We start from the raw sequence: 54,113 nt of genomic DNA on the forward strand, positions 1-54,113 counted from the left end.
GTCCCGCCCGAGGCAATCCGCATCAACGCCGAAGCTTTAGGTCGCGGCGCGGCGTTGCGTTTGCTACATTAGGACTCCGGGCGGCACGCACCGCCCGGTCTTGTCAACCCCGAAAGGCCAGCCATGAGTTCCGAGTCCGCCGGTGAGTTTCACCGCATCCGCCGTCTCCCGCCCTATGTCTTCGCCGAAGTCAACACGGCCAAGGCCAAGGCCCGGACCGCCGGTGAGGACATCATCGACCTTGGCATGGGCAACCCGGACAGCCCCACGCCGCCGCACATCGTGGCGAAGCTGGTGGAGACGGTGCAGGACCCGCGCAGCCATCGTTACTCGGTCAGCAAGGGCATACCTGGGCTGCGCCGGGCGCTGGCGACCTATTACCAGCGCCGTTTCGGCGTCGACCTGAACCCGGAGACCGAGGTCATCGCGACCCTTGGCTCCAAGGAAGGGCTGGCGAACCTCGCCTCCGCCATCACCAGCCCCGGCGACACCATCCTGGTGCCTAATCCGTCCTATCCGATCCACCAGTTCGGCTTCATCGTCGCCGGCGCCGCGGTGCGCTCGATTCCCGCCACGCCGGACGAGGACATGCTGCGCGCCCTCGATCGCGCCGTGCGGCATTCGGTGCCGAAGCCGACGGCGCTGATCGTCAACTTCCCCTCCAACCCGACCGCCTATCTGGCCGACCTCGATTTCTACCGGGAGATCGTGTCCTTCGCCCGCAAGCATGAGATCTGGGTGATGTCCGACCTCGCCTATGCCGAGATCTATTTCGGCGACAAGGTCCCGCCCTCCATCCTGCAGGTGCCGGGCGCGAAGGACATCGCGGTGGAGTTCACCAGCCTGTCCAAGACCTATTCCATGGCCGGGTGGCGCATGGGATTCGCGGCCGGCAACCCGCGGCTGATCAACGCGCTGACCCGGATGAAGTCGTATCTGGACTACGGCGCCTTCACGCCGATCCAGGTCGCCGCCGTCACCGCGCTGACCGGGCCGCAGGATTGCGTCGAGCAGATCCGCGGCGTGTACCGCGAGCGCCGCGACGTGCTGATCAAGGGTCTCGCCGCCGCCGGCTGGGACATGCCGAACCCCGAGGGGTCGATGTTCGCCTGGGCGCCGATCCCGTCGCGCTATGCATCGCTGGGCAGCGTCGAGTTCTCCAAGCTGCTGCTGCAGCGCGCCAAGGTGGCGGTGGCGCCGGGGCTGGGGTTCGGCGAACATGGCGAAGGCTATGTCCGCATCGGCCTGGTCGAGAACACCCACCGGCTGCGCCAGGCGATCCGCAACATCCGCGCGTTCCTGCATGCCGGGTCCAACGTCGCGGAACCGGCGCCGGCCGAGGCGGCCGCGCCCCCGGTCGCCGCTCAATGAGCCGTCCGCTTTCCGTCGCCTTGGCCGGTCTGGGGACCGTCGGCGGCGGCGTGCTCAAGCTTCTGCGCGATAACGCGGACAATGTCGCGGCGCGGGCCGGCCGTGCGATCGCGGTCACGGCGGTCTCGGCGCGGGACCGGTCACGGGACCGGGGCGTGCCGCTGTCGGGGCTGCGCTGGTACGACGATCCCGTGGCGCTGGCCGCCGATCCGGGCGTGGACGTGGTCGTCGAGCTCATCGGCGGCTCCGAGGGGCCGGCGCGGGCGCTGGCCGAGGCAACGATCCAGGCCGGCAAGCCGCTTGTCACCGCCAACAAGGCGCTGCTGGCGATCCACGGCGCCGACCTCGCACGCCAAGCCGAGAAGCGCGGCGTGACGCTGGCGTTCGAAGCCGCGGTGGCCGGCGGGATCCCGGTGATCAAGGCGCTGCGCGAGGGGCTGGCGGGCAACCGCATCACCGCCGTCGCCGGCATCCTGAACGGCACCTGCAACTATATCCTGACGCAGATGCGTGAGCGCGGCCGGGAGTTCGCCGAGGTCCTGGCCGATGCCCAGAAGCTGGGCTATGCCGAGGCCGATCCCAGCTTCGACATCGACGGCGTGGACGCGGCGCACAAGCTGGCGATCCTGGCGGCGCTGGCGTTCGGGCGGCCGGTGGCGTTCGACCACGTACATGTCGAAGGCATCCGCCGCGTCTCCGCCCTCGACATCGCCTTCGCGAACGAGCTCGGCTACCGGATCAAGCTGCTGGGCATCGCGCGGCAGACCGAGGCCGGGATCGACACCCGCGTGCATCCCTGCATGGTGCCGCAGAGCGCGCCGATCGCGACGGTGGACGGCGTGTTCAACGCCGTCGTGGCCGAGGGCGATTTCGTCGGCCGCGTGATGCTGACCGGCCGCGGCGCCGGCGCCGGCCCCACCGCTTCCGCCGTCGCCGCCGACCTGATCGACATCGCCCGGGACCGCCGCACGCCGGTCTGGGGAGCGGCAGGCGCGGCACTGTCGAGCGCGCCGTCGATGCCGATGGACCAGCATGTCGGGTGCTACTACCTGCGGCTGATGGTCGTGGACCGGCCGGGCGTGATCGCCGACGTGACCGCGATCCTGCGCGACATGGGGATATCGCTGGAATCGATGCTGCAACGGGGCCGCAGTCCCGGCGAGGCGGTGCCGGTCGTGCTGGTGACGCACGAAACGCAGGAAGGCGCGATGCGCCAGGCACTGGCGATGATCGGCAAGCTGCCGACGGTCATGGAAGAACCGACGCTGATCCGGATCGAAGTGAGCTGACAGCCGCAAGCACCGGCCGATATCCGGTTGCCGCCGGATATCGGCCGGGCGCCTGCCTGGCACAAAGCTCGACATGACCGACCAAGGCCGTTCGGCCGCCGCCTGTCCCCCGCCGGACAGGCTGTCAGGTTCCATATCTCCTTAGCCGCAAGTGGTCGTTCTTTCGGCGTTTTGTTACTAAAACAGATCGTTTGACTGGCGTCAATGCCGCTTTCCCGGGGTCGGGCAGGTTGCCGTGCGGTTAATCGGCTTAACGCCAATGAGTTGAAGTCGGGAGAGATCGCCCATGCAGATCAGCCGTGAAGGACTGCTCACGTCCTACCGCAAAATGCGGATCATCCGCGAATTCGAAGAGCGTGTGCACAAAGAATTCGCGACCGGCAAAATTCCGGGCTTCGTGCATCTTTATGCCGGCGAGGAAGCCTCGGCCGTCGGAATTTGCCAGCACCTCAACGGCACCGACTATATCGGCAGCACGCATCGCGGCCATGGCCACAGTATCGCCAAGGGTTGTGACGTCACCGGCATGATGCAGGAAATCTACGGCCGCGCCGGGGGCCTGTGCAAAGGCAAAGGCGGTTCCATGCATATCGCCGACATCGGCGTGGGCATGCTGGGGGCCAACGGGATCGTGGGCGGCGGACCGCCCTTGGCCTGCGGCGCCGCCCTGACCGCGAAGCTGGGCAAGACCGGCGGGGTCGCGGTGGCATTCTTCGGGGATGGCGCCTTCAACCAAGGCACCACGCTGGAGTCGATGAACTTCGCCTCCATCTACAAACTGCCGGTCTATTTCGTGCTGGAAGACAACGGCTATGCGGAATCGACTGCGAGTTCGTGGTCGATCGGCGGTCATAATCCGATGCGGCGTGCCGAAGGCTTCGGCATCCCGGGACAGCATGTCGACGGGCACGACTTCTTTGCCGTGTATCGTGCCGCCGGCGACGCCGTTGCCCGCATGCGCGCGGGCGACGGCCCGCAGTTCATCCACATCGAATTCACCCGTTACTACGGCCATTTCGAAGGTGATGCGATGACGTATCGGCCGCCGGGAGAAGTCGCCGAGGAACGCCAGTTCCTCGATCCGCTGAAGTTCTTCCGCGCGCGGGTCATCGGGGCCGGCCTGCTGGAGGACGGTTCGCTTGACGCGATCGACACGGAGGTCGGCGCCCTGATCGACAAGGCGGTTGCCACGGCAAAGACCGCCCCGTCGCCGGCCGCGGCCGACCTGCTGACCGACGTCTACAAGACCTATTGAGGGAACGCGATCCATGAGCAAGAAGTCATTCCGGCAGGCGCTCAATGAAGCAATGCGCCAGGAGATGGAGCGCGATCCTCTGGTGATCGCGCTGGGTGAGGATATTGCCGGCGGCATGGGCGCCAAAGGCGCGCAGGATGCATGGGGCGACGTGCTCGGCGCCAGCAAGGGGCTGATGCCCGAGTTCGGACGCGACCGCATCTTCGATACGCCGATCAGCGAAAGCGCCTTCGTCGGTGCGGCGGCAGGCGCGGCGCTGACCGGCATGCGCCCCATCGCCCAAGTCATGTTCGTCGATTTCTTCGGTGTGTGCGGCGATCAGATCATCAACCAGATGGCCAAGTTCCGCTACATGTTCGGCGGCAAGGCCACGACGCCGGTGGTGATCCGTACCCTGTTCGGCGCCGGCGTGCGCGCGGCCAGCCAGCACAGCCAATGCCTGTATCCGATCTTCACGCATGTGCCGGGATTGAAGGTCGCCATCCCATCGTCGCCCTATGAAGCGAAAGGACTGATGATCCAATCGATCCGTGACGACGACCCGGTGATCTTCTTCGAACACAAGGCGATGTACGACGACACCGAGGAAGTGCCCGACGAACCGTATGCGATCCCGTTCGGCAAGGCGAAGATCGTGCGCGAGGGAGACGATGCCACGATCGTCGCGATCGGACGCATGGTCCAGTTCGCCACGAAGGCCGCCGCAGCGCTGGACAAGGACGGAATCAGGTGCACCGTGATCGATCCGCGCACCACCTCGCCGTTGGATACCGATGCGATCCTGTCCAGCGTCCACAACACCGGCCGACTGGTGGTGGTCGATGAGGCCAGTCCGCGCTGTGGCATGGCGGCCGACATCGCCGCCCTGGTGGCGGAGAAGGCCTTTGCCTCGCTGCGGGCGCCGGTCCGGATGGTGACGCCGCCTCATACGCCGGTGCCGTTCGCGGCGGAGCTGGAGGATCTCTATGTTCCGGGGCCGGACCGGATCATCACGGCGGTTACCGAAGTGGTGAGATATCACTGATGCCGGGCCGGATCAGCGCGCTGACCATGCCGAAGCTTGGTCTGACGATGAAGGAAGGGTCGGTCGCCGTCTGGCATGTCGCGCCGGGCGGCGGGGTGGTTGAAGGCCAGCCGGTCGCCGATATCGAAACATCGAAGATCACCGCGAGCCATGACGCGCCCGTGTCGGGCACATTGCGGCGCCAAGTCGCCGCAGTCGGCGAGGTGCTGCCGGTGGGCGCGCTGATCGGCGTCGTTGCGGACGCGGATGTGCCTGACGCCGCCATCGATTCTTTCATCGCGGCATTTCAACCGGAGGAGCTGGTGTGATGGCTTTGCAGGCCGCATTCATTTTCCTGGCCGATGGCGCCGACGCCGCGAAGCATCATGCGGTCGTCGAAACGCCTCAGGTCACGCTGACGGTGGTTGGCGTCGCGAACTATGCCGCTGCCGAATCGGTCACCCGGGATCTGGTCGCACGCGGCATCGTGGCGATCGAGCTGTGCGGCGGGTTTGGTCACGCTGGCACGGCGCGCATCGCCGCGGCCGCAGGAGACAAAGCCGTGGTCGGCGCGGTGCGGTTCGATGGCCATCCCGGCCTCGGCGGCAAAAGCGGCGACGCCGTATTCACGGGTTAGGGGGCGCGTGTGATGACACCCGTGGGATTTCCCAAGGTCGAGACCTATGACTATGCGTTGTTCGGCCCGGTTGAAGTGCGGCCGCTGAGCAACATCCGCAAGATCATCGGCCGGCGGCTGCATGCGGCCTGGGCCAATGTGCCGCAGGTGACGCAATTCGACGAGGTGGACCTGACCGCGTTGGAAGCTTTGCGTGCGGAGCTGAAGCCCAAGGCAGAGGCGCAAGGGATCAAGCTGACCCTGCTTGCCTTCATCATGAAGGCCTGCGCGCAGACGCTTGCGCGCTTCCCGGAGTTCAACGCCTCCTTGGACGATTCAGGCGACAACCTGGTCCTGAAGAAATACTGCCATATCGGGTTTGCTGCCGACACCCCGATGGGTCTGCTGGCGCCGGTCGTGCGCGACGTGGACAAGAAGGGCCTGTTCGATATCGCACGCGCCATCGCCGAGCTGGCCGAGAAGGCGCGGTTGGGACGGCTGGCCTTTACCGACGCGGAGGGCGGTTGTTTCTCGGTCTCCAATCTGGGGCAGCTTGGCGGCACCGGTTTCACGCCGACGATCAATGCGCCCGAAGTGGCGGTGCTCGGCGTTGCGCGCGCCGCAGAAAAAGTCGTCGTCCAGGACGGGCAGTTCGTGGTTCGGCTGGTACTGCCGCTCGCGCTCGTCTACGATCATCGCGTGGTGGATGGTGCGCAAGGCGGCCGGTTCATGGCCATGCTGCGCGACCGGCTGCACAATCCGGAAAGCTTGCGCGCGTAGCCGCCGGCGCCTGCGCCAGGTCGGGGAAGCCGTCGGCCGCGACTGCCTCCGGCATCGATGCAGGCCGGTCGGCGGCAGGCCTTTCGCCGGCCCGTCCTTGATCTCCGTCATTGGCGTACGCTTGTTTGATCTGCAAAGCCGCGGGCCATGTTGAGCAAGATCGTCCCGACACGGTTCAACCCTGGCGCGGCCTGGGTGTTGCATATCATGCGCGGCCCCCGGCGACTGAGGACGCGGCACGGGCACGGACGTCGCCGCCGGACCGGGAGGACGACGCGGCATCTCGGACTGGCCTGTGCGATCGCCCTGCTGGCACTTGGCGGGTGTACCCAAGCCCCCGTCACCGAAGCAGGGCCGCCAGCCCAGCCGCCGGCCGCCGCCATATCCGCACAGGCCGCTGTTGCCGCCGAGGTCGCGCGGCTGCAGGCCGACCTGATGCGTGAGGTGCCGCAAGCGATTCCGCCCGATCCAGTGTCGGATCGCGTCTGGATCGCCCTGGCGAAGCAGCGCCTCGCCGCCTCCGCCGTCGTGATTGACCAGGCCCAGGTGATCGTGGTGGTCGATCGCAATCCCCGGGTCCAGCAACTCCGCATCATCGCGGCACAGCCCGCCGATGGCCCGTGGTCCGTGATCGGCGGCAGCAAGGTGTCGACCGGGCAGGCCGGGCGACGCGGTTACTTCATTACGCCGACAGGTGTGTTTCCCCACCTGACCGACATTCTGGATTACCGCGCACTGGGCACTTTCAATGAAAACCACATCCGCGGCCTTGGGCGGAAGGGGATGCGGGTGTGGGACTTCGGCTGGCAGACGGCGGAGAAAGGTTGGCAGCCCGACCACGAGACCGGCGAGATCCGGTTGCTGGTCCATGCGACCGATCCTGACTACCTGGAGCAGCGGCTGGGCCATCCGGCGTCGAAAGGCTGCATTCGCGTTCCGGCCAGCATGAACCGGTTCCTCGACTTTCATGGCATACTGGACGCCGACTACGAACGTGCGGCCGCACAGGACGCGCGTCTGGCAGAAATCCTCCTGCCGGACAGAAGGCCGACGGAACTGGCGGGCCGCCTGCTGGTGGTCGTGGATTCATCGCCGGATTCGGCCGAGGCATCGGTTCGGCTCGGGGGGCGCACAGCCGGACGTTGACGGATGGGCCGCAGCGAATCAGCCTGCCGCCGTGACGACGATCGACGGAATGTATCGGCAATGTCAACGACGCCCAGGGCGCCCGGGCTACTGCCACCGAGGCCTCCACCACCGACGTTTCGCCGGCTGTGCAATGGCCGTGAGGTGGTGTGGTGAAGGATGAAGCCGGCGAGGTCCCGCATGGGACGGCGCACGCGATGGGCCAGGCCTCGGCGCTGCCCGACGGGCTGTCCACGGCCGAGGCGGCGCAACGTCTGGCAACCGTCGGCCCCAATGCCGTCGCCGAAGAGCACCGGCACCCGTTGGTGGAACTCGGCCGGCATTTCTGGGCGCCCGTTCCCTGGATGCTAGAAGCCACCGTCGTCCTGCAGCTTGCGGTGGGCGAGCGGCTGGAAGCGGCAATGATCATCGTGTTGCTGCTGATGAATGTCGGCCTGAGCCTGTTCCAGGAATCGCGCGCAAGCACCACGCTGGCATTGCTGAAGCAGCGGCTGGCGCCCCAGGTGCGGGTGCGACGCGACGGAGCCTGGATCACCCGCCCCGCCGCCGACCTTGTGCCCGGCGATATCGTGCAGTTGTCGTTGGGGGGCATCGTCCCCGCCGACCTGCGGCTGCATAGCGGGTCGCTGCTGCTGGACCAGTCGATGCTGACGGGTGAATCGATCCCGGTCGAGCTGGGTCCGGAACAGGCTGCCTATGCCGGCGCGCTGGTGCGCCGGGGCGAAGCGGTCGGCGAGGTCACGGCCACCGGCCGCCGCACCTATTTCGGCCGCACCGCGGAGCTGGTCGGCATCGCGCATGTGGAAAGCAGCGAGCAGAAGGCCGTGATGGCGGTGGTGCGGGCGCTGACGGTGGTGAACTTCGCCATCGTGGTCGGCATCGTCGCCTATGCCCACGTGATCGGCCTGACCATGCCGCAGATCGCGCCGCTGGTGCTGACCGCCATGCTGTCGGCGGTGCCGGTGGCCCTGCCCGCCACCTTCACCCTGGCCGCGGCGCTGGGAGCAAAGACGCTCGCCCAGCGCGGGGTGCTGCTGACGCGGCTGACCGCGCTGCAGGAGGCGGCGATGATCGACGTGCTGTGCGTCGACAAGACCGGCACGCTGACGCGCAATGAGCTGGTCATCACCACCATTCACCCGGTCGATGACCGTTACGACGGTGACGCGGTCCTTGCCTATGCCGCGGCCGCCAGCTCCCTGGAAGGACAGGATCCGATCGACACGGTGATCCGTTCGCAGGCGATGGAGCGCCGGGGGGAAGCCGGTCCGGCATTGGCGGTCACGCAGTTCACGCCGTTCGATCCGGTGACGAAAATGGCCGAGGCGGCAGTCATCGACGAGAGCGGGCGGCAGCTCCGCGTCATCAAGGGATCGCCCGCCGCGGTCTGTGCGGCGGCGCCGATGACGCCGGCGGCGACCGCCGCGCTCGCCAGCTCCACCGCCGCGGGTCATCGCACGCTGGTGATCGCGGCAGGGCCGCCGGACGCCGTGACCGTCATCGGCCTGATCGCGTTCGGCGATCCGCCACGGGCCGACTCGGCCGGCTTGCTGGCGGACCTCCATACCCTCGGCGTCGCCACGATCATGGTGACGGGAGACACGGCGGAGACCGCCGCCACCGTTGCCGGCGCGATCGGACTGAACGGGCCGGTCTGTCCACCCGGCGGCATCCCCGACAGCGTGGAACCGGACCGTTTCGCCGTCTACGCGGGCGTGTTCCCCGAGGATAAGTTCCGCTTGGTGAAAGCCCTGCAGCGCAGCGGTCACGCGGTCGGCATGTGCGGTGACGGCGCCAATGACGCACCGGCGTTGCGGCAGGCGCAGATGGGCATCGCCGTGTCCACCGCGACCGATGTCGCGAAGGCCGCTGCGGGCATCGTGCTGACCGAACCGGGGCTGGCAGGCATTGTCACCGCCATCAAGGAAGGTCGCGCCGCATTCCAGCGCGTGCTGACCTACACGTTGAGCATCCTGATCAACAAATGCGCCACCCTGATCGTGATGGGGATCGGGCTGGTGATGACCCACCATGCGGTGCTGACGCCGCTGTTGCAGGCGTTGATGATGCTGGCTGCGGATTTCGTGACGATGTCGCGGGCGGCGGACCGCGCGCGGCCGACCGCGTATCCTAACACGTGGCGGGTGCGCAACATGGTCGTGGCGGCGATCCCGCTGGGCCTGTTCAAACTGAGCTACTATGTCCTGCTTCTGGCCGGCGGATGGTATCTCCTGCACCTCGGGGCGAGGGACATGCGCACGCTGACCTTCCTGATGCTCGCGCTGGCGGGCCAGGCCAGCATCTATGTGCTGCGGGAGCGGCGGCATTTCTGGACGTCGTGGCCGGCCGCCGTGATGCTTGCGGCCACCAGCCTGGACCTGCTTATCGTCACCGGACTGGCGGCTGGCGGCATATTGATGTCCCGTCTGCCGGGCGTGGCGATCGGCGCCGTGTGGCTGGCGACCTTGTGCTTCATGGTGGGGTTCGACCAGATCAAGATGTCAGTCCTGAACTGGATCCGGATCGATTGACGGCGCTATCCGTCGCGTGGCACGCTCGGTAGTGACAGAGGGTCGCGGCAGGTCAGGGCTTCTGGGACGCCAACCGGATCATCCTGCCATCCACCGCGAAAGCACCATAGCCGTGGTGATGGATGGTCTTCGGATTGGCCTGCGCCGGATCCCGCCAGGCCTTGACCACTTCGAGCACGAACAGGTCGTACCGGTTCACCAGCGTCGTATCGACGACCTTGCATTCAAGGTTGGCGAAACACTCCGCCACCAACGGGGCCGACACATGAGCCGCCGGCATCGCGGTCAGCCGAAATGTCTTGAACTTGTCCGTATCGCGCCCTGAGCAATTGCCGATCTTTACCACCTTGGCGGCAAGCCTGGAGGCAGGCACGGCGATCACGCATTCCCCCGTCGCACGCAAGGCCGCAAAACTGTAGTTGGCATCACTGACGACGCAGGCGACCAGCGGCGGGGTGAACTCCATCATCATGTGCCAGGACATGGTCATGACGTTGGCCCGCCCATGGTGCGCGGTCGTCACCAGCACGACCGGCCCCGGTTCCAGCACCTGGTAGACGTTCGGCAGCGGCAGGTCTTCCATCACGCGTCTCCGGCGCCTCCGACGAGGCCTGACACGACTGTCACCACGGCTGCGGTGACAGTGGACGGGGTCACCCGATCCATCGCACGACAGGCGCATTGCGGGGCACGGGCGGCGGAACCGCTCGCGGATGGCCGACGATTATCGGCGCGACCGGCATCCAGGCATCGGGCAGGTCCAGCAGGCGCTTGCCCTCCGGCGTGTTGAGGAAACCTTGCGTCAACCCGATCCAGCAGGACCCAAGTCCCGCCGCGCAGGCCGCGAGCATCAGATTCTCCGCGGCCAGCGTGCAGTCTTCGACGCCCCACGGAAGCTCGCTGCGTGCCGAGATCAGGATCAGCACCGGTGCATGATAGAACAGATGAAACCGTGGGTCGCTGAGATGAGCACGGAACTGCTCGGCATGCGGATTGCCCATCATTGTCGCGAGCACATGGGCCTTTGCCTCATTGGAGAGGCGATCCAGGGCATGCTGGTCGCGCACCACCGTGAAGCCCCAGGGCTGCTGGTTGACCGCGCTGGGCGCATGGACCGCAGCGTCGATCAGGCGCTTGATGGTGGCTTCATCGACCTGTTCCGCGGTGTATTCGCGCACGGCACGCCGCGCGGCGATCGCTTCGTTGATGTCCATGGCGCGGATTCCTTGAATAGGGTGATCCCGTGCAGCGCTATAGGGTCTGCCGCCGTACCACGCGTTGACCAGGGTCAATCCGGCAGCGATGCAGGGCGGTCCTCGGCGGGTGCGCAGCCGTACGACGTCGTTTGATTTAGATCAGGGCGTCCCGCGACTGCCGGACGGACTATGCGCCAGCATCGAAGCGTGGGCCTGATGATCGCCGACCCAACTTCCCAACCACCCGAACTCACCACGGCCGAGATCCCCCTGCCCCCCACGGCGGAGAATCTTCCGGCGGTGGTCCCGCCACCGCGCAAGCCCTCCACATCGCGGAACTTGCGGCGCGTGCTTTCGCTTTTGGTTCTCCTGGCCCTTGCCGGAGCTGCCGGCTACTGGCACTGGCTCCGGTCGCAGCCCTCGTTGCCCCCTGGTTTCGCCACCGGGAACGGCCGGCTGGAAGCCGATGAAGTCGATATCGATACGAAGTTCGCCGGCCGTATCCTGAAGCTGAACGTCGATGAGGGCGACCTGGTGAAGGCCGGCCAGGTGGTTGCCGTGATGGACACGCGCGATCTCGAGGCACAGCTTAAGCAATCCCAGCAACTCGTGGCACAAGCCCAGCATACGCTGGAGCAAGCGGAGGCAAGCAAGGTCTCGCAGCAGGCCGTGGTGAAACTTGCCCAGCAGGAGCTGGCGCGCACCACGGACCTGGTTCCCAGGGGTTTCGCCACGGTCGAGTTGCGCGACCAGCAGACGCAGCAGCTCAACAGCGCGATCGCCACGCTCAACGCGGATGAGGCCGCCATCGCGGCGGCACAGCATGCGCTCGGGGCGGCGACGCACCAGGTCGAGTACTATGCCGTACAGATTGCCGACAACCAGCTCTTTGCCCCGAAAGACGGACCGATCGAGTACCGCGTCGCCAATGTCGGCGAGGTCCTGGCGGCAGGCGGCAAAGTGTTCACGATGCTCGACGCCTCCTATGTCTACATGGACATCTATCTGCCGACCGAGCAAGCCGGCCGGGTCAGGATCGGGTCGGAAGCTCGCATCGTGCTCGACGCCTATCCCGGTCACGTCATCCCGGCACGGGTCGTATTCGTTGCGAGCCAGGCACAGTTCACCCCCAAGACCGTGGAGACCAAGGAGGAACGGGACAAGCTGATGTTCCGGATCCGGATCAGGATCGACCCGGAAAGGCTGGAGGGCCGCGAGGCGATGATGCGGACCGGGCTGCCCGGGGTTGGCTACGTGCGTACCGAACCGTCCGCGGTTTGGCCGCAAAGCCTGGCGCCCAGCCCGCCGCCGCCGGCCCAATGAGCAGCGCGGCCGATACCATCGCGTCACTCGATCACGTCACCCTGCGTCATGGCCGTATCAAGGCTTTGGACGATGTCGTGCTCGCGCTGCCGCGTGGTCGGCTCGTCGGGTTGATCGGGCCGGACGGCGTCGGCAAATCCTCGTTGCTCGACCTGGTCGCCGGCGCGCGGGAAATCCAGTCCGGCCAGGTCCTGGCCCTCGGCGGCGACATGGCCGATGCCGCGCATCGTCGCTCGGTCTGCCGGCGCATTGCCTATATGCCGCAGGGGCTCGGCAAGAACCTCTATCCCGACCTCAGCATTCGCGAGAACATCGAATATTTCGCCCGCCTGTTCGGGCAGTCCCGTGCCGAACGCAACGACCGCATTGCGGACCTGCTCGCCAGCACGGGCCTGGCGCCCTTCGCCGACCGGCCGGCCAAGCAACTCTCCGGAGGCATGAAGCAGAAGCTCGGCCTCTGCTGCGCGCTGATCCATGACCCGGACCTGTTGATCTTCGACGAGCCGACGACCGGCGTGGACCCGCTCTCGCGCCGGCAATTCTGGGAGTTGGTCAAGCGGATCCGCGCCCGCAGTCCCAGCCTCTCCGTCCTGGTTGCCACCGCGTACATGGAGGAGGCAGAAGGCTTCGACTGGCTGGTGGCGATGAACGCCGGCCGGGTCGTGGCAAGCGAAACCCCGGCCGCGCTCAAGCAGAAGACCGCGGCGCGCACGGTCGAGGAGGCGTTCATCGCCCTGCTGCCGGAGGCCGAACGGCGCGGCCATACCGTACCGATCGCCCCGCCGCGCCGCATCGGAGCCGCCGAGACGGTCATCAGCGCGCACGACCTGACCTGCCGCTTCGGCAATTTCACCGCGGTCGATCACGTCAGCTTCGACATCGAACGCGGCGAGATATTCGGCTTCCTCGGTTCGAACGGCTGCGGCAAGACGACCACGATGAAGATGTTGACCGGCCTTTTGCCGGCGACCGAGGGCCAGGCGCTGTTGTTCGGCAAGCCCGTCGATGCCGAAGACCTCTCCGCACGTCGACGCGTCGGCTACATGTCGCAATCCTTCTCTCTCTATACCGAGCTGACGGTCCGCCAGAATCTCGACTTGCACGCACATTTGTTCCATCTGACATCACAGGAGGCACGGGCCCGGATCGCGGAATTGATCGAACGCTTCGGCCTTGCTCCGCATGTGGACCAGCGTCCCGAAGGCCTGCCGCTCGGCATCCGCCAGCGCCTGTCGCTGGCCGTCGCCATTGTGCATCGGCCGGAGATGCTGATCCTCGACGAGCCGACCTCCGGCGTGGACCCGCTGGCGCGCGACCGGTTCTGGGAACTGCTGATCGACCTGTCGCGCAAGGACGGTGTGACGATCTTCGTATCGACGCACTTCATGAACGAAGCCGAACGCTGCGACCGTATCGCGCTGATGGATTCGGGCCATGTCCTGGCCGCCGATACGCCTGAGCGGCAAATTGCGGAACGCGGTGCGGCCACGCTCGAAGACGCGTTCATCGCCTATCTGGAAGCGGCCGCCGGCATGCGCAGCGCGGCTGCGCCCGTCGTTGCGCGTGCGGTCGAACCGGCGCGCACAGCCCCTCGGCAACCGCCCGGCGTCGATGCCTGGTTCAGCCCGCGGCGCTTGCTCGCCTGCACCATCCGCGAAACGCTGGAACTGGTGCGGGACCGCATCCGGCTCGCTTTCGCCGTGTTCGGCACGACGTTTCTGATGGTCGTTTTCGGCTTCGGCATCTCGACCGATGTCAATTCCCTGACCTTCGCCGTGCTCGACCACGACCATACCCACGAGAGTCGTGCCTATCTCGAGGAAGTACGCGGTTCGACCTATTTCATCGAGAAACCGCCGCTTGTCGATTATGCCGACCTCAACAACCGGCTGGCCGACGGCAGCATCGACTGCGCGATCGAGATTCCGCCCGGGTTCGGCCGCGACATCGCCCGTGGCCGACCCACTTCGGTCGGTGCCTGGGTCGACGGTGCGCGACCGTTCATCGCCCAGACCATCCGCGGCTATCTGCAGGCGATGAACCAGCTCTACCTGTCCGATCCGGCGGTGGCCGCCACCGGGGCGCAGTCTCGGCCTGCCGCCGATGTCGCGATAAGGTTCAGATATAATCAGAACTTCGAAAGCATCTACGCCATGGTACCTGGGGTCCTGGCCATGATGCTGGCGCTGTTCCCGGCGATCCTGATGGCGTTGGCGGTGGTGCGAGAAAAGGAACTCGGCTCGATCGTCAACCTTTACGTGACGCCGGTAAGCCGCCTGGAATTCCTGCTGGGAAAGCAGCTTCCCTATATCGGCCTGGCGATGGTCAATTTCACATTGATGTTCCTGATGGCGCTGTTCGTTTTCCAGGTTCCGCTGCACGGCAGCTTCCTGGCGCTGGTCGTGGGAACAGTGATGTACGTGGCCGCAACGACGGCGTATGGAATGTTGGTCTCCGCCTTTGCCAGCACGCAGATCGCGGCCTTGTTCGGTACCGCGATCCTGACGGTCCTGCCGGCGACGATGTTCGCCGGGATGACGGTTCCGGTCTCCTCGCTGACCGGCACCGCGCAGGTCATGGGCCGCCTGTTCCCGATGACCTACTTCTTGCCCATCAGCGTCGGAACGTTCACCAAAGGCCTCGGTTTCGCCGACCTGACGGGCCGGCTCGCCGGTCTCTCCCTGTTCTTTCCCATTCTGCTGACACTGAGCCTGATCCTACTCCCGAAGCAGGAGCGGTAGCGGGAGATGTTGCGGAGCCTCGCCAACATCTTCTGGCTCGGCACCAAAGAGTTGCGCAGCTTCCTGCACGATTACGTCCTGCTGGGCTTGGTCGTCTACAGTTTCTCCATGGCGATCACCGCGCAGTCGCAGAGCAGCTCGCAGGAACTGCACAATGCGTCGATCGCCATCGTGGATGAGGACCATTCGGAACTGTCGCGCCGGATCGCGCATGCCTTCCTGCCGCCTTATTTTCAGCCACCTCAATACATCACCGAGCGTGACATAGAGCCGCTGATGAATGCCGGGCGCTATACGTTCGTGCTGGATATTCCGCCGCATTTCACACGCAGCGTGCTGGCGGGGCGCGAGCCGCAACTACAGCTCGACGTCGATGCCACGGCGATGGTTCACGCCGGGCTCGGGTCCAGCTACGCGGAGACAATCATTACGACGGAGATTGATAATTTCCTTTCCCGCTCGGAAGGCACTCCACCGGACCCGGTCACCATCAATGTGCGCCTCGCCTTCAATCCGAATGCTGATACGCCCTGGTTCAGCAGTGTCATGGGCATCATCAGCAGCATCACCATGCTGGCCATCGTCCTGGCCGGCGCCGCCGTGGTGCGCGAACGCGAGCACGGCACGATGGACCATCTGATGGTCATGCCTCTGACACCGTTCGAGATCGCGATGTCGAAGATCTGGGCCAACGGCTTGGTGATCCTGACGGCGGCTGCGCTGTCGCTCTATTTCGTTGTGCGGGGTTTCCTGCATATCCCCATCGCCGGCTCCATCCCATTGTTCCTGGCCGGTGTCGCCATTTACCTGTTCTTTGCGACATCGATCGGAATTTTCCTCGGCACGATCGCACGCTCGATGCCGCAGCTTGGTCTTCTGTTCCTGTTGGTCTATCTGCCGATCAACACCCTGTCCGGCGGCTACACGCCGCTCGAGAGCATGCCGCCCTGGCTTGCGAAGGCGATGCAGATCTCTCCCACCGTGCACTTCGTCTCCTTCGCCCAGGCGATTCTCTATCGCGGCGCCGGGTTTTCCGTCGTGTGGCCGCAATTTGCGGTCGTGGCGTTGAGCGGGGGCTTGTTCCTGGCGCTGTCGCTATGGCGCTTCCGCTCCGTCACGGCGGCCTCCAGTTAGAGCATCCGTGCCGAGGAGCCTGCCAATCGGCAGGGCGAAGCAGGAAGCAGCGTCGAAGCCTGGAGAAGTCCCTGATCCGCCCTGGCAGCTTGAGCCACATCAATGCACGTTCCGGCAGCCCTGCTCAAATGCCTTTGCCCAAAGCAACTTTCATGAAGAGAGAAGGAGGTAAGCATGGCGAATGAACCGGTTGAGGTAAAGAAAGCCCCCTCGACGCCGGCGACCCCGGATGCCTGGCGGGCGCTGCGCAGTGAGATGGAGCGGCTTTTCGATCGCTTCGCGGGGGGCTTTGGCGCGCCTTCGTTCGGCCGCGTGTTCGAGATGTTTCCTTCGTTCGCGACTGCGACATCGTTGCCGGTGCCGGCCGTCGACATCACGGAGGACGACGCAGCCTATAAGATCACCGCCGAATTGCCTGGCCTGACCGAGAAGGACGTCGAAGTTTCGTTGAGTGACGACGGTCTGACCATCAAGGGCGAGAAGAGCGCCGAAAGCGAGAAGAAGGAGAAGAACTGCTACCTGTCCGAACGCAGCTATGGCGCGTTCGAACGCTCCTTCACTCTCCCATCGGGCGTGCAAGCCGACAAGATCGCCGCCAGCGTCACCAACGGCGTGCTGACGGTAACAATCCCCAAAGGGGCCGCAGCGACGAAAAAGACCATCGAGGTGAAGGCCGCGGCCTAGCGCCTCCGGTCGCCGCCGCGCGTCCTGTCATTTCCATCGATGGCACGGCGCCGCGGCGGCGACAGGGTCCGCGCCCCGGATCGTCGAATTGAGGCAAGGAGGACGACGACATCCTCCGGCATCGCCTTGTGCCTGTCGCCAAAGTCCGGTGTTCTGACGGCGGCCGCTTCCAGGTCGCCGCTCGGCTTGTTCATCACCCGTGTCGCCAAGGCCTCGCCAACACCATGGGCGCTTTCCCCGACACCCCCCTCGCATTGATGGACGTGGCCGTTCGTCCATTGCATGAACTGCTCTCGGCCCTGCGCTCGAGCGAAACGGGATTGAATGCGGCGGATGCCGCCTCGATCCTGCGGACAGTGGGACCGAATCGGATCGCATCGACGCGGCGGAAGACGCTGCTGGCCGATTTGGTCATCCGGCTGGGCAATCCGCTCGTGCTGATCCTGCTGTTCGCAGCGTCGGTTTCGGGGTTCACGGGAGACGTGCCAAGCTTCGCCATCATCAGTACCATCGTGCTGATGTCGGTGGTGCTGGACGTCACGCAGGAGCGTCACGCCCAGAACGCCGCCGAGAAGCTGCGTGCCGAACTCTCACTGTCCGCGAAGGTGCTGCGCGACGGGAAGGCCATCGATGTCCCGAGCACCGAGATCGTGCCAGGCGACGTCGTTCTGCTCGCGGTCGGCGATCTCGTGCCGGCGGATGCACGGCTTATCGAGTCCCGTGACCTGTACGTGGACGAAGCGCTCCTCACCGGAGAACCCTATCCGGCGGAGAAGGACGCGGTGCCGCCGGTCGCGGGTTCGGCGCAGGTCACGTCGCTGCCCGGCAACATGGTGTTCATGGGCAGTTCGGTCGTCAGCGGCACGGCCAAGGCACTGATCGTCGCGACCGGACGCAAGGCGCAGCTTGGCTCGATCGCCACAGTCCTGCAGCGGCCGGAGCCGCCCACGGCCTTCGCGATCGGCATCAAGAATTTCGGCCTGATGATCGTGCGGATCACGGTGCTGCTCGTCCTATTCGTCGTTCTCATCAACCTGCTGTTCCATCGCCCCCTGCTGGAATCCTTTCTGTTCGCACTCGCCCTTGCCGTCGGCCTGACCCCGGAACTGCTGCCGATGGTTGTCTCCATCACGCTTGCGCAAGGTTCGCTGCGCATGGCGCGCAAGGCGGTCATCGTCAAGCGGCAGTCAGCGATCGACGACCTGGGCAGCATGGACGTGCTGTGCAGCGACAAGACGGGCACCTTGACGGAGGCACGCATCAGACTCGTCAGCGCCGTGGATCTGAACGGCGGCGCCAGCAGCACCGTGACGCCGATGGCACAGCTCAATGCCGCCTTCGAGACGGGACTCAAAAGCCCGTTGGACGAGGCGATACTTGCGGCAGGCAGCATCGATCGTACCGCTTGGCGAAAGATCGACGAAGTTCCCTTCGATTTTCAGCGGCGCCGGGTGTCGGTCCTGGTCGAGGGGGAGCATCGGCGGCGGCTGATCGTGAAAGGCGCGCCCGAGGACGTGCTGCAACACTCCGCCTATTACGAACAAGACGGCGCGGCGCCATTGCCGCTCGACGCCGCGGCGCGGCAGAGAGCGAAGTCGACGTTCACCGCGCTCGGGACGGAGGGATTTCGCGTGCTCGGCGTTGCATGGCGCGACGTCGAAGCCGACCGTGAGCATGCCGGTATCACCGACGAGACCACGCTGACCTTCTCCGGCTTCCTGGCCTTCCTTGATCCGCCGAAGCCGGATGCCCGGCAAGCGCTGGCCGCCCTGGCGACGCTCGGCGTCACGATGAAGGTCATCACAGGCGACAATGAACAGGTCACCCGCCATGTCTGCGCTGAACTTGGCGTGGACGTACAGGGTACGCTGACTGGCTCGCAGATCGACGAACTCACCGAGGAAGCGCTGATCGCGAGGGTCGAGGACACCACGCTTTTCTGCCGCGTCACGCCGTCGCAGAAATCCCGCATCATCACCACTCTGCGGCGCATGGGTCACGTGGTCGGCTATATCGGCGACGGCATCAATGACGCGCCACCGCTGCATGCCGCGGATGTCGGCTTCTCGGTCGACACCGCGGCGGACATCGCCAAGGAAGCGGCGGCCATCATCCTGCTGCGCAAGGACCTTGCCGTGCTGGCCGAAGGCGTGCGGGAGGGACGCCGGACATTCGCCAACATCCTCAAATACATGATGATGGGGACGAGTTCCAACTTCGGCAACATGTTCTCCATGGCAGGCGCCGTGCTGTTCCTGCCCTTCCTGCCCATGCTGCCGGCCCAGATCCTGCTCAACAACCTGCTGTACGATCTGTCGGAGACCGCTATCCCGCTGGACAGGGTAGCCGAACGCAGCATCGCGCGACCGCGGCGCTGGGACCTCGGCACCCTGCGCCGGTTCATGCTGGTGTTCGGCCTGATCAGCTCGATCTTCGATTTCCTGACCTTCGTTCTGCTGCTGTCGGTGTTCAACGCCGACGAGGCGCTGTTCCACACCGGCTGGTTTGTGGAGTCGCTGTCCACACAGGTCCTGGTCATCTTCATCATACGCACAGCGCGGCCGTGGCGGGACCGTCCGCATCCGGCACTGGTGGCCAGCACGGTCTCGGCCTTCGCGCTGGCCGTCCTGTTGCCTTTTCTGCCGCCGGCGCACTGGCTTGGTTTCGTTCCGCTCCCACCTGCCCTGCTCGCCGCACTGGCAGTGCTCACGGCCACGTACCTATTTGTGGTGCACGAGGTCAGGCGCTGGTTCTTTTCGCGCCACGGGTTGGATTAACCTGGCGAGCCCCGCAGTCCGGCGAATCCGTTGATGCACGTCAATGCGCGCGGCGCCCATCCGTAGGATACTATTTCGTTGCATCCGCCACTGTCAGGAGGGCGTCAGTGATCTGCCGGACGGTCTTTGTCCTGTCGCTCGCGTTCGCGCCAATCCCCGCGCTCGCACAGATGATAGAGGGTGACGCGCAACGGGGCCGTGCACTCGCCGTCCAGGATTGCTCCTCCTGCCATGCTATCGAGGCGCATCCATCGCCCGGCGAAGCTGAGGCATTGAGCTTCCGAGCGATCGCCGCCATGCCGTCGACGACGCCGGCGGCGATCGCTGCATTCCTTTCGACGCCGCATCCCAACATGCCGAATTATAAACTTTCGCGCGACGAGATACGCGATGTAAGCGCCTATATCATGACGCTTCGCCAACGGTGAAGACGCCCGGATAGCCGGACTGCGCCTGGCGGCCGGGTCGTGCTGGCCGGCCCGCCCATTTCCCACGCCTCCGACTTCCCCTAACGTGACCCCGGCATAACAGGAGGGACGCCGGATGATCGTCGAGATGCGCACCTACACGCTGCGGCCGGGCACGCTGGCCGAGGTCGAGAAGCGCTTCGGAGAGGCCCTGCACATCCGCGAAAAGCACAGCAAGCTGGCCGCGTTCTGGCACACCGAGGTCGGTCCGCTGAACCAGATCATCCATGTCTGGGAATACGAGGACTTCAAGCACAGGGCAGAAGCTCGGGCAGCGTCGCAGAAGGAGGAAGGGTGGCCGCCGCCGATCCGTGAATTCGTGACGGCCCAGCAGAGCGAGGTTTTCCACCCCGCCCCGTTCTCCCCCAAGCTCACGCCGCGCCAGGTCGGGCCCCTGTTCGAAATCCGCCAATACACGCTGGCGGCTGGCCAGATCCCCGGCCTGATCGAACGCTGGTCGGAAAAGATCGAGGGCCGGACGAAATTCTCACCCCTGGTCGGCGGCTGGTATTCGGAATTCGGTGCGCTGAACAAATGGGTCCATATCTGGGCCTACAAGGATGCGAACGAACGCTTCAGCGTGCGCGCCGCCGCCGCGGCGACCGGCAACTGGCCGGCCCGCAACCCGCCGGGCGTGGTGGTCAAGCAGGAGAATGCGTTCGTGATGCCGTCGGCGTTCTCGCCGATCCGCTGATTTGGATCGCGTCAGGCCAGCAGTCCCAGGAAGGCTTGCAGCGCCGGAATGACCGCTTCCGGCGCGTCTTCCTGGATGTAGTGACCGGCGTCGGGCACGTGCACGATGGTGCCTCTCGGCCAGATGCCGCTGAAATCGGCGACGGCCAGTGCGGCGGGGATGGCGCGGTCCAGCATCCCCTCGACCAGTAGCGCCGGCTTGTCGCGCAGCGCGGCCGCGCCGTGCGTGCCCTCCCGGACGAAGTCGCGGATGCGGCCGGTCGTGACGTCCAGGGGAAACTCGATCGCGCCCTTGCAGTCGGCCGGTGTCGGGAACGCCGCGGCATAAGCGCGGATCATGGTGGGGGTCACCCTGTCCAGCCGCTCCAGCCCCACGATCTGCATGACCGAGAGGATGGTCGACCCCAGATGCGACAGCACCGCCTCGGTGCGGCCGGTGTGCAGGCCTTCGCGGATCCAGCGGAACCACGGGGTCTCGATCGGGCTGGGCAGGTCGCGGCGGCCGGCAGCGCCATAGCCGAACACCGTGTTCATTGCGACGACGCTATGGATGCGGTCGGGGTGCCGCACCGCGTAGCCGATGCCGATCGGGCCGCCCCAGTCCTGCATCACCAGGGTGATGTCATCCAGGTCCAAGGCTTCGATCAGCGCCGCCAGGTTCTCGACATGGGTGCGGAGGGTATAGACGCGGTCCGGCGGCGTCTCGCTTTTGCCGAAGCCCATGTGGTCGGGCACGATGACGCGGTGCGTCGCGGACACGTGGGGCACGAAGCGGCGCCAGATATAGCCCCAGGTCGGCTCGCCATGCAGCATGACGACCGGGCGGCCCGCGCCCTCATCGATGTAATGCTGGCGGAAACCGGCCGCGTCGCAGAAGTGTGGCGCGTACGGCCAGGTGCCGTCGAAGGTCTCGTCTGCCGGTATCATGCCGGTTTCCTCCCGTTGTGACACCAGAACATCACAACGGGCGGGCCGGTTCTATGGGCGGTGCGTTAAACCTGCCGTTATCACCGCCAAACGATCGCCCAGGCCCCGCGGATGCCGCAGCCTCGGCCAGCGGGCGAAGTCACGCCGCGCCAGCACCGCCGGCAGCGCCGCCGCCGCGGCAGGCCTGGGAAGCGGCGTCGCAGCCCGCAGCAGCGCCGTCCCCTCCCGTACCGCATGCGCCAGGACCGCGCGGGCGGCGACCGAGGACGGGTCGTGCACGAACGCCTCGGGCGACAGGCCGTGCTGCGCCAGCAGGTCCTGCGGCAGCAGGCAGCGGCCCTGCGACGCCAGCGCACCGGTCGCGCGCAGCAGCGCCGCCACCCCGTACGCCGCGCCATACCCCCGCAGCGCCTCCACCCTGCCGGCCCCCACCGCTCGGCCGGCCGCCACCGCGAGGCCGCCGGCGCCGGCCAGCAGCCAGTTTCGCCAATCGTCGAGCATCGTGAACTCGCCGTAAGCCTCCTGGTCGCGCGCATCGATCAGCGGCAGAAGGTCTTCGGCGGTCAGGTGGCCCGCTTCGATGGCCTCGGACAGCGGGGTGGCGACTTCGTGACGCTTGCGTTCGCCTTCGACGACCTCCCGCCACCATTGCAGGCGGATCAGCGCCAGCGGCGGTTCGCTGGCTACGCTGCGCGCACGGGCCAGTTCGTTGTTGAAGGCGTAGAGGGTCAGCAGCGCGTCGCGCCGGTCGGGGGGGGCGAGCAGGACCGTCAGGAACCGGTCGGGGTCGTGCTTGCGGACCAGGTCGGCCAAGGCTTGGTTCATGCCAGGCAGTACAGGGGTTTCGCCCCTCGCGGCAAGTCCCGGCCATGTCGCCGCACGGTGGGCCGCACGGTGGGCCGCACGGTGGGTTGACGCCTTTTTCGGCTGGCCATAGCTAACGACGTGTTCCCGGCGGCGTTCTTGCTGCCATGCCGGACTCGCACCCCCCGGCCGAACTGATCAAGGAGGATGACATGGCCTTTGAACTGCCGAAGCTGCCGTACTCGACATCCGCGCTCGCGGCGAAAAAAATGTGCCAGGAAACGTTGGAGCTGCACCACGGCAAGCACCATCAGGCATACGTCACGGCGCTGAACGGCTTCGTCGAGAAAGACCCGGCGCTGCAGGGCAAATCCCTGGACGACATCGTGAAGTCGACCGCCTCGGCCGGTGGGCCGGTGTTCAACAATGCCGGGCAGCACTGGAACCACATCATCTTCTGGCAGTGCATGAGCCCGAACGGCGGCAAGATCCCGGGCAAGCTGGAAGCCAAGATCGCCGGCGACTTCGGCAGCGTCCAGAAGTTCAAGGACGAGTTCAAGGCGGCGGGCGTCAGCCAGTTCGGCAGCGGCTGGGCCTGGCTGGTGCTGGGCACCGACGGCAAGCTGAAGGTGACGAAGACGCCGAACGGCTCCAACCCGCTGGCGACCGGCGAGGGCAAGGTCCTGCTGGGCGTCGATGTGTGGGAGCACAGCTACTACCTCGACTTCCGCAATGTCCGTCCGGACTACCTGCAGAACTGGATCGACAACCTGGCGAACTACGAATACGCCGAGGCGCAGCTTTAAGCGCGCGGCGCCCGATCCTGGGTCAAATGTCACGGCGTCTGACGCCGGGTTAGGCGTGATGGCCGGCCTTGTGCCGGCCATCCACGTCTTTCGAGGCGATGCAGGCGCGGGAAGCCGCACATGCCAGACCTGAACGACCTGCGCGCCCAGCGCGCCAACCTGGAACAGACCATCGAAGCCCGGCAGCGCCAGCTTGGTCCCGACCATCCCGACCTCGCGAACGACCTGCGCGACCTCGGCCGCCTGTCGCACGAACTGGGCGATTTCATCGACGCCCAGTCGCAGTTGCGGCGCGCGCTGGCGATCCACACGGAGGCGCTGGGTGCCGAACACCCCGAGGCCGCGACGGACATCAACCATATCGGCCTGATCCTGCACGATATCGGCGACCTGGACGGCGCCTGCGCGGCGTTCGAACGGGCGCTGGCGATCGACGAGCGCGCCTTGGGCCGCGAGCACCCCAGCGTCGGGCGGGACGCCAACAACCTGGCCGGGGTGCTGAAGGACATGGGCGACGGGTTCTCGGCCCGGGAAGCGCTGGACTGGGCGCTGTCGATCTACATGACGGCATACGGGCCGGACCATCCGACGACGCGGAGCGTGGCGCGAAACCGAGCGGGGCTGGGGTGACGCAGCCACAACCCGGCGTTACACGGGCCGGCATCACACGGGTCGGCATCACACGGATCAGCATTACGTGGGACAGGCTTCCGGTAACGGCCGGACTCCTGTAAACGCCCCGCCAACCCAACGTCCGGAGCCCCCATGACCGCCCCGTTCCCCGCCACGTCCCTGGCGCCGGAGGTCACCGAACCGATCATCCTCGCCCTGCCGAAAGGTCGCATCCTCTCCGAATGCGGCGCCTTGCTCGCCCGCGCCGGCATCGTCCCCGCGCCCGACTATGCCGACGAAGACTCCCGACGCCTGCGCTTCCCCACCGACGACCCGACGCTGGACGTCGTCCGCGTCCGTCCCTTCGACGTCGCCACCTTCGTCGCCTTCGGCGCCGCGCAGATCGGCATCTGCGGCGCCGACGTGCTGATGGAGTTCGACTACCCCGAGGTCTACGCGCCCCTCGACCTCGGCATCGGCAAATGCCGCGTCTCGGTCGCCGAACCGCGGGAAACGGCGGGCAGCGACGATCCCAGCCGCTGGAGCCAGGTGCGCGTCGCTTCCAAATACCCCAACATCACCCGCCGCCATTATGCCAGCCGCGGCATCCACGCCGAGGTCGTGCACCTCAACGGCGCCATGGAGCTTGCCCCCGGCCTCGGCCTGTGCCGGATGATCGTCGACCTGGTGCAGACCGGCTCGACGCTGAAAGCCAACGGGCTGGTCGAGACGGAGGTCATCGCCCCCGTCACCAGTCGGCTGATCGTCAACCGCACCGCGCTCAAGACCCAGCCCGAAGTCATCGGCGCCTGGATCGCCCGGTTCCGCGCCGCCATGGCCTGACAGCCGCACCGCCTTGATTGATCGCCCCTCCCGTAATAGGCGAAGCCTGTCTTATCGGAGGAGAGCGTGATGAAGATGAAAGCCGCCGTGCTGCGCGTTCAGGGCAAGCCACGTCCCTACGCGGTCAGCCTGCCGCTGGAGATCGAGACCGTGGATCTCGATCCGCCCGGCCCCGGCGAAGTGCTCTACAAGATCATCGGCGCCGGCCTCTGTCATTCCGACCTGTCGACCATCGAGAACCTGCGTCCGCGCAAGCTGCCAACCATTCCCGGCCATGAGGCTGCCGGCATCGTCGAGGAGGTCGGGCCCGGCGTCACCAGCCTGAAGCCGGGCGACCACGTCGTCAGCATGTTCGTCACGTCCTGCAGCGACTGCCGCTACTGCAACGGCGGGCGGCCGAACCTGTGCCAGAGCGCCAACGCCTCCCGCAACAACGGCACCCTGCTCTCCGGCGCGCGGCGGCTGTCGCTGAACGGCGAGCCGATCAACCATTACTCCGGCCTGTCGGTGTTCGCGCAATACGCCGTCGTGGCGCAGAACGCGCTGATCAAGATCCCCGACGACGTGCCGCTGGAGGACGCGACGATCTTCGGCTGCGCCGTCGTCACCGGCGTCGGCGCGGTGCTGAACACCGCCCAAGTGCCCCCTGGCGGCCAGATGGCGGTCGTCGGCCTGGGTGGCGTCGGGATGAACGCCCTGATGGGCGGCGTCGTGGCGGGGGCGGAACGGATCGTCGCCGTCGATCTCAACGCCGACAAGCTGAAGCTCGCCCGCGAACTGGGCGCGACCGACACGTTTTTGGCCGGCAACGCCGATGCGGTCGAGGAGATCCGCAACGCCACCGATGGCGGGCTGGACTATGTGATCGAGACCGCCGGCTCGATCCCGGCGATGAACCTGGCCTATGCGATCACCGCGCGCGGCGGGATGGTGGTCAGTGCCGGCCTGCCGGCCTCGACCGCCCAGTTCTCTTATCTGCACGGCGCGATGGTGACCGAGGAGAAGTCGATCCGCGGCTCCTACATGGGCAGTTGCGTGCCCAAGCGCGACATCCCGCGCTTCATTGGGCTTTACCGGCGCGGCAGGCTTCCGGTCGCGAAACTTCGGTCGGGCTTTGTCGGTTTCGACGGGATCAACGAGGGGTTCGACCGCCTGTCCGACGGCGCGGTGCTGCGCCAGGTGCTTCAGCCGCATGCCTGAACGGTCCGCGCGCCGCCCGACGAGAGTCCGGCGGCGCGGCGGGATCGCATCAACAGGCCTGTCAGCCGGCCTACGTTCGCGCTGAACAATTGCCGGTCGATCCGCGAAGGATCGCCGCCGGCATCACCTGCGGGCGCGACGGGTGGCGCTGTCCACAAGAATCCCGGCCAATCCGATGAACAGAATTGGCCCCTTGGCAACGGCCGGCACGGGGATATGCGGCAGCACCAGCGCCGAGAACGCGACCCAGGCAAGGATCGCGATCGCGAAATGACCATCATCCACAAACAGGCCGAAGATTTCCTGTGCAACGGACTTGATCCAGTGCAACGCCCTTCTCCTTTATTCGGCCGCGTTCGTCAGCCGGCGTTCCGACCGGGTCCGGCAAAACGGCACGGCGAACCATGCGACGACAAGGAAGCAGGCAATCAACCCGAGGACCGACCCGTCGGCGCCCGGCCAATCGAGCCCGATCCCTTCGCCCACCCAGAAGGTGCCGAATGCGGACAGAAGGACCCCGACAACGAATTTCAGGCTATTCTCCGGGACGCTCGCCAACGGCTTGTGGGCTGCCAGGCCGAGCAGGATGACGACCAGGAGGGCAGCCAGCGCCCCGAGGCTTGCGGGCATAAGCAGGCCGGAACCGCCGGCCCCGATGGCGATGACGATGAACACCACCTCGGTGCCTTCGAGCATGGTGATCTGGAAGGAGGCGCCAAATGCGATCCTGTCCCACCCTCCTCCGCCGCCAAGCCGCCGCATGGCGTCCGTCTCCTTGGCGAAAGCGGCCGCCTCGTCATGCAGCGGCAGGACCCCGGCGGAGCGAAGCACGGCCTTGCGCAGCCAGCGCAGCCCGAACAGCAGCAGGAGGGTGCCGACCCCAAGCTGGATCACGGCCAGCGGGATGCGCGTCAGCGCGGTCCCCAGCACGGCGATGATGACAATCAGGAGAGCCAGGGCGGCCGCGGCGCCGCTCAGCGCCCCGCGCCACCCTCTGACGGTGCCGACGGCCAGGATCACCGTCAGCGCCTCCACGAACTCGACGAGCGATGCCAGGAAGGCCGCCAGGACGGATGGGCCGGCATGCATCCAGGTGATATCCAGTTGATCCACGAAGGTCTTCCCCGAACGGGTTGGACAGGCGGGTGTTATGTAGCATATACTACATGAATTTATCAACCTAGCGTTTACTACAGGAGCTCGATGCGCGAGATGGCCCCGGCGAAGGTCACCGATCTGTTCACGGAACGCCTGGCAGCGCGTGGCGCGAGCCTCTCGCCGGCGGGACGGCGTGTCGTGGAATTCATCGACCAGCACCGGGTTGCCGCCTTGGCAAGCTCGGCGATGGAACTCGCCGCGAGCACCGGCACCTCGGACGCAACGGTAGTCCGAGCGGTCCAGGCCCTCGGCTTCGCGGGGCTGGGGGAGCTTAAGCAAACGCTGGTCTCATCCGTGACGAGACCATCCACGCCGGCCGATGACATGCGCCGCACGCTCGATGAAGTCGGGGAGAATTCGGCGCAGGCGGTGGACCTGGTTCTCGAAACCCATGCGGAGGCGCTGCGGGTGCTCATGATGCCGGAGGCACGCGGCCGGATCGTCGCCACCACCTCGGTACTGCATCTTGCGGAACGGATCGTCGTCTTCGGCATCGGTCCGTCGGCGGCGCTCGCGGCCTATGCCGCGATGGTGCTGGAACGATCCGGGCGGCGCAGCAAATGCCTGAACGCAGCCGGCATCATGCTTGCCGATCAGATGCTCGACCTGTGCCAAGGCGATGCGCTGCTCGTTCTTGCGTACGGACGAGCCTACCGGGAAGTGATGACCGTCTTCTCGGAAGCGCGGCGTCTAGCGCTTCCCCTCGTTCTGGTGACCGACGTCACGGACAGCAAGCTGGCGCGGGCGGCTGACGTGGTGCTGGCGGCGCGGCGCGGCCGGACCGACCGGGTGGCATTGCACGGAACGACATTGATTGCGTTGGAAGCCGTCATCCTTGGCCTCGCGGCCGCCGATCGCGGCGGCGCGATGATGGCCTTGGAGCGCTTGAACACTTTGCGGCGGGCAGTGAACGGCCAACGGGTGGACGTGGGCTAGGTCGAGGCCTGTCGCGGCGCATCCGCAATCCGGATGAAGCGAGACTCCAGCCGTGGCTGCCTTCCGTGATTTATGTTACGATATCGTATCGGATAATGTTGAGCCGATTGCGACCAGTAGACGTTGGTTACGATACGACCTGCCGGAAGCGCTGCTCGGGCAGGCTTGGAAAGGGCGATGGCGGGGACGGCGGCAGAAATGGTTCGCCGCACGCTTCTTCCATATCATTAAAGTGGCTTGCGCCGCTTATCGAGCTGCGCATGTCTTGACTGCCATGTGCCTGCAAAGGGAGTGTAAGGGAAACGAAGGTCAGGACCGGGCCGCAAGGTACGCCTCGGCAACTGCGCGAATGAGCGCGAGCGATGCCGGCGCACCATTGGCCTCTCCCTTCTCGAAATCTCCAGATTGACCCATTTGATTGGTCACATGCGTGAAGCAGAGTACGGATTTCTGCCGCGCTTCAGCAAAGGCATAGAGAGCGGCCGCCTCCATCTCGACAGCCAGGATGCCCTCGGCCCGCGCTGCGCGGATTGCCTGGGCCGTCTCCCGATAGGGCGCATCGGTCGTCCAGGTCGCCCCGCGCTTGACCGAAGCGCCAAGCCTGGCGAGCGCATTGTCCGCGATCTCCAGCAAGACCTTGTCGGCCTCGGCGTACTCCGGACCGGAGGGCAAGTAATGGTAACTTGTGCCCTCGTCGCGAAGCGCCCGCTCGATCAAGATGAAGTAGGGTGGAGGACCAAGACTGGTGACCTGGCCTGACGAGGTGATGCTGATGAGCAGGCGGCAACCGGAGGCGAACAACTGCTCGGCCACCAGCACGGCGTAAGATGCTCCGACCGCGCAGCCGACGATCCCGTACTCCCGATTGCCGTGGCCAAAGCGATCCATCACGCTGTGGTAACAGACCCAACCCGCGACCGATCGCGAACGGCCCATGACGCGGAGATAGCGCACGATGTCGCCATCCGGGTCCAGGATGCAGATCTCCGGCACTGGCGTGTTCGGGACGGCCTTTTGGCGACGGGCCTCGCGCAGCAGGCTCTCCGGCGTAAAGGCCGATTCCACGTCGTAGTACTTGTTCCGCAGGATGGGCGGCAGAACGCGGAGGTTTCGGTCATCCATTCGCATGATTCAAACGGCCCGACAAAGAAACTGTCCACGGGATCTCGCGGATCGACCGGCCGGGGCATAGACGCACGGTCAGTCGTGCCCGCCAGCCAACCGAAAGGGAAAGGACTTACGACAGGATCCGGCAAATCAAGAGCTGGACGCGAGACGAGCAACCCCGGCACCAACGATATGTCCGTCATCACGTTGCAGAAGGACAGCGACCTCCTGCCCGACCGGGTTTGGCACTTGCAGACGAAGCGGCTGGCCTGACCAGGCGCCCAGGACTGACATCGAGCGGACGACATTCGCTTCCGTGAGCGTCCGTCCGCCGTTCTCCCCGCCCCCCACGGCGGTCTGGTGCAGGCGATCATAGCCGACAAGAAGCAGCGTCCCGGTGCCGCTGCCGGCACCGACCGACACGGTCAGGCCCGCTGGGGTTCGCTGGACGTGGATGGGTGCGGCCGTTTCTTCACTCGACGCGGCCTGTCGCAAAGTGCGATCGACCGCCGGTCCGTCTGATCCCACGGTGTCGAACCTGCCGTCCACGATCAGAGCCGGAGTGTAGACTTCGGGACTCACCCCGAGTGCGACATAGCGTTGCTGCCTCAAGGTTGCGGCCTCAAACGAATAGGGATCGCGCCAGCCGAGGTGATTCCAATAGGTCACGTGGAAGGTCAGCAGCAGCAAGTCTGGGCGCGTTCGGGCCAGTTCGGCGATTTTGGCATCCGCCGGGGGACAGGATGAACATCCCTCCGAAGTGAAAAGTTCGCCTACGACCGGCCGAGCAACCGGCTGCGCGGCGGCGAGTGTGGGTACCAGGATTCCGATGGCGCCCGCCAACCAAAAACGCATGTCACACTCCCGAATGTACCGTCAATCGGCGGAGATGCCGGAGACCATAGTCCCGACTGCCCTTCCTCGCATTGTCGTTCGCGGAGAACAGGCCGACGGTTACACCCTCCCACGACAATAAATCTCGTAATATCGTCAGGGTTGGCACGCACCAATGTCGTAACCAGTTCGCGAAAACTCACGAACATAGGACATGACCCCCAAGAACCGATGAGGTTACTGCCATGCGTGACAATCCGATTCACACGTTCTTCCAAGTCCTAGGCGGCAATATTCCGGACCAACTGAGTCTCGGCGGATTCCGCTGGTTTGAGGTCATATTCTATTGGGTGCTGCTGATCGGAAGTTTTGCGATCGCCTACACGAACTGGCGCCTGGATTCGACCCAGCGCACCGGTACGCATCTCAGCATCTATGCCATGCGGCTGGTCAGCGCCGGCATGTGGTACCTCGGCACGCTGTGGAAACTGCCACTGCCAATCTCCGCGGGGTTCAAGTATTGGCTGGAGAATACAGTAAAATACAGCTCACTCGGCGCACATGCATCGATCATGCAGGTGTTCCTGGATCATATCGCTATCGTTCAACCGTTGGTCTACCTCCTGGAAACCGCGCTTGCCGTATCGCTGATGCTGGGCATTGCCGTACGTCTCGCTGGCGTAGTCGGTGCGCTGTTCATTCTCAATCTGCTGATCGGCCTCTACAACGACCCGACCGAATGGCCGTGGACCTATGTCGGCATCATCTGCGCTCATGGCATGTTCGCGGCGGCCCAAGCGGGCCGCAGCCTGGGCGTCGACAACCTGCTGGCAAAGCGCCTGATACCCGGTCTCCCCTACGATGGGGTGATGGCGCGCGCACTTGCGGCCGCATCGTAGACGAGCGGCGGTCCGGCTTAGCCAAGCCATCTTCACCCACCGGGTCATGACGACGATGCGGGCCGAGGGAAACGCGATGGATGCCTGAACCCGAGGCCCAAGGTGGGCGGTTGGAGGTCCACTTTCCGTTCGGGGGATAGCCATACTAGTCCGTACATTCTAGAATATCGATCGAGGGCAGGTCCTACCTGCAGTTGTTGCCTTGGACCCGCCTGTCACTGGCGGGCGGGTCGGAATGGTCGTCACTGTGGCAACAGAACCGTGGGGATATGCCTGAATACTCAAATGTCGGAACGACCGCTTCTTGGCAGGACGCCGAACGGCGCCCCAGGCCCCCTTATGCCGGAGGCTCGGAGCCGATCGGACTGCTCCCCCACGGCTGGATTTTTGGCATCACCTTGTCCGTGCATGTAACCCCGCCGGGATCGGCGTCGAACATGACGTGCGAAGCTGACGGAACGAGCACGACTCGAGCGCACCGGCCGGTTTTGAACCGGGTTCATTCGGGATGGCCCCGGTCATGAGCACCAAGCGCGACGATGCGCTCGGTCGGAGCTGGGATCAGCTGATGGCCGCCGCCCAGGGGGGAGATGCGAATGCTTACAGAACCTTACTCGGCGAACTGGCTCCATGGCTGCGGCGGTACTACGTGAGGCGCTTGCCACCAGCCATGACCGAGGATGCAGTTCAGGACGTTTTGCTGGCAATCCACGAGAAGCGTCACACCTACGATCCCGCGCGGCCTTTCGGGCCATGGCTTGCGGCGATCGCGCGCTATAAATGGGTGGACCGGTTGCGGTCACTCAAGGCGGAAGCGTCCGAACCGCTGGACGAGAACATCGGAGTGCCGGACCATGGCGAATCCGTCGTTGCCGGCTCCACGTTTCAACAGCTTCTGGCTGAGTTGAAGCCCCCGCAGGCCGAGGCGATCCGGTTGGTGAAGCTCGAAGGCTACAGCGTGGAGGAAGCGTCGCGCGCGACAGGTCAGTCGATCTCGCTGGTCAAGGTGAATATCCACCGCGGCCTTAAGCGTCTCGCCAGCATCATCAAGGCGGCTCGCGATGCGGACTGACTCCCTCGTCGATCGCCTTAGTCAGAATCTCCGGCCGGTGCGGCCACGGAGCATCAGGCGGGAGGCATTGCTTCTGCTTCTCCTGGGTGTCGTCGAAATCATAGCATTCCTCGGCATGGGGTTCATGCGCCCGGATATGCCCGTGGCCATGGAAGCCCCCTCCTTCTGGTGGAAGCTCACCAGCATGGGGCTTATCGCCGTTCTCGGGGCCGGTGTCGCGATTCTGTCGGTCGATCCTGTCCGATCGCCCCGCCGCGGGCTCCGCTGGATACTGGTCTGCATCGCCGTGATCTTCGCCACCGGCTGGCTGATCGATGCAGCGGGCGACGGGCTGGCAGGGCTGATCCACCGTCTCGACTGGACACAAGGTGTCCAGTGCGTCTGGAAGATGGTTGTGCTGTCGATCCCGCCCGCCATCGCCTTGGGCGGGCTGATACGGCGCGGCGCTCCAACCGATCGCTCTGGAACGGCGCTGGCCGCGGGGCTGTCCTCGGCTGCCTGGGGTGCGTTTGTGTTTGTCTTTGCATGCCCCTCGGACGATCCGCTCTACATCGCGGTGTGGTACACGGTCGGCTGCTCGATCGTGACCCTGTTGGGGCGGGCGATTTTGATGTGGCTGTCGCGGTGGTGAGAGCCCTTCCCTCCGTCAGCCATTGAATGGGATCAAAGGGGGCAAGCCCCCTTTGCGGGTCCAGGGCAGAGCCCCGGCCTTCCTCAATCCATCTCCGGCGCGATGACGTTCTGCGGCCTGGGCCCCAGCAGCGCCGCCCGCATGGTCTCAGCGGATTTCGACCGGATGTCATCCCAAGCCTGGGGCGAATAGAACGCCGCGTGCGGCGTGATGATCAGGCGGCCAAGCGTCCAATCCTCGCGGGCGCGATAGGCGCGCATAAGTTCCGGGACCGGGTCGACGGGCGGCTCGACCGGGACGACGTCGATGCCGACGCCTGCCAGGTGGCCGCTTTTCAGCAGCGTGGCCAGGGCGTCGATGTCGACGATCGGTCCCCGCGCGGTGTTCACCACGATCGCGCCTTTCGGCAACAGGGACAGCTCCTTCAGGCCCAACAGGTTGCGGGTTTCGCGGGTGAGGGGCGTGTGGACAGAGAGGGTGTCGGTCTGGCGCAACAACGCCTCCAGCGTCGGGGCACGGAGGACGCCCAGGCCCAGTTCGACGCCGTTCGGCAGGTGGGGGTCATAGAACATGACGCGGAAGCCGAAGGCCTTGGCGCGCAGGGCGACGGCTGTGGCGATGCGGCCCATGCCGACGATCCCGAAAGTCTGCACGCCGGACCGGCGCACCAGCGGGTCGTCGACATAGCGCCACGGCGCGGGCGGTTCGGCGCGCTGGCGTTCATGGTGCAGCAGCAGCCCGCGGCGGAGCGAGAGGGCCAGCGCCATGGCATGATCGGCGACCTCGGTCGTGCCGTAGTCCGGCACGTTGAGGATCATGATCTGCCGCGCGGCCGCCGCGACCCGGTCGAGATTGTCGTAGCCAACGCCCATCCGGCAGATGGCGCGCAGCTTGGGGAAACGCTCCAGGTCCTTGGCGAAGACCTTGTAGCGCAGGATCATCAGCCCTTCGGCCTCGGCACAGACGGAATCGGGCAGGTCGGCCAGGCTGGTGGTTGGTCCGGCGGGGAAGACGACGCGGACGTCGGGACCGTAAATGCGCCGCTCCACGCTGTCGTCCGGATAGGATTTCTCGGAATAGAGGACGGTCGGCATGGTGCGTTTCCCTAGTTTGTGGCCGCGCCGTCGTAGCTTCGCCGCCCGGTTCAGGCAATCGGGGTCAGCGTTCGCCGGCGGCCAGGAGCGGGGCTTCGACCCAGGTATCGGCACCGGCCAGGCCGAAGCAGAACGCGATCAGGCCGGCGCTGATCTCCTCGATGATGCGACCCATCTCGGGCCAGTCCGGTTGGAACGCCGGTTCAAGCCCGTATTCGAGCTTGAAGCGATGCACCCCGGTGGGGCTCGCCGGGGCGGACAGGGCGGATTGTCGCGCGTGATAGTGCGACCCGCGCACGCCCCGGACCGTCGCCGCGAACCCGTCCGCCATCCCCCGCGTGGCCGGCTCATCGCAAGGGACGAGTGAATTCCATGCATGGAGGAAGTCGCCGGCGTAATGATGGATGTCGATGACGGTTCCGATGTGCGGGAATTGTTCCAGCAGCCAGGCAACATTCCGGCACTCGGGCAGCGGAGGGCTGACCGGAACGGATGTGGCCGGACCGTCGTGCCACAGCGGGTCGAACTCGATGCTGTCACTACGTCCGTCCGGATCGATGCAAGGCATGACGAACAGGTCGACCGCCTCAAGGACTTGCGAGACCTGGGCGGCGCCATAGGCCACCGAACCGTAGGCCAGCCCCGTCCCGGTGGCGTAGGCATCGAGCAGATCGCTCGCCAGGTTCAGGCAGATCTCCGCCCCGCCCCACTCGCGCGGATAGGCGCAGGCGGTGATCAGCACACCACGATGGCCCCCACGGGCCGGGCCGCGCACGCCGATACGGTAGAGGGGAACCGGCGTCCCTCGCGCGCTTCGATACGGCATCGCCATGGTTCTGCAGTGCTCCGGGTGGTCCTCGGCCAACGCCCGGAATTGTGCGTCGATCAGGTTGGTGATGGCGTATCGGTCGATGATGTCCGCCGAACTGCCGCCGCGACCGCGCATGCGCCTGACACCGGGCGGGAGGGTGCGCATCACCCGCGCCTGCATCGCCCGTCCTTCCGCCGAGGCGTTGCGCTGGATCAGCACATGGACAGCCAGCGGGCCGCTCGCCTGGCGCAAGGCACTGACCTCGGAGGCCGGAACGAAAACCGGCAGGCTGACCTGCCCGTCCGGCAAGGGGCTGAGGTAACAGCGGTAACCGAAGTCAACGCCGCGAACGCCCGACAGCGCCTGCTCGATGCCCGCACATGAACCCGTAAGGGTGATCTGGATCATATCGTCGGCCACGTCGCCTATCCCTTGCGGTCATGAAACAGGCCCGCTCCGCCACGACACGGTCGTCATCCAAGTCGCATCCGGAGCGCGCACCGGCTCTAGACCGTTCCGGGTCGCGCGTTATTCCGAGGCACGATATCACGAGCTTGTGATATCGTTCGTTACCATTTACCACCCGCGCGAGATCGCCTCCACGATCGCCGCGAAGGCGGCGTTGCCGTCCGCATGCACCGTCCGGTCTCGCCATTCGTCGTCGACGATCAGGGCGACCTGCATCCGACCGGCATCGCCGTACAGGAAGAAGGTGGGAGAAGCGCGCGTTTCCTGCTCCGCGAAGACCACGATCCCTGTGTTTCCGGTGGGGTCCATGGTCGGTTCGACGATCCAGCCCTGGGGCAGACGCGCCGTCAGCAGCGCCACCGGGTCGGTCCGGGCTGGGATTGGCCGCATGTTGGTCCAGGTGCAATCGATGGCCGCCGGCATTTGATCTCCGTCATTCCGATTTCACAGCGTGGCGTGAGACCTTTGTGCGAGCAAAAAAGTTAACGAAAAGTGAAGACGGCCAATCGCCCCGAGAGGGGTTTCCACAGGTATACGGCCCTTTTCCGGGCCTTCGGAAAAATCGCATTGGCATTGTCTACTTCTTGGGACGTAATTGGGCCTTTACAAAGGGGCGGTTTTAATAGATTACCACCCTGGGTTGTTTGGAGTGTGCTATGCGTATTCTTATGGTCGAAAAGGCCCGGACGTCCGCTTCCTCCCATCTCGATGATCAAGAATCCGTGACCCTGTGCGCGGAAGACGCCGATGAGACAATGACGCTGCTTGGCGACGACAGCTTCGACGCCGTGGTCGTCAACATGGGCTTCCATGCGCAGGAAACCTTTGAACTGATCCGACGGATGCGGGCGGCCGGGAACGATACGCCGATCCTCGCGCTCACCGGCCTCGACCCGCGGGACCGCATCAAGGCCCTGACCCTGGGCGCCGACGACGCCGCCTCCCTCCCCATCGTCCGATCGGAGCTGCGCGCACGGCTCGCCAGTATCCTGCGCCGGCGGCGGGAGGCCGGCCAGACATGGCTGCAATTCGGCATGCTGCGCATGTGCCTGGCAACGCGGCAGGTGTCGGTCGGCGGGACCGATGTCAGGCTGACCGGAAAGGAATTCGACATCCTGGAAGTCATGATCCAGCGCCGGGGCACGATCGTGACGAAGGCGGGCCTGCTGCACCAGCTTTACAAAGGCGGGGAACAGCCGGATGCGAAGATCCTGGACGTCCTGATCTGCCGGCTACGCAAAAAGCTGGAGCACGCCGGCGCCCCGAACCTGATCGGCACGGTTTGGGGACGGGGGTTCGTCGTCATGAACACGCCGCTGGCCAGCGCGGCGGAGGAGCGGCTGGCAGCCTGACAGCCAGCCCGGCGGCACATGCCACCCGACGCTCAACGGGACGCCCAAGGGGATGCCCGAGGGGATGCCCAAGGGGATGCCCAGTCGCCTCCTGTCGCGTATCCCAGCTTGATCAGGGTTGGCCCGATCAGAGCCCCTAGGGCCGGCAATTCGTTCGCGGAGAGGTCCCGTCGCCAGCGCCCGTGGGATGAATCGAAGACACGGCTGTTCGCCGCGATCTCATCGGCATCCCGGCTTTCGACTGCCACGGGTTCCAGGATTTCGTCCTCCCAGGGCAATTCCAGGAACGCCAAAAGCGCCCGCAAGGTCTGCTCCGGCGCGGCGACAAGGTCTTCATACCGCAATTCGTAGTAGTTGCGGTCGCCACGTAGCCGGATGCCGGCCTCTACCGCCGTTCGCCATTGCAGCGCGCAGCGCAGCGCCGCTTTCACGCTGTCCGGCGGCGCGTGGTCGAGCCGTGCGAACGGCGTACGGCGCAGCGAGCAGACGACGTCGCGTCCGTCCCTGACGATGTGCACCAGCTTCGCATGTGGGAAGTTCCGCCTGATGTACCGGAATCGCCCCACGTTGCGTGGTGTCTTTTCTAACCAAACCGGTTTTCCCGCCCGCTCGCGCATCACCTGGCCGAAGCGCTCGATGAACTCGGCCTGGGACCGGCTCTCCCGTTGCCAGGCTTCGATCTCCTCCGCATCCCAGCCGAGCCTCTCTGCAAGATCGGCTGGAGAGGAAATGCGTCTGAGGAAGACGGTTATTTCCGGCCCTGATACGATCAGCGAATGCCGGCCGAGAATGGTGCGCAGCAGCGTCGTCCCGCTGCGGGGCGATCCGCCGAGGACGACCAGCGGCGCATCCCCGGATGGGCGGCGTGCCGCGATCGATCGCAGACGCCACCAGGATCGATATCCCATCGCATTGAACGCGAACGCCCCACCATTCCGGTCCCGTATCGCCCGACTCACCCGCTGCCGGGTGCGCGCGCAAAAGGCGGCTGTATGGACACCGATCCGCATCATCCGCCGATGCAGGATCAGCCATAACGAGAGCAACCAAGCCAGTGCGCCCGACGGCGTCGTATCGTCGGCGAGTTGTCCGGCATTCGCAGCCAGGGCGTCGGCCGGCATCAATACCCGCGCGGTGAGCACACCCACCGCAAGGACCGGAAGCGCCTCCATGTGGCCGAAATACGGTAGCGACGTGCGCACCACATTCCAAGGCCCCATAAGGTATCCGACCGATCCCACCAACGGGATCAACGGCCAGCGCGAGGTGCGGAGCAGCAGGGTAGCCTTCCACAGACGCATCTCGAACCAGAATATCCGGCTGATTTTCTTGATAATCGTCATCGATACCCTGAATCGCCAGCGTTTTCCCGTGGGGTCTTGATATCTACGCCGATAGTACGTTTCAGAGTGTGATTTTTCGTTGAGCTGTGTATTATTGATCTCGAAACCATCGGATAAATTTATTGATATTTTCTAAGTCCGAATAGTCCGGTAGTTTGTCACGTTTGATACGATATTTTAGTATAAATCAATTTTCGAGTCACGCCAGCCGTTCGTCCGCCGGCGCCAGAACCACCGCAAGGTCTCGCAGCAAACGCTTGTTGGGCAACGGCGCCAACCGCATCTCCCGCGGCTCCAGCCGAGCGGTGCAGGCATAGGCGACTTTCCCGTCGACCAGCATCATGCATTCCTTGCATGCATTCGCGTTCAGACACGCGTATCGAAACGCCAACGTCGGGTCCCGGGCGTCGCGCAGGTGCCGCAATCCGTCCAGCACGGACTGGCCAGGCTCGAACGGCACCTCGAACCGTTCCAGCACGCCGCCGCGATCGATGGCCAGCAGGGCCTTCACGCCGGCACCGCCCGTCGCTCCAGGGACAGATGCCCGCCCGCATACCAAATGATCTGATTGCATAACCAATTGTCGTCCATCGCCGGAAAATCCTCCCGTTGATGCGCGCCCCGGCTTTCCGTGCGCGCCAGGGCGGCCTTGATGACGCAGTCCGCGACCAGCAGCGCCTGCCGCAGGTCGAACCAGTCCACGCGGGCCAGGTCGTGCGGCCTGGGCCGTCCCGGCGGCGCTGTCCCCGCTTCCGCCCGCAGCGTGCCGAGGGCTTGCAGGGCCGCGGCCAAGCCGGCCTGCGACCGGAACGGCCCGACATGCTCCGCCATCACCGCCTGCAGCCGCGCGAACAGCGCGGCCGTGTTCGATGCCGCCCCTTCCGCGCCGGCCAGCGCGACCGCTTCCGCCGCCGCCGCCGGATCGAAATCCGCCGTCCCCCGCCATCCTGCCGCGCTGCGCCCCGCCGCCCGGCCGAACGCCAGCGCCTCGGTGATCGCGTTGCCGGACAGGCGATTGGCGCCGTTCGCGCCGCCCACCGCCTCCCCGGCCGCGAACAAGCCGGGGACGCCGGTCGCCATCGCCGTGTCAACCCGAATGCCGCCCATGTGGTAATGGGCGATCGGCGCGACCTCCACGTCGTCGCGGGTCAGGTCGATACCGGCCTTTGCCAGCCGGTCGATCACCGGACCGAACGCCGCCCTCAGCGCTGCTTCGGGGATGTGGCGGAAACTCAGCCAGGCGCCGCCATGGGGCGAGCCGCGGCCTGCCTCCACTTCCTTGGTGATGGCATAGGTGGCGAGGTCGCGGGTCACGACGTAGCGGCCGGCATCGGTGCTGCCGTAGCGTTCGACGAATTCCTCGCCCCGTCCGTTCAGCAGCCGGCCACCCAGCTTATAGCGGAACGGGTCCCACATGATCGGGTCCATGCCGATCAGCCGCGGCGCGAGATGCCCGATCGGGAAGAACTGCACGAACTCCATGTCGATCAGCGACGCGCCGGCCCGCAACGCGAGCGCATAGCCGTCGCCGGCCATGTTGGCCGAGGCGCTGTTGCGCCGGTACAGCCGCGTCAGCCCGCCGGTGGCGACGATCGTGGCGCGCGCCGCCAGGGTCAGGACGTCCCCGGTCTCGATATGCACCGCCACCGCGCCGGTGACCGCGCCGTCCTGCACCACAAGGTCGGTGACCAGCACGTCGCCCAGCCGGCGGACGCCATCGGTGCGCTGCACCATGGCCCGCAGCGTCTTCGAGACCGCCGGGCCGGTGGACAGGAAATCGACATAGACGCAGCGGGGCCGGTCATGCCCTGGCGCCTGGACCGATCGGAAGGCGGCGCCGTCGCGTGCCCAGCCGACATGCCAGGCGTCCATCTGGCGGATGACCTCGACCCCGTCCTCGCAGAGCAGCCGCGCCAGGCCGGGGTCGCACAGGCCGCGCCCGGCTTTCAGCGTGTCGGCAAGGTGATGGCGCCAGTGGTCCGTCCCTTCCAGCCCGACCGCGGCGGCGACCGTCATCTGCGCCATGACCGTGGCACCCCCGCGCCCGATCAGGCTGCGATCCACCAGCAGGACCGAGGCGCCCAGCCGCGCCGCTTCGATCGCGGCATACATCCCCGCCCCGCCGCTGCCGATCACCAGCACGTCGGTCGTCAGGTGAGGCATCGCGGGCATTCCTCCAGGCATCGGCGCGGGGCAAGATGCCCAAGCGGGCGTGGCCTGTCACCCCGGCGGGAGGCATTACGATGACAAAGCGGCGGATCATCCTGGTCACCGGCGCGGCAAGCGGGATCGGCGCCGCCATCGCCCGTCGTTTCGCCGGACCCGACGCGGCGCTGCTGCTGCACACGCGCCGCAACCGCGACGGCCTGGACGCTGTCGCGGCCGAGGCCCAGGCCGCCGGCGCGCTGACGGCAATAGCCACCGGCGACCTGGCGGAGCCAGCCGTCGCAGACGCGGTTGTCGGCGCCGCGACGGACGCGTTCGGCGGGCTGGACGTCCTGGTCAGCAATGCCGGCTTCGCCGACCGGACCCCGTTCGCGACATTGTCCGGCGCGGCCTTGCGTGCCTCGACCGAGGCGATCCAGGGCGCCTTCTTCCGGCTAGCCCGGGCTGCATTGCCGGCGCTGAAGCAATCGTCGGCCGGGCGCGTGATCGGCGTGTCGAGCTTCGTCGCCCACAGCTTCCGGCCCGATGTGACCGGCTTCCCCGCCTCGGCGGCCGCCAAGGCAGGGCTGGAGGCGCTGGTCCGCGCCCTGGCCGTCGAGGTTGGGCCGGATGGTGTCACGGTCAACGCGGTCGTCCCCGGTTTCATCCGCAAGGACAGCGGCGCGCACCGCGCCATCGACCCCTCAGTGCTGGCGGCTCAGACCGCTCGGATTCCGCTGCGGCGGATCGGGCTGCCGGACGATGTGGCGGCGGTGGTCAGGTTCCTGGCGTCGGCCGAGGCGGGGTATGTCACCGGACAGGCGATCCATGTGGACGGCGGGTTGGTGATTTGACGGGGATGCCCGTCAACTCCCCAGCGCCTGGTCCAGGTCCGCGATCAGGTCCGCCGCCGTTTCCAGTCCGATCGACAGCCGGATCACGTCCGGCCCGGCGCCGGCCGCCAGCCGCTGCTCGTCTGTCAACTGCCGGTGCGTGGTGGACGCCGGGTGCAGGATCAGGCTGCGCGTGTCGCCGATATTCGCCAGGTGCGAGAACAGGCCGACGCTCTCGACCAGCTTGACCCCGGCCTCGTACCCACCTTTCACGCCGAAGGTGAACACCGCGCCCCCTGCCCCGCCGCGCATGTATTTGCAGGCCAGGCCGTGATACGGGCTGCTGTCCAGGCCGGCATAGGAGACCCAGGCGACCCGTGGATCGCCGGCCAGGAACGCGGCCACCGCCTGGGCATTGCCGCAGTGGCGTTCCATCCGGACATGCAGCGTCTCGACGCCGGTGATGGTCAGGAACGCGTTCATCGGCGCCATCGACGGGCCGTAGTCGCGCAGCGCCACGGCCCGCGCCTTGGTGGTGAAGGCGAAGTCGCCGAAATTCTCGTAGAAGCGCAGCCCGTGATAGGCCGGTTCGGGTTCGGTCATCGACGGGAACCGACCGCCCTGCGTCCAGTCGAACTTGCCCGATTCGACGACGATCCCGCCCATCGCATTGCCATGGCCGCCGAGGAATTTGGTGGTCGAGTGGGTGACGATGTCCGCCCCGAACTCGATCGGCCGGCATAGATAGGGTGTAGCCATGGTGTTGTCGACGATCAGCGGCAGGCCGGCGTCATGGGCGACACGGGCAATCGCCTCGATATCGACGACGATGCCGCCGGGATTGGCCAGACTCTCGACGAAGATCGCCTTGCACTTGGGCGTCAGCGCGCGGCGGAAATTCTCCGGGTCCTGCGGATCGACGAAATGGCAGGTCCAGCCCAGCTTCTTGAACGACAACCCGAACTGGGTCAGCGACCCGCCATAGAGGTTGCGGGACGCCAGGAACTCGTCCCCCGGCTCCAGCATCGTGGCGAAGACCAGGAACTGCGCGGCATGGCCCGACGCAGCGGCGACGGCAGCGCGACCGCCTTCCAGGCTGGCGACCCGTTCCTCCAGCACCGCCACCGTGGGGTTGGTCAGGCGGGAATAGATGTAGCCGAAATTGTGCAGGTTGAACAAAGACGCCGCGTGATCGACGTCATCGAACACATAGGCGGTGGTCTGGTAGATCGGGGTCGACCGAGCGCCGGTGGTCGGGTCGGGCTGGGCGCCGGCGTGGATGGCGCGGGTCTCGAAGCCGTAGTCCTTCTTGCCCGACGGCGCCGGCCGTTTCTTGTCGCCCTGCGCGGTCGGCGGTTCGGCTGCGCGGTTGCGGATGATGCCGGAATTGACGCCCGACCAGGACAGCTCACCGCCCAGGCGGCCGAACTCGATCTTGGGGCAGCGGTCCATGACGACCTCGATGCCCGCCGCCTCACCCTTGGCCGCGGCCTCATCGTTGCGGACGCCCAGTTGCATCCACACCACCGGCGCGCCGATCGCGATCGCGTCGTCCATCACCGGCCCCACATGCGCCGATGCCCTGAAGACGTCGACCATGTCGACCTTGTCGGGGATGTCGCGCAGCGAGGCGTAGACGATCTCGCCCAGCAGTTCCTGGCCTGCGAGGCCGGGATTGACCGGGATCACCCGGTAGCCCTTCCCCTGCAGGTATTTCATCACGAAGTAGCTGGGCCGGTTCCAGTTGGACGACACCCCGACCACGGCGATCGTGTGCACGGTCGAGAGGATGCGGCGCAGCTTGGCATCGGAATAGACCAGCGGATCGACGGCGTTCATTTCATGCACCCGGACGTTGCCAGCGGACATTGCGCATGAGCCCTAGCCGATGCGCGTTGCCCGAGCGCCGTTCCTACCGCGCCTGTTGAATCGCCGACAACACCCAGTGGCCGCCGGCCGAACGAACGAAGGTCCAAATCTCGGTTGCCGTCACATGCTCCGACGGGCTGCCGTCGACGACACGGCCGGTATTGTCCAGCGTGACGTCGATCATCTGGAACCGCATCGCCACCGTGGCGTATTCGCGCCCGCCCTCGGCCCAGGCCTGCGCCAGGTCGCCCGAGACCAGCGTCACGTCGCTGACGGTGTTGCGCACGCCCCGGCTCGCCTGCTCCGAGAGCTGTTCGTTGAAATAGCCGACCATCTCGGGCGTGGCCATGGCGCGCAAGGCGTTCAGGTCCTGGGCGCTCCACGCCGCCTGGATGCCTTTCAGCAACTGCTCGAACTGCTGGTAGTCGGCCGGTCCGATCTGGATCCCGGCGGGGCCGCGGCCGCCGAACCCGCCTCCCCCGCCGACAGGGCCTGCCATGCCGCCGCGGGCAAACAGGTTCGGCCCGTTGGCGGTGAGCGGCTGGCTCCCGAAGAACGTGCGGAACAGGAACTTGCCGATCCAGTAGATCAGCAGGAGCTGGAACAGGAAGCCGATGAAGCCGAAGCCGTGCATGCCGCCGCCGAAGAAACCGTGGCCGAACAGCAGGCCGCCGATGCCGGCGCCGATCAGGCCGCCCATCAGCCCGGACATGAACCCGCCACCGCCGAAGGACGACTGGCCGTAAGGCTGGTTATAGCCGTGGCTGCCGTAAGATGGCGTGTTCGGCGTCATGCTCCGCTGCATCGGGGCGGCGGAATACGGCGCGGTTTGGGTGGATGGCGGCGCCGAATAGGTCATGCTGCCGCGGCTGCCGAACGAGCTGCCGCTGCCGGCACGCGCCAGGGCCAGTCCGGGCATGGCGATCAGCGCCAAGGCCAGGAAAACCGCCATCAGGGACCGGATGCGAGGCATCGTGTTTCGCTTCGAGGTTGTCACGACGCGAATATGGGGATTCGCCGGCGGGGTGGCCAGTGGGATGATCGGTGGAATGATCGGTGGGATGATGAGTGGGATAATCGGTGGGATGATCGATCGGACGATCGGTCGGATGATCGGTGGGGAACAGCCGGCTGATGGGCGGCCCCGCCCGCGCCCGGCGAGACAGCCCCCTTGCGCCACGACGTCCGCCGGGGCACTGGCTCGTCCCGGCCGGCTCCCCCGCTGGGGAGGGTCAGGCATTCGCGCCGGTCGCCTCTCAACGCAGGACGGATCAGGTAAGCACCCATACCGCGCAGGGAGTCCAAGACCCGAATGAGCCCGACGGGAGACGCCGTGACCATACCAATCCCCGAAGACGGCTTGCGCGGCGGCGCATTCTACGCCGCGGTCGGCACGCTGATCGTGACGATCTTCATGGCCGCCCTGGATACCTCGATCGCCAATACCGCGCTGCCCACGATCGCCAAGGACCTCAACGCACAGCCGGCCGCTTCCGTCTGGGTCGTCAACGCATACCAGCTTGCCGTCGTGGTGACGCTGCTGCCGTTCGCCTCGCTAGGCGAAATCATGAGCTATCGGCGCGTCTATGCCTGGGGCCTGGTGCTCTTCACCGTCTCCTCCCTTCTGTGCGCCCTGTCCTACTCGCTGCCCACCCTGACCGCCGCGCGCATCATCCAGGGCATCGGCGCCAGCGGGATCATGAGCGTCAACACCGCGCTGATCCGCTTCATCTATCCGCACAAATACCTGGGCCGGGGATTGGGCATCAACGCGCTGACGGTCGCGGTGTCGACCGCGGTGGGTCCGACGGTCGCCTCCGCCATCCTGTCGATCACCTCCTGGCAGTGGCTGTTCGCCGTCAACGTCCCGCTTGGGATCATCGCCATCGTAGCCGGCATCCGGGTGCTGCCGGTGAACCGGAGCAACGAGCAGAAATTCGACTATCGCAGCGCGATCCTGAACGCGCTGACCTTCGGCTTCCTGATCTTCGCGATCGGCGAGGGCGCGCACAGCGCTTCCACCCTGGTGACGGTGGCCTGCGTCGGGATCGCCCTGGTTTCGGGCGTCTTCCTGATCCTGCGGCAACTGGCGCTGCCGGCGCCGCTGCTGCCGGTGGACCTGTATCGGCGGCCGATGTTCGCGTTGTCCTCGGCGACATCGGTCTGCTCCTTCATCGCCCAGGGGTTGGCGTTCGTGTCCCTGCCCTTCTACTTCCAGACGGTGCTGGGGTTTTCGGCGGTGGAGACCGGGCTGCTGCTGACGCCCTGGCCGGTGATGACGGGGCTGGCCGCGCCGTTCGCCGGACCGATGGCGGACCGGTACCCGTCGGCCATCCTATGCGGCATCGGATTGGCGATCCTGTGCGTCGGGCTGTCGCTGATCGCCTTCCTGTCCGGGCACCCGGGGATATGGGGGATCGTGTGGCGGATGATGATCTGCGGCACGGGGTTCGGCTTCTTCCAGTCGCCCAACCTGCGCGCGATCATGACCAGCGCACCGCCCGAACGCAGCGGCGGCGCCAGCGGCATCGTCGCGACGTCCCGCCTTTCCGGGCAGGCGGTCGGGGCGGCCCTGGTGGCGCTGTGCTTCAGCCTGTCGATGTCGTATGGGCCGTCGCTGGCGCTGGGCCTGGGGGCGATCTTCGCCGGGGGCGGCAGCCTGGTCAGCTTCTCCCGCCTGCTGGCGCACAATCCGTTCACGGCCGGACGGCAGCCGAGCGCGCCGCGGCGGGAGGCGCCGGGGAGCGGCGCCGCCTAGCCTCATGGTCGGCTCGACAGCGCTCGTCTTGACCGGTCGGGCCAGGCGGGAAATCTTCTTTAGGGGCCGAACAGGAAGACCCCGAACAGCCCCTGATCGTCCGTCCACCGCCGATGCAGCCGCCAGCCGGCGGACTGCGCGACCGAGACCAGCGCTTCGGGCGTGTGCTTGTAGCTGTTCTCGGTATGGATCGTCTCTCCGGCGGCGAAGCGGATGGTCGCGCCCGGCAGGTGCACGACTTGCGGACGCAGCGACTCCAGGTGCATCTCGATCCGGCTTTCCCCGTCGTTCCACACCGCCCTGTGCCGGAACGCCGAGACGTCGAAATCCGCCGCCGCCTCCCGGTTCAGCCGAACCAGCAGGTTGCGGTTGAACGCCGCGGTCACGCCGGCCGCGTCGTCATAGGCGGGGATCAGGATATCCGGGCTTTTGCGCAGGTCCGCGCCAAGCAGGAACCAGGGCGACGGCTCCAGCGCCTGCCGCGCGGAAGCCAGGAACGCGGCCGCGGCGGACGGCTCCAGGTTGCCGATGGTCGAGCCGGGGAAGAAACCAAGCCGAGGACCGTCGATCGGGGGGAGGCGAAGGGGGTGCATGAAATTGGCGACCACCGGCACGACCTCCAGCCATTCATGGCTTTGCGCCAGCCGCTTGCGCATCTCGGTCAACGCGGTCTCGGCCACGTCCACTGAGATATAGCGGTCGAACCGGCCGGGCAGGTCGAGCAGGTAGCGCGCCTTCGTCTCCTCGCTGCCGCCGAACTCCACCAGGGTGGCGTGTGTCATGCCGGGGGGCAGCAGTTCGGCGCCGATACGCTCCATCAGGGCGGTCTCGGTGCGGGTCAGGTAGTATTCCGGCAGCTTGGTGATCTCATAGAACAGATGGCACCCAAGCTCGTCGTAGAACAGCGACGGCGGCAGGGTCTTGGGTTGGCTGGTCAGGCCCTTCAGGGCCGCGGCTGCGATATCAGGTCGCAGGGTCGAGCGGGCCGCGCCGGCGCGCGGCAGGAATCCTGGATCGTTCGGCACGACGAGTCTCCCCGTTACAGGTCTTTGGCCAGGCGCAGTCCGCTGAACTGCCACCGTTTGTCGGGATGGAAAAAGTTGCGGTAGCTGATCCGGACATGACCGGGCGGCGTGGCGAGGGATCCGCCGCGCAGGACCATCTGATTGATCATGAATTTTCCGTTGTACTCGCCGATCGCCCCCGGCGCGGGCCGGTAGCCGGGATAGGGCCGATAGGCGGACTCGGTCCATTGCCACACCGAACCCACCACGGCGCCCAGGCCGGCGTGGGTCGCTGACGCCTCCCACTCGGCTTCCGTCGGCAGGCGCTCGCCTGACCAGCGGGCGAAGGCATCGGCCTCATACCAACTGACGTGGCGGACCGGTGCATCGGGGACCAGCGGCGCGAGGCCGCCTGGCCCGAACTGCCACCATGCGCCGTCGCGCCGGCGCCAGTAGAAGGGCGAGTCCCAGTCATTCGCCTGGACGTCCGCCCAGCCGTCCGACATCCACAGCGTCGAGGTCTGGTAGCCGCCATCGTCGATGAACGCTTGCCAGTCGCTGTTGCGCACCGGGTGGCTGGCGATCGCGAACGGCTCCAGCCAGACACGGTGGACGGGCTGTTCGTTGTCGAAGCAGAAGCCGGCCTTTGCATGGCCCTGCTCGGCCAGGCCGCCCGGTATTTCGACCCAATTCGGATCGGGCAGCACGACCGGTTCGGTCCAACCGGGCAGCAGCGCAGGATAGAGCGGGTTGCAGGAGAAGGCGTGGAGGATGTCGGTCACCAGCAGTTCCTGGTGCTGCTGCTCGTGATGCAGGCCCAGTTCCACGATCGCCAGCACCTCCGGGGACAAGGATGGCAGCGCGTCCGTCATCGCCGCATCGACATGCTGGCGATAGGCGGTCACCCGGTCGGCCGGTGGCCGGGTCAGCAGGCCGCGCGAAGGGCGGGCGTGCCGCGGCCCGACCGCCTCGTAATAGGAGTTGAACAGGTAGGCGAAATCCGGATCGAACACGCGATATCCGGGGACATGCGGCGTCAGGACGAACTGCTCGAAGAACCACGTCGTATGGGCGCGGTGCCACTTCGCCGGGCTGGCGTCGGGCATCGACTGCACCGCCTGGTCCTCGGCCGAGAGCGTGATGACCCAGGCCTCGGTTGCCGACCGCACGGCGCGAAAGCGCTCCGTCAGGTCAGTATCGCCAGCGTCGGAGGTCGGTGAGCGAGACGCCAGGATGGCGGCGAGGTCCTCTGAAACGTCGTCCATGTCGTCCTCCGCGTTCGGTTCTTGGCGGGCAGGCGCGGCCAATCTGACCATAATCCCCAACGTTCGGTTTATATGTTCATGATTTTCGTGTTTGTCCACGTTTTATTCCCGTGAACATACACCGCACGGTATACGGCGCCAGCTTCATATGCCGCCCACTACGGCCGAGGTCAATGTATCCAAGGTCAATGGCCGGAAGCCCCCAAGGTTGCTGGGTTGACGGCGGAGGGTCAACGCCCTCTCGTATCAAAACCGATCAGCGCCGCGTGCGTTCCCCTATCATCCATCTCTTCCGGCCGCTTCGGGCCGAACCAAAATGTAAACCCGAGGAACGATATGGCGTCGCAACCCAATTCCCGGCCGATCTGGCGCGGCTATCTGCGGCTGGCGCTCGTTTCCTGCCCCGTCGCGCTGCACAACGTGCTGCGCGGCGGGGAGGGTCTGCACTTTCACCTGATCAATCCCAAGACCGGCCACCGCATCCGCATGATCACCATCGACGCCGAGACCGAGCAGGAGGTGTCCCGGCGGGAGTTGGTGAAGGGCTATGAGTTCGAGAAGGACCATTACCTGCTGCTGGAAGACAAGGACTTCGAGGAAGCACGGGTCGAAAGCTCCAGCACGCTGCGGATCGCCAAGTTCGTCGAAGCCGCCTCGATCGATCCCGTCTATTTCGATACCTCGTATTACCTGGCGCCGGACGGCGATGCCGGGGAGGACGTGTTCGTCGTCCTGCGCGACGCCATCCGCAAGGCCGGCGTCGCGGCACTGTCGCGTGTGGTGATCTCCCAGCGGGAGCGGCCGGTGGCGATCCTGCCCTGGGGGCGCGGGATGATCTGCCATACGCTGCATGAGCCACGCGACCTGCGCGACGCGGACCCGCTTTGGGAGGAACTGGAAGGCGAGAGACCCGACGCCGCGATGGTCGACCTTGCCCGCCAGTTGATCGCCCGCCAGCAGGGTCGGTTCGAACCCGAGGACACCGAGGACCGCTACGAATCCAAACTCCGGGACGTCATTGCCGCTCGGCTCAAAGGCGAGGGGATCACGCCAGAGGCGGAACCGGAGGACCGCGGGGACAACGTCGTCGACCTGATGGCCGCACTGAAGGCCAGCCTGGCGGAAGGCAAGCCACCCCGCGCCAAGGCGAAGGCCCCTGCATCCCGCAAGCGGACGCGACGGAAGGCATCTTGAGGCGGGGGAGGCAACCAGGGGTGTGCGGACCCGTTAGACACCTCGGCACGGCCGAGGGAAACCCAAAGGACTCCATGCATGACGGGCATTTCCAGCCGAAAAGTCGCCGTCCTGGCGACAGACGGCGTCGAGCAGGTCGAATTGACCGAACCCGTCCGCGCGCTGAAGGAGGCAGGCGCGTCCGTGACGATCATCGCCCCCTCCGGCCGTTCGATCCAAGGCATGAACCATCACGAGAAAGCCGACAGCCTGCCCGTCGACGCCACGCTGGCCGAGGTCAAGGCCAGCCAGTTCGATGCTTTGCTGCTGCCCGGCGGCGTGGCGAACGCCGACACCCTGCGCGCGATTCCGGATGCGGTCATGTTCGTCCACCGCATCGTCCAGGCCGGAAAGCCGGTCGCCGCGATCTGCCATGCGCCCTGGATGCTGATCGAGGTGGACGCTGTCCGCGGCCGGCTTCTGACGTCCTGGCCTTCGCTCCGGACCGACCTGAAGAATGCCGGGGCGGAGTGGATCGATCAGCCGGTGGTGGTGGACGCCCCGCTGGTCACCTCACGCAAGCCGGACGACCTGCCGGCGTTCTGCCGGGAGATGATCCGGCTGTTTGACGATCCGGCAGGTGTCCAGGCGGCGGCCTATGGGTAGGATGCCGCCAGGCGCGGCCCATCTTGCAACAAGCCGCCGACCGGTTCGGACAGGGCAGGCTAATGGCGGCCCAACTTCTCCCGGGTGCGGTCGTGAAGTGCCGCGACCTCGGCGGGCATGATCTCCGCCAGGTCATCCATTTCGTAAACCGGACGGATTTCGAGTTCGCCAGGCCCGGGCATCGGATTGGGGCAGCGTCTGGCCCATGCGACGGCTTCGTCCATGTCCTTCACGTCCCAGATCCAGTAGCCGGCGACCAATTCGCCGGTCTCGGCGAAAGGGCCGTCGATGACGGTGCGGCCGGGACCATCGAAGGCGATCCGCTTGCCCTTCGACGAAGGTTTCAAACCGTCGCAACCGACCATGATGCCGGCGGCGACCAGTTCCTCGTTATACTTGCCCATTGCCTCGAACAATTCCGCCGAAGGCAAAATCCCCTGTTCGCTGTCTTTCGTCGCTTTCACGAAAACCATGACGCGCATGATCGATCTCCTCGCTGATCGGAGGGCCACGGGCGACCTCCTGATCGATAGACGGCGGAGACGCACCGAAATCGACAGGCTTCGTAAAAAAATTCGACGGCACGGCGGAGCTGCCTAGCCGGGCCGCTCCGCCACCAGCGCGCTGCCGTGGATTCGCCGGACCGGTACCGCGGACGGATCGAAGCCCTCCAGGCATCGCGTGTTTACCGCCCAGCCCTCGAACGGCCTCACGCCCTCCGCCCGCTCCCGCGCCGTCGGTGCGCTCGGTTTACGGAACGGAAGGATGCCGCAGACAGGACAGAAATAATCCGCCGCGGTCCGCGAACCCCAACGATAGACCGACAGCGCCGCCAACGGCGTCATAAGGCGGAACGATTCTGTATCGACACGGAATAACAGCGCCCCACGGCGGGAACAGATGGAACAATCGCAGACGCGGACATGGTCGATGTCCGCGTCGACCTCGAAACGGACGGCGCGGCAGTGACAGGATCCCGCGTACGTCCTCCGCACGCTATCGCCAGCCCTTCATCGGCCAGGACACTTTCGCCGCCGCCGCGTCGTCCGGCCAGACGGTGACGTAGTCCTTGCCCTGAAGCTGGGTCAGGTAGGTGGCGCTTTCGACGTTCTGCCCGGTGTCGTCGAAGCGCACGCCCTTGTAGCCGACGAACATCGCGCTCTTGGGCATGTTGGTCGCTTTCAGCGCCGCCTGCACCTTCTTCGGATCGGTGGACGCGGCACGGTTCAGCGCATCCGCCAGCACGAAGAACGCCTGCATCACCCGGCCCGACACATCATCCAGCTCATGTCCGGTCTTCGCCTGGTAAATCGCGTTGACCCCATAAGACAGGCTGCCCGGCGCCCCCTTGCTCCAGACCGAGCGGTTGACGAGTCCCTGGGAGATGGCGCCAACGGCGGGCAAGAAGGACGGATCCGAAAACCCCGAGGAATCGCCGACGATCATCGGCGGCAGGTAATCCAGCGTCTTCATCGTCCGCATGAACAGGATCGCGTCGGACGCGTAACTGACGAACAGCGCCACCGACGGGTTCTTCTGTTTCAGTTGCAACACCTGCGCCGTGACGTCGGGCCCGTTGGCGCTGTAGGGGATGCGGATCGAGACCGGGAAGCCTTGCTTCACCGCCTCGGCCGCGATGGCGTCGCCGACCGAGCTGCCGTAGTCGGTATTCTCGTTGACGACGGCGACGTCGGTGACCTTGCGGCCGGCCTTCACCTGGTCGTGCAGGAACTGCATGTAGTTGTCGGCGAAGTTGGTCGCGATCGGGGTGACCCGGAACGTATACTTGAACCCGCGCCCGGTGATGTTCGCCGCCACCGAGTCCGCGACGACGAACGGCACGCCGTACCGCTCCCCGACGGCGGTCGCGGTCATCGCGCAGGAGGACTGGTACGCCCCGAACAGCGCCGCCACCCGGTCGTTGGTGATCATCTTCTGCGCCAGGGCCTGCGCCATCGACGGATCCCCGCGATGGTCGACGTAAAGCGGATCGAGTTTCGCCCCGTGCAGGCCAGGCAGCCCCGGGCTCGTGCCGACCGTCAGCCCCTTCAGGTCGGGATGGCCGGAATTGATGATGTCCGTGGCGACCTCGACCGCCGCCTTCGCCTCCTGCCCCGACGCCGCCGAGTTGCCGGTCAGCGGGAACATGACGCCGACCTTCACGGTCTCCGCCGCACCAAGGCTGGAGGATGCGACGATGGCAGGCGCGGCGAGCAGGACGGTACGGCGACGAAGCATGGTTTCCCCCCATTGGTATGGCGCGACATTAAGGGGCCGGAAGGGCTGGGGCAACGCGGTCATGACCCCGACGACACGACGGATCCGACATGGCGGGCGTATTCCCGCACGACCCAGTCGATGAAAACCCTCACCCGCAGGCTGAGCTGGCGATTACGCGGATAAAGGACATAGACCGGGGTCGGAGAGGGCGGCGTATCGGGCAGGCACTCGACCAACGTGCCTTCGGCCAGGTCGTGCTCCACGCCATAGCGCGGCACCTGGATCAGCCCCAGCCCCTCCAGGGCCGCGGTCCGATAGGTGTCTGCGCCGTTGACCGAAAGGACCGACGGCGGCGTGGCCGTCCGCGGCACGCCGTTCACCATGAACTCCAGCGGCAATACGCCGCCGGTGGCCGAGGACCGGAAGCCGACCATGCGATGTCCATCCAGGGCATCCCAGCGCCGGGGCATGCCGAAGCGAGAGACATAGGCCGGTGATGCCACCGTCACCTCGGGCAGGAGCGCGATGCGCCGCGCGATCATGTCGCTGTCCTTCGGCTCGCCGGAGCGCAGCACGCAGTCGATTCCTTCGGTGACCGGATCGACGAACCGGTCGGTCTCGCTCAGGAAGAGTTCCAGGTCGGGATAGTCCGTGAAGAAGCGCGGCAACGCAGGCACGATGAAGCGCCGCGCCTGCGTGCCTTGCATATCCACGCGCAGCAGGCCGCGCGGCCGGGCGTCGCTGAAGGCACTTTCGGCCTCCTCGACGTCGTCCAGGATCGCCAGGCAGCGCCGGTAGTACGCCTCGCCGTCCAGGGTCGCGCGCACCTGCCGGGTCGTCCGCTGCAGCAGCCGGACGCCAAGCCGCGCTTCGAGCTGCTTGACGGCGTCGGTGACGGTGGAAGCGGGCAGGCCCAGGTCCTCCGCGGCGCGGATGAAGCTTCGGCGCTCCACCACCCGCGCGAACACCCGCATGGCGTCGATCCGGTCCATTATTTCCGATTTCCGGATAGTGATCCCGAATAATACCCGATTATCTGGAAGCGGGAAGGGGTCATCTTGGGTGCGTCCAAAGCGACCACAGGAGAATCAGGATGACGAACAGCCCGAAAATTGCCCTGGTGACCGGCGCCAGCCGCGGCCTGGGACGCAACATGGCCATCTCGCTCGCCCGCAAGGGCGTGGACGTGGTCGGCACCTATCACAGCAACAAGCAGGAAGCCGACGCCACGGTCGCGGCGATCGAGGCGCTGGGCCGCAAGGCGGTCATGTTCCAGCTCGACACCGGCAAAACCGCCAGCTTCGCCGCCTTCGCCGTGGACCTGAAGCAGGCGCTGTCCGCCGCTTGGAACCGCACCACGTTCGACTACCTGGTGAACAATGCGGGCATCGGCATCGCCGCCCCCTTCGCGCAAACGACCGAGGCCGATTTCGACCGGCTGATGAACATCCACCTCAAAGGGGTGTTCTTTCTCACCCAATCGCTTCTGCCGTTGATCGCCGATGGCGGCCGGATCGTGAACCTCTCGAGCGGCCTCGCTCGCTTCAGCCTGCCCGGCTACGCCGCCTACGCCGCGATGAAGGGCGGGGTCGAGGTGCTGACGCGCTATCTCGCCCAGGAGTTGGGGCCGCGCGGCATCGCCGTGAACACCATCGCGCCGGGTGCGATCGAGACCGACTTCGGCGGCGGATCGGTCCGAGACAACAAGCAGGTCAACGACTTCATCGCCAGCGTCACCGCGCTCGGACGCCCCGGCTTGCCCGATGATATCGGCCCTGCCGTCGCCTCGCTGCTGACCGAGGACAACCGCTGGATCAACGCCCAGCGGATCGAAATCTCGGGCGGCATGTTCGTCTGACGCGGGCAGCATGGGAGGACGCCGGCGGGGTCACCCACCGGCGCCCTCCGCCGCGTCACCCCAGCAATTGCCGCGCTTCCGCCGCATCCGCCGCGATCTGCGCTTTCAGCGCATCCAGCCCGGAGAATTTCACCTCCGCTCGGATATACGCGTGGAGCGCGACGGTGATCTCCTGTCCGTAGAGGTCGCCCGCGAAGTCGAAGAGGTTGACCTCCAACCGGCTTTCCGGGCCGGCGTTGACGGTGGGCCGGCGGCCGATATTGGCGACGCCCTTATGCATCGTTCCATCCGCCAGCCGGATGGTCACGGCATAGACGCCGCGCGCCGGCTCCAGATGCCGACCGAGCGCGATGTTGGCGGTGGGGAAGCCGATGGTCCGGCCGCGCGCGTCGCCGTGCGCGACCACGCCGCGGATCGCC

Annotated in this window: 53 protein-coding genes and 1 pseudogene; 30 read left to right on the top strand and 24 right to left on the bottom strand. The window is 66.1% G+C overall.

The window, feature by feature from the left end; genetic code table 11:
* The first annotated feature begins 123 nt into the window (after positions 1-123).
* From VHB27_RS08960 to VHB27_RS09000, 9 genes are all read left to right on the top strand, one after another.
* The gene (locus VHB27_RS08960) at positions 124-1,371 is read left to right on the top strand and encodes an LL-diaminopimelate aminotransferase (RefSeq protein WP_325599421.1); all 1,248 of its coding nucleotides are present in this window, start codon (positions 124-126) and stop codon (positions 1,369-1,371) included.
* On the top strand, positions 1,368-2,660 hold the full coding sequence (locus tag VHB27_RS08965) for a homoserine dehydrogenase (protein ID WP_325599423.1): 1,293 nt from the start codon (positions 1,368-1,370) through the stop codon (positions 2,658-2,660). Before VHB27_RS08960 ends, VHB27_RS08965 begins: the two co-directional genes overlap by 4 nt.
* Before the next feature lie 286 nt (positions 2,661-2,946).
* The gene (locus tag VHB27_RS08970; protein ID WP_325599425.1) at positions 2,947-3,915 is read left to right on the top strand and encodes a thiamine pyrophosphate-dependent dehydrogenase E1 component subunit alpha; all 969 of its coding nucleotides are present in this window, start codon (positions 2,947-2,949) and stop codon (positions 3,913-3,915) included.
* A gap of 13 nt (positions 3,916-3,928) precedes the next feature.
* A complete protein-coding gene (locus tag VHB27_RS08975; protein WP_325599427.1) occupies positions 3,929-4,939 on the top strand; it encodes an alpha-ketoacid dehydrogenase subunit beta in 1,011 nt (336 codons plus the stop codon).
* Complete coding sequence (locus VHB27_RS08980) at positions 4,939-5,247, top strand: biotin/lipoyl-containing protein (RefSeq protein WP_325599429.1); 309 nt, start codon at positions 4,939-4,941, stop codon at positions 5,245-5,247. The genes VHB27_RS08975 and VHB27_RS08980 overlap by 1 nt, the downstream gene beginning before the upstream one ends.
* Positions 5,247-5,555 (top strand): DUF6506 family protein, encoded by a 309-nt coding sequence (locus VHB27_RS08985; RefSeq protein WP_325599431.1) that lies wholly within the window; start codon positions 5,247-5,249, stop codon positions 5,553-5,555. The genes VHB27_RS08980 and VHB27_RS08985 overlap by 1 nt, the downstream gene beginning before the upstream one ends.
* 21 nt (positions 5,556-5,576) lie before the next feature.
* Entirely contained in the window at positions 5,577-6,314 is a 738-nt protein-coding gene (locus VHB27_RS08990) for a 2-oxo acid dehydrogenase subunit E2 (protein WP_325599433.1), read from the top strand.
* Positions 6,315-6,464: 150 nt separating this feature from the next.
* The gene (locus VHB27_RS08995) at positions 6,465-7,460 is read left to right on the top strand and encodes a hypothetical protein (RefSeq protein WP_325599435.1); all 996 of its coding nucleotides are present in this window, start codon (positions 6,465-6,467) and stop codon (positions 7,458-7,460) included.
* A 152-nt stretch (positions 7,461-7,612) separates the two neighbouring features.
* Positions 7,613-9,991 carry an HAD-IC family P-type ATPase gene (locus VHB27_RS09000; RefSeq protein WP_325599437.1) on the top strand — a complete coding sequence of 793 codons (2,379 nt, stop codon included), beginning with the start codon at positions 7,613-7,615 and terminating at the stop codon, positions 9,989-9,991.
* 52 nt (positions 9,992-10,043) lie between these two features.
* Here VHB27_RS09000 and VHB27_RS09005 read toward each other — a convergent pair whose 3' ends face one another.
* Together VHB27_RS09005 and VHB27_RS09010 are read right to left on the bottom strand one after the other, a co-directional pair.
* Positions 10,044-10,574, bottom strand: a complete 531-nt coding sequence (locus VHB27_RS09005) for a flavin reductase family protein (RefSeq protein ID WP_325599439.1) — start codon at positions 10,572-10,574, stop codon at positions 10,044-10,046.
* A gap of 70 nt (positions 10,575-10,644) precedes the next feature.
* Positions 10,645-11,283, bottom strand: coding sequence for a nitroreductase family protein (locus tag VHB27_RS09010; protein ID WP_325599441.1), 639 nt, complete (start codon positions 11,281-11,283; stop codon positions 10,645-10,647).
* Positions 11,284-11,376: 93 nt separating this feature from the next.
* On the opposite strand from VHB27_RS09010, the gene VHB27_RS09015 reads away from it, so the two are divergent.
* From VHB27_RS09015 to VHB27_RS09045, 7 genes are all read left to right on the top strand, one after another.
* The gene (locus VHB27_RS09015; RefSeq protein ID WP_325599443.1) at positions 11,377-12,510 is read left to right on the top strand and encodes an HlyD family secretion protein; all 1,134 of its coding nucleotides are present in this window, start codon (positions 11,377-11,379) and stop codon (positions 12,508-12,510) included.
* Positions 12,507-15,251 carry a ribosome-associated ATPase/putative transporter RbbA gene (gene rbbA, locus VHB27_RS09020; protein ID WP_325599446.1) on the top strand — a complete coding sequence of 915 codons (2,745 nt, stop codon included), beginning with the start codon at positions 12,507-12,509 and terminating at the stop codon, positions 15,249-15,251. Before VHB27_RS09015 ends, rbbA begins: the two co-directional genes overlap by 4 nt.
* A gap of 6 nt (positions 15,252-15,257) precedes the next feature.
* A complete protein-coding gene (locus tag VHB27_RS09025) occupies positions 15,258-16,385 on the top strand; it encodes an ABC transporter permease (RefSeq protein ID WP_325599448.1) in 1,128 nt (375 codons plus the stop codon).
* A 174-nt stretch (positions 16,386-16,559) separates the two neighbouring features.
* The gene (locus tag VHB27_RS09030; protein ID WP_325599450.1) at positions 16,560-17,069 is read left to right on the top strand and encodes an Hsp20/alpha crystallin family protein; all 510 of its coding nucleotides are present in this window, start codon (positions 16,560-16,562) and stop codon (positions 17,067-17,069) included.
* A gap of 224 nt (positions 17,070-17,293) precedes the next feature.
* Positions 17,294-19,846 carry a magnesium-translocating P-type ATPase gene (mgtA, locus tag VHB27_RS09035; protein ID WP_325599452.1) on the top strand — a complete coding sequence of 851 codons (2,553 nt, stop codon included), beginning with the start codon at positions 17,294-17,296 and terminating at the stop codon, positions 19,844-19,846.
* Positions 19,847-19,953: 107 nt separating this feature from the next.
* Positions 19,954-20,274: a c-type cytochrome gene (locus VHB27_RS09040; RefSeq protein ID WP_325599454.1), complete on the top strand. Its 321-nt coding sequence runs from the start codon at positions 19,954-19,956 to the stop codon at positions 20,272-20,274.
* Between the two features lie 115 nt (positions 20,275-20,389).
* Positions 20,390-21,007 carry an NIPSNAP family protein gene (locus VHB27_RS09045; protein ID WP_325599457.1) on the top strand — a complete coding sequence of 206 codons (618 nt, stop codon included), beginning with the start codon at positions 20,390-20,392 and terminating at the stop codon, positions 21,005-21,007.
* An 11-nt stretch (positions 21,008-21,018) separates the two neighbouring features.
* Here the strand turns inward: VHB27_RS09045 and VHB27_RS09050 are convergent, their stop codons facing one another.
* Positions 21,019-21,933, bottom strand: coding sequence for an alpha/beta fold hydrolase (locus VHB27_RS09050; protein WP_325599459.1), 915 nt, complete (start codon positions 21,931-21,933; stop codon positions 21,019-21,021).
* 51 nt (positions 21,934-21,984) lie between these two features.
* Positions 21,985-22,758 carry a squalene/phytoene synthase family protein gene (locus tag VHB27_RS09055; RefSeq protein WP_325599461.1) on the bottom strand — a complete coding sequence of 258 codons (774 nt, stop codon included), beginning with the start codon at positions 22,756-22,758 and terminating at the stop codon, positions 21,985-21,987.
* 191 nt (positions 22,759-22,949) lie between these two features.
* Here VHB27_RS09055 and VHB27_RS09060 point away from each other — a divergent pair, with 191 nt between their 5' ends.
* The 4 genes from VHB27_RS09060 to VHB27_RS09075 all read left to right on the top strand — a co-directional run bounded on the left by VHB27_RS09060 (position 22,950) and on the right by VHB27_RS09075 (position 26,198).
* Entirely contained in the window at positions 22,950-23,543 is a 594-nt protein-coding gene (locus VHB27_RS09060) for a superoxide dismutase (protein WP_325599463.1), read from the top strand.
* 120 nt (positions 23,544-23,663) lie between these two features.
* Complete coding sequence (locus tag VHB27_RS09065; RefSeq protein ID WP_325599465.1) at positions 23,664-24,173, top strand: tetratricopeptide repeat protein; 510 nt, start codon at positions 23,664-23,666, stop codon at positions 24,171-24,173.
* 135 nt (positions 24,174-24,308) lie between these two features.
* Positions 24,309-24,998: an ATP phosphoribosyltransferase gene (gene hisG, locus VHB27_RS09070; protein ID WP_325599467.1), complete on the top strand. Its 690-nt coding sequence runs from the start codon at positions 24,309-24,311 to the stop codon at positions 24,996-24,998.
* A 69-nt stretch (positions 24,999-25,067) separates the two neighbouring features.
* On the top strand, positions 25,068-26,198 hold the full coding sequence (locus tag VHB27_RS09075) for a zinc-dependent alcohol dehydrogenase family protein (RefSeq protein WP_325599469.1): 1,131 nt from the start codon (positions 25,068-25,070) through the stop codon (positions 26,196-26,198).
* 123 nt (positions 26,199-26,321) lie between these two features.
* Here the strand turns inward: VHB27_RS09075 and VHB27_RS09080 are convergent, their stop codons facing one another.
* Positions 26,322-26,528, bottom strand: coding sequence for a hypothetical protein (locus tag VHB27_RS09080; RefSeq protein WP_325599471.1), 207 nt, complete (start codon positions 26,526-26,528; stop codon positions 26,322-26,324).
* A gap of 12 nt (positions 26,529-26,540) precedes the next feature.
* Positions 26,541-27,311 (bottom strand): hypothetical protein, encoded by a 771-nt coding sequence (locus VHB27_RS09085; protein WP_325599472.1) that lies wholly within the window; start codon positions 27,309-27,311, stop codon positions 26,541-26,543.
* Positions 27,312-27,401: 90 nt separating this feature from the next.
* Between VHB27_RS09085 and VHB27_RS09090 the strand changes: the two genes are divergently transcribed.
* Positions 27,402-28,292 (top strand): MurR/RpiR family transcriptional regulator, encoded by an 891-nt coding sequence (locus tag VHB27_RS09090; RefSeq protein WP_325599474.1) that lies wholly within the window; start codon positions 27,402-27,404, stop codon positions 28,290-28,292.
* Positions 28,293-28,601: 309 nt separating this feature from the next.
* Here the strand turns inward: VHB27_RS09090 and VHB27_RS09095 are convergent, their stop codons facing one another.
* Complete coding sequence (locus VHB27_RS09095; RefSeq protein ID WP_325599476.1) at positions 28,602-29,414, bottom strand: nucleoside phosphorylase; 813 nt, start codon at positions 29,412-29,414, stop codon at positions 28,602-28,604.
* 135 nt (positions 29,415-29,549) lie between these two features.
* Entirely contained in the window at positions 29,550-30,254 is a 705-nt protein-coding gene (locus VHB27_RS09100; protein ID WP_325599478.1) for a DUF1223 domain-containing protein, read from the bottom strand.
* Between the two features lie 224 nt (positions 30,255-30,478).
* Here VHB27_RS09100 and VHB27_RS09105 point away from each other — a divergent pair, with 224 nt between their 5' ends.
* The 3 genes from VHB27_RS09105 to VHB27_RS09115 all read left to right on the top strand — a co-directional run bounded on the left by VHB27_RS09105 (position 30,479) and on the right by VHB27_RS09115 (position 32,835).
* Entirely contained in the window at positions 30,479-31,132 is a 654-nt protein-coding gene (locus tag VHB27_RS09105; RefSeq protein WP_325599480.1) for a hypothetical protein, read from the top strand.
* A 520-nt stretch (positions 31,133-31,652) separates the two neighbouring features.
* Positions 31,653-32,204 carry a sigma-70 family RNA polymerase sigma factor gene (locus VHB27_RS09110; RefSeq protein ID WP_325599482.1) on the top strand — a complete coding sequence of 184 codons (552 nt, stop codon included), beginning with the start codon at positions 31,653-31,655 and terminating at the stop codon, positions 32,202-32,204.
* Positions 32,194-32,835 carry a DUF1109 domain-containing protein gene (locus VHB27_RS09115; RefSeq protein WP_325599484.1) on the top strand — a complete coding sequence of 214 codons (642 nt, stop codon included), beginning with the start codon at positions 32,194-32,196 and terminating at the stop codon, positions 32,833-32,835. The genes VHB27_RS09110 and VHB27_RS09115 overlap by 11 nt, the downstream gene beginning before the upstream one ends.
* Before the next feature lie 83 nt (positions 32,836-32,918).
* Here VHB27_RS09115 and VHB27_RS09120 read toward each other — a convergent pair whose 3' ends face one another.
* The 3 genes from VHB27_RS09120 to VHB27_RS09130 all read right to left on the bottom strand — a co-directional run bounded on the left by VHB27_RS09120 (position 32,919) and on the right by VHB27_RS09130 (position 35,631).
* Positions 32,919-33,929, bottom strand: a complete 1,011-nt coding sequence (locus VHB27_RS09120) for a C-terminal binding protein (RefSeq protein ID WP_325599486.1) — start codon at positions 33,927-33,929, stop codon at positions 32,919-32,921.
* 64 nt (positions 33,930-33,993) lie between these two features.
* Positions 33,994-35,160: a M14 family zinc carboxypeptidase gene (locus VHB27_RS09125; RefSeq protein WP_325599488.1), complete on the bottom strand. Its 1,167-nt coding sequence runs from the start codon at positions 35,158-35,160 to the stop codon at positions 33,994-33,996.
* A gap of 156 nt (positions 35,161-35,316) precedes the next feature.
* A complete protein-coding gene (locus VHB27_RS09130; RefSeq protein ID WP_325599490.1) occupies positions 35,317-35,631 on the bottom strand; it encodes a hypothetical protein in 315 nt (104 codons plus the stop codon).
* A 245-nt stretch (positions 35,632-35,876) separates the two neighbouring features.
* Between VHB27_RS09130 and VHB27_RS09135 the strand changes: the two genes are divergently transcribed.
* Positions 35,877-36,560, top strand: coding sequence for a response regulator transcription factor (locus tag VHB27_RS09135; protein ID WP_325599527.1), 684 nt, complete (start codon positions 35,877-35,879; stop codon positions 36,558-36,560).
* 32 nt (positions 36,561-36,592) lie between these two features.
* On the opposite strand, the gene VHB27_RS09140 is transcribed toward VHB27_RS09135, so the two are convergent.
* From VHB27_RS09140 to VHB27_RS09150, 3 genes are all read right to left on the bottom strand, one after another.
* The gene (locus VHB27_RS09140) at positions 36,593-37,903 is read right to left on the bottom strand and encodes a sulfotransferase family protein (protein ID WP_325599492.1); all 1,311 of its coding nucleotides are present in this window, start codon (positions 37,901-37,903) and stop codon (positions 36,593-36,595) included.
* Between the two features lie 199 nt (positions 37,904-38,102).
* On the bottom strand, positions 38,103-38,414 hold the full coding sequence (locus VHB27_RS09145) for a 2Fe-2S iron-sulfur cluster-binding protein (RefSeq protein WP_325599494.1): 312 nt from the start codon (positions 38,412-38,414) through the stop codon (positions 38,103-38,105).
* The gene (locus VHB27_RS09150) at positions 38,411-40,066 is read right to left on the bottom strand and encodes an FAD-binding protein (RefSeq protein ID WP_325599496.1); all 1,656 of its coding nucleotides are present in this window, start codon (positions 40,064-40,066) and stop codon (positions 38,411-38,413) included. Before VHB27_RS09150 ends, VHB27_RS09145 begins: the two co-directional genes overlap by 4 nt.
* 80 nt (positions 40,067-40,146) lie before the next feature.
* Between VHB27_RS09150 and VHB27_RS09155 the strand changes: the two genes are divergently transcribed.
* The gene (locus tag VHB27_RS09155; protein WP_325599498.1) at positions 40,147-40,902 is read left to right on the top strand and encodes an SDR family NAD(P)-dependent oxidoreductase; all 756 of its coding nucleotides are present in this window, start codon (positions 40,147-40,149) and stop codon (positions 40,900-40,902) included.
* 12 nt (positions 40,903-40,914) lie between these two features.
* Here the strand turns inward: VHB27_RS09155 and VHB27_RS09160 are convergent, their stop codons facing one another.
* From VHB27_RS09160 to VHB27_RS09165, 3 genes and pseudogenes are all read right to left on the bottom strand, one after another.
* Positions 40,915-42,315, bottom strand: a complete 1,401-nt coding sequence (locus tag VHB27_RS09160) for an O-acetylhomoserine aminocarboxypropyltransferase (protein ID WP_413788621.1) — start codon at positions 42,313-42,315, stop codon at positions 40,915-40,917.
* Positions 42,295-42,720 (bottom strand): annotated as a pseudogene (locus tag VHB27_RS24850) (CoA-binding protein); the annotation flags it as partial. The pseudogene VHB27_RS24850 and the gene VHB27_RS09160, both read right to left, overlap by 21 nt.
* A 73-nt stretch (positions 42,721-42,793) precedes the next feature.
* Positions 42,794-43,723 (bottom strand): Tim44 domain-containing protein, encoded by a 930-nt coding sequence (locus tag VHB27_RS09165; RefSeq protein WP_325599503.1) that lies wholly within the window; start codon positions 43,721-43,723, stop codon positions 42,794-42,796.
* A gap of 360 nt (positions 43,724-44,083) precedes the next feature.
* Here VHB27_RS09165 and VHB27_RS09170 point away from each other — a divergent pair, with 360 nt between their 5' ends.
* Entirely contained in the window at positions 44,084-45,508 is a 1,425-nt protein-coding gene (locus tag VHB27_RS09170; protein ID WP_325599505.1) for an MFS transporter, read from the top strand.
* Between the two features lie 59 nt (positions 45,509-45,567).
* On the opposite strand, the gene egtD is transcribed toward VHB27_RS09170, so the two are convergent.
* Together egtD and egtB are read right to left on the bottom strand one after the other, a co-directional pair.
* Entirely contained in the window at positions 45,568-46,533 is a 966-nt protein-coding gene (gene egtD, locus VHB27_RS09175) for an L-histidine N(alpha)-methyltransferase (RefSeq protein WP_325599507.1), read from the bottom strand.
* 14 nt (positions 46,534-46,547) lie between these two features.
* Positions 46,548-47,777 (bottom strand): ergothioneine biosynthesis protein EgtB, encoded by a 1,230-nt coding sequence (gene egtB, locus VHB27_RS09180; protein WP_325599509.1) that lies wholly within the window; start codon positions 47,775-47,777, stop codon positions 46,548-46,550.
* Between the two features lie 336 nt (positions 47,778-48,113).
* On the opposite strand from egtB, the gene VHB27_RS09185 reads away from it, so the two are divergent.
* The gene (locus tag VHB27_RS09185) at positions 48,114-48,971 is read left to right on the top strand and encodes a Ku protein (RefSeq protein ID WP_325599511.1); all 858 of its coding nucleotides are present in this window, start codon (positions 48,114-48,116) and stop codon (positions 48,969-48,971) included.
* Positions 48,972-49,049: 78 nt separating this feature from the next.
* Positions 49,050-49,616 carry a type 1 glutamine amidotransferase domain-containing protein gene (locus tag VHB27_RS09190; RefSeq protein ID WP_325599513.1) on the top strand — a complete coding sequence of 189 codons (567 nt, stop codon included), beginning with the start codon at positions 49,050-49,052 and terminating at the stop codon, positions 49,614-49,616.
* A 59-nt stretch (positions 49,617-49,675) separates the two neighbouring features.
* Here VHB27_RS09190 and VHB27_RS09195 read toward each other — a convergent pair whose 3' ends face one another.
* The 4 genes from VHB27_RS09195 to VHB27_RS09210 form a co-directional block, all read right to left on the bottom strand.
* A complete protein-coding gene (locus tag VHB27_RS09195) occupies positions 49,676-50,098 on the bottom strand; it encodes a YciI family protein (RefSeq protein WP_325599515.1) in 423 nt (140 codons plus the stop codon).
* Between the two features lie 114 nt (positions 50,099-50,212).
* Entirely contained in the window at positions 50,213-50,461 is a 249-nt protein-coding gene (locus VHB27_RS09200; RefSeq protein WP_325599517.1) for a hypothetical protein, read from the bottom strand.
* A gap of 151 nt (positions 50,462-50,612) precedes the next feature.
* Complete coding sequence (locus VHB27_RS09205; protein WP_325599519.1) at positions 50,613-51,854, bottom strand: ABC transporter substrate-binding protein; 1,242 nt, start codon at positions 51,852-51,854, stop codon at positions 50,613-50,615.
* A 59-nt stretch (positions 51,855-51,913) separates the two neighbouring features.
* Positions 51,914-52,828, bottom strand: a complete 915-nt coding sequence (locus tag VHB27_RS09210; RefSeq protein ID WP_325599521.1) for a LysR family transcriptional regulator — start codon at positions 52,826-52,828, stop codon at positions 51,914-51,916.
* 101 nt (positions 52,829-52,929) lie between these two features.
* Between VHB27_RS09210 and VHB27_RS09215 the strand changes: the two genes are divergently transcribed.
* Positions 52,930-53,694 carry an SDR family NAD(P)-dependent oxidoreductase gene (locus VHB27_RS09215; RefSeq protein ID WP_325599523.1) on the top strand — a complete coding sequence of 255 codons (765 nt, stop codon included), beginning with the start codon at positions 52,930-52,932 and terminating at the stop codon, positions 53,692-53,694.
* 55 nt (positions 53,695-53,749) lie between these two features.
* On the opposite strand, the gene VHB27_RS09220 is transcribed toward VHB27_RS09215, so the two are convergent.
* Positions 53,750-54,113, bottom strand: a 364-nt coding sequence (locus VHB27_RS09220) for a riboflavin kinase (protein ID WP_325599525.1), incomplete at its 5' end; no start/stop codon positions are given.

This window comes from Rhodopila sp., assembly GCF_035548235.1.
Classification (GTDB): Bacteria; Pseudomonadota; Alphaproteobacteria; order Acetobacterales; family Acetobacteraceae; genus Rhodopila.

Bases quoted from the DNA above. Each gene is read 5' to 3' on its own strand.
- VHB27_RS09095 (WP_325599476.1), bottom strand. From the start codon at position 29,414: ATGGATGACCGAAACCTCCGCGTTCTGCCGCCCATCCTGCGGAACAAG.
- VHB27_RS09090 (WP_325599474.1), top strand. From the start codon at position 27,402: ATGCGCGAGATGGCCCCGGCGAAGGTCACCGATCTGTTCACGGAACGC.
- VHB27_RS09155 (WP_325599498.1), top strand. From the start codon at position 40,147: ATGACAAAGCGGCGGATCATCCTGGTCACCGGCGCGGCAAGCGGGATC.
- VHB27_RS09015 (WP_325599443.1), top strand. From the start codon at position 11,377: ATGCGCCAGCATCGAAGCGTGGGCCTGATGATCGCCGACCCAACTTCC.
- VHB27_RS09205 (WP_325599519.1), bottom strand. From the start codon at position 51,854: ATGCTTCGTCGCCGTACCGTCCTGCTCGCCGCGCCTGCCATCGTCGCA.
- VHB27_RS09135 (WP_325599527.1), top strand. From the start codon at position 35,877: ATGGTCGAAAAGGCCCGGACGTCCGCTTCCTCCCATCTCGATGATCAA.
- VHB27_RS09215 (WP_325599523.1), top strand. From the start codon at position 52,930: ATGACGAACAGCCCGAAAATTGCCCTGGTGACCGGCGCCAGCCGCGGC.
- VHB27_RS09025 (WP_325599448.1), top strand. From the start codon at position 15,258: ATGTTGCGGAGCCTCGCCAACATCTTCTGGCTCGGCACCAAAGAGTTG.
- VHB27_RS09055 (WP_325599461.1), bottom strand. From the start codon at position 22,758: ATGAACCAAGCCTTGGCCGACCTGGTCCGCAAGCACGACCCCGACCGG.
- VHB27_RS09060 (WP_325599463.1), top strand. From the start codon at position 22,950: ATGGCCTTTGAACTGCCGAAGCTGCCGTACTCGACATCCGCGCTCGCG.
- VHB27_RS08985 (WP_325599431.1), top strand. From the start codon at position 5,247: ATGGCTTTGCAGGCCGCATTCATTTTCCTGGCCGATGGCGCCGACGCC.
- VHB27_RS09210 (WP_325599521.1), bottom strand. From the start codon at position 52,828: ATGGACCGGATCGACGCCATGCGGGTGTTCGCGCGGGTGGTGGAGCGC.
- VHB27_RS09185 (WP_325599511.1), top strand. From the start codon at position 48,114: ATGGCGTCGCAACCCAATTCCCGGCCGATCTGGCGCGGCTATCTGCGG.
- VHB27_RS08970 (WP_325599425.1), top strand. From the start codon at position 2,947: ATGCAGATCAGCCGTGAAGGACTGCTCACGTCCTACCGCAAAATGCGG.
- VHB27_RS09140 (WP_325599492.1), bottom strand. From the start codon at position 37,903: ATGACGATTATCAAGAAAATCAGCCGGATATTCTGGTTCGAGATGCGT.
- VHB27_RS09130 (WP_325599490.1), bottom strand. From the start codon at position 35,631: ATGCCGGCGGCCATCGATTGCACCTGGACCAACATGCGGCCAATCCCA.
- VHB27_RS09115 (WP_325599484.1), top strand. From the start codon at position 32,194: ATGCGGACTGACTCCCTCGTCGATCGCCTTAGTCAGAATCTCCGGCCG.
- VHB27_RS09030 (WP_325599450.1), top strand. From the start codon at position 16,560: ATGGCGAATGAACCGGTTGAGGTAAAGAAAGCCCCCTCGACGCCGGCG.
- VHB27_RS09065 (WP_325599465.1), top strand. From the start codon at position 23,664: ATGCCAGACCTGAACGACCTGCGCGCCCAGCGCGCCAACCTGGAACAG.
- VHB27_RS08965 (WP_325599423.1), top strand. From the start codon at position 1,368: ATGAGCCGTCCGCTTTCCGTCGCCTTGGCCGGTCTGGGGACCGTCGGC.
- VHB27_RS09200 (WP_325599517.1), bottom strand. From the start codon at position 50,461: ATGACGCCGTTGGCGGCGCTGTCGGTCTATCGTTGGGGTTCGCGGACC.
- VHB27_RS09120 (WP_325599486.1), bottom strand. From the start codon at position 33,929: ATGCCGACCGTCCTCTATTCCGAGAAATCCTATCCGGACGACAGCGTG.
- VHB27_RS08960 (WP_325599421.1), top strand. From the start codon at position 124: ATGAGTTCCGAGTCCGCCGGTGAGTTTCACCGCATCCGCCGTCTCCCG.
- VHB27_RS09075 (WP_325599469.1), top strand. From the start codon at position 25,068: ATGAAGATGAAAGCCGCCGTGCTGCGCGTTCAGGGCAAGCCACGTCCC.
- VHB27_RS09150 (WP_325599496.1), bottom strand. From the start codon at position 40,066: ATGCCTCACCTGACGACCGACGTGCTGGTGATCGGCAGCGGCGGGGCG.
- egtB (WP_325599509.1), bottom strand. From the start codon at position 47,777: ATGGACGACGTTTCAGAGGACCTCGCCGCCATCCTGGCGTCTCGCTCA.
- VHB27_RS09045 (WP_325599457.1), top strand. From the start codon at position 20,390: ATGATCGTCGAGATGCGCACCTACACGCTGCGGCCGGGCACGCTGGCC.
- hisG (WP_325599467.1), top strand. From the start codon at position 24,309: ATGACCGCCCCGTTCCCCGCCACGTCCCTGGCGCCGGAGGTCACCGAA.
- VHB27_RS09110 (WP_325599482.1), top strand. From the start codon at position 31,653: ATGAGCACCAAGCGCGACGATGCGCTCGGTCGGAGCTGGGATCAGCTG.
- VHB27_RS09105 (WP_325599480.1), top strand. From the start codon at position 30,479: ATGCGTGACAATCCGATTCACACGTTCTTCCAAGTCCTAGGCGGCAAT.
- VHB27_RS09195 (WP_325599515.1), bottom strand. From the start codon at position 50,098: ATGCGCGTCATGGTTTTCGTGAAAGCGACGAAAGACAGCGAACAGGGG.
- mgtA (WP_325599452.1), top strand. From the start codon at position 17,294: ATGGGCGCTTTCCCCGACACCCCCCTCGCATTGATGGACGTGGCCGTT.
- VHB27_RS09050 (WP_325599459.1), bottom strand. From the start codon at position 21,933: ATGATACCGGCAGACGAGACCTTCGACGGCACCTGGCCGTACGCGCCA.
- VHB27_RS09005 (WP_325599439.1), bottom strand. From the start codon at position 10,574: ATGGAAGACCTGCCGCTGCCGAACGTCTACCAGGTGCTGGAACCGGGG.
- VHB27_RS09190 (WP_325599513.1), top strand. From the start codon at position 49,050: ATGACGGGCATTTCCAGCCGAAAAGTCGCCGTCCTGGCGACAGACGGC.
- VHB27_RS09100 (WP_325599478.1), bottom strand. From the start codon at position 30,254: ATGCGTTTTTGGTTGGCGGGCGCCATCGGAATCCTGGTACCCACACTC.
- VHB27_RS08980 (WP_325599429.1), top strand. From the start codon at position 4,939: ATGCCGGGCCGGATCAGCGCGCTGACCATGCCGAAGCTTGGTCTGACG.
- VHB27_RS09165 (WP_325599503.1), bottom strand. From the start codon at position 43,723: ATGCCTCGCATCCGGTCCCTGATGGCGGTTTTCCTGGCCTTGGCGCTG.
- VHB27_RS08975 (WP_325599427.1), top strand. From the start codon at position 3,929: ATGAGCAAGAAGTCATTCCGGCAGGCGCTCAATGAAGCAATGCGCCAG.
- rbbA (WP_325599446.1), top strand. From the start codon at position 12,507: ATGAGCAGCGCGGCCGATACCATCGCGTCACTCGATCACGTCACCCTG.